45 protein-coding genes (1 of these 45 running past the window's edge) are annotated in these 57,671 nt (G+C 73.8%); 17 read left to right on the forward strand and 28 right to left on the reverse strand.

The annotated features are described in order from the left end of the window. The first annotated feature begins 192 nt into the window (after window positions 1-192). Window positions 193-1,119, forward strand: a complete 927-nt coding sequence (locus ACIBPC_RS20760; protein ID WP_398846594.1) for a class I SAM-dependent methyltransferase — start codon at window positions 193-195, stop codon at window positions 1,117-1,119. Window positions 1,120-1,196: 77 nt separating this feature from the next. On the opposite strand, the gene glgP is transcribed toward ACIBPC_RS20760, so the two are convergent. The 6 genes from glgP to ACIBPC_RS20790 all read right to left on the reverse strand — a co-directional run bounded on the left by glgP (window position 1,197) and on the right by ACIBPC_RS20790 (window position 9,891). Further along, window positions 1,197-3,773 carry an alpha-glucan family phosphorylase gene (glgP, locus tag ACIBPC_RS20765; RefSeq protein ID WP_362964453.1) on the reverse strand — a complete coding sequence of 859 codons (2,577 nt, stop codon included), beginning with the start codon at window positions 3,771-3,773 and terminating at the stop codon, window positions 1,197-1,199. 135 nt (window positions 3,774-3,908) lie between these two features. Continuing rightward, window positions 3,909-5,099, reverse strand: a complete 1,191-nt coding sequence (locus ACIBPC_RS20770; RefSeq protein WP_398846596.1) for an ABC transporter ATP-binding protein — start codon at window positions 5,097-5,099, stop codon at window positions 3,909-3,911. Continuing rightward, window positions 5,096-6,130, reverse strand: coding sequence for an ABC transporter ATP-binding protein (locus ACIBPC_RS20775; RefSeq protein ID WP_362964449.1), 1,035 nt, complete (start codon window positions 6,128-6,130; stop codon window positions 5,096-5,098). The genes ACIBPC_RS20770 and ACIBPC_RS20775 overlap by 4 nt, the downstream gene beginning before the upstream one ends. A 5-nt stretch (window positions 6,131-6,135) precedes the next feature. Further along, a complete protein-coding gene (locus ACIBPC_RS20780) occupies window positions 6,136-7,089 on the reverse strand; it encodes an ABC transporter permease (protein ID WP_362964447.1) in 954 nt (317 codons plus the stop codon). Next, complete coding sequence (locus ACIBPC_RS20785) at window positions 7,089-8,093, reverse strand: ABC transporter permease (RefSeq protein WP_362964445.1); 1,005 nt, start codon at window positions 8,091-8,093, stop codon at window positions 7,089-7,091. Before ACIBPC_RS20785 ends, ACIBPC_RS20780 begins: the two co-directional genes overlap by 1 nt. Before the next feature lie 130 nt (window positions 8,094-8,223). After that, window positions 8,224-9,891, reverse strand: coding sequence for an ABC transporter substrate-binding protein (locus tag ACIBPC_RS20790; RefSeq protein WP_398846599.1), 1,668 nt, complete (start codon window positions 9,889-9,891; stop codon window positions 8,224-8,226). Between the two features lie 750 nt (window positions 9,892-10,641). Between ACIBPC_RS20790 and ACIBPC_RS20795 the strand changes: the two genes are divergently transcribed. The 4 genes from ACIBPC_RS20795 (at window position 10,642) to glgB (ending at window position 18,335) form a co-directional block, all read left to right on the forward strand. Further along, window positions 10,642-12,678 (forward strand): alpha-1,4-glucan--maltose-1-phosphate maltosyltransferase, encoded by a 2,037-nt coding sequence (locus ACIBPC_RS20795; RefSeq protein ID WP_398846601.1) that lies wholly within the window; start codon window positions 10,642-10,644, stop codon window positions 12,676-12,678. Next, the gene (treS, locus tag ACIBPC_RS20800; RefSeq protein WP_362964439.1) at window positions 12,675-14,378 is read left to right on the forward strand and encodes a maltose alpha-D-glucosyltransferase; all 1,704 of its coding nucleotides are present in this window, start codon (window positions 12,675-12,677) and stop codon (window positions 14,376-14,378) included. Before ACIBPC_RS20795 ends, treS begins: the two co-directional genes overlap by 4 nt. 206 nt (window positions 14,379-14,584) lie before the next feature. Beyond that, the gene (locus ACIBPC_RS20805) at window positions 14,585-16,060 is read left to right on the forward strand and encodes a maltokinase (protein WP_362964437.1); all 1,476 of its coding nucleotides are present in this window, start codon (window positions 14,585-14,587) and stop codon (window positions 16,058-16,060) included. A 109-nt stretch (window positions 16,061-16,169) separates the two neighbouring features. Beyond that, window positions 16,170-18,335 (forward strand): 1,4-alpha-glucan branching protein GlgB, encoded by a 2,166-nt coding sequence (gene glgB / locus ACIBPC_RS20810; RefSeq protein WP_398846603.1) that lies wholly within the window; start codon window positions 16,170-16,172, stop codon window positions 18,333-18,335. Between the two features lie 45 nt (window positions 18,336-18,380). Here the strand turns inward: glgB and ACIBPC_RS20815 are convergent, their stop codons facing one another. Continuing rightward, window positions 18,381-19,601 (reverse strand): amidohydrolase, encoded by a 1,221-nt coding sequence (locus ACIBPC_RS20815; RefSeq protein WP_362964433.1) that lies wholly within the window; start codon window positions 19,599-19,601, stop codon window positions 18,381-18,383. Window positions 19,602-19,815: 214 nt separating this feature from the next. On the opposite strand from ACIBPC_RS20815, the gene ACIBPC_RS20820 reads away from it, so the two are divergent. Further along, window positions 19,816-20,724 (forward strand): serine/threonine dehydratase, encoded by a 909-nt coding sequence (locus ACIBPC_RS20820; RefSeq protein ID WP_398846604.1) that lies wholly within the window; start codon window positions 19,816-19,818, stop codon window positions 20,722-20,724. 10 nt (window positions 20,725-20,734) lie between these two features. Here the strand turns inward: ACIBPC_RS20820 and ACIBPC_RS20825 are convergent, their stop codons facing one another. After that, complete coding sequence (locus tag ACIBPC_RS20825) at window positions 20,735-21,097, reverse strand: ASCH domain-containing protein (protein WP_398846606.1); 363 nt, start codon at window positions 21,095-21,097, stop codon at window positions 20,735-20,737. A 207-nt stretch (window positions 21,098-21,304) separates the two neighbouring features. On the opposite strand from ACIBPC_RS20825, the gene ACIBPC_RS20830 reads away from it, so the two are divergent. Beyond that, window positions 21,305-21,586, forward strand: coding sequence for a YrhB domain-containing protein (locus ACIBPC_RS20830; protein ID WP_398846608.1), 282 nt, complete (start codon window positions 21,305-21,307; stop codon window positions 21,584-21,586). A 39-nt stretch (window positions 21,587-21,625) separates the two neighbouring features. Here ACIBPC_RS20830 and ACIBPC_RS20835 read toward each other — a convergent pair whose 3' ends face one another. Continuing rightward, a complete protein-coding gene (locus ACIBPC_RS20835; RefSeq protein ID WP_362964419.1) occupies window positions 21,626-22,000 on the reverse strand; it encodes a VOC family protein in 375 nt (124 codons plus the stop codon). Window positions 22,001-22,092: 92 nt separating this feature from the next. On the opposite strand from ACIBPC_RS20835, the gene ACIBPC_RS20840 reads away from it, so the two are divergent. After that, a complete protein-coding gene (locus ACIBPC_RS20840; RefSeq protein ID WP_398846610.1) occupies window positions 22,093-25,356 on the forward strand; it encodes a BTAD domain-containing putative transcriptional regulator in 3,264 nt (1,087 codons plus the stop codon). Here ACIBPC_RS20840 and ACIBPC_RS20845 read toward each other — a convergent pair. The 3 genes from ACIBPC_RS20845 to ACIBPC_RS20855 form a co-directional block, all read right to left on the reverse strand. Continuing rightward, window positions 25,294-26,100, reverse strand: a complete 807-nt coding sequence (locus tag ACIBPC_RS20845) for an ABC transporter permease (RefSeq protein ID WP_362964415.1) — start codon at window positions 26,098-26,100, stop codon at window positions 25,294-25,296. The two genes, ACIBPC_RS20840 and ACIBPC_RS20845, sit on opposite strands and share 63 nt — an antisense overlap. Further along, window positions 26,097-27,086: an ATP-binding cassette domain-containing protein gene (locus ACIBPC_RS20850; RefSeq protein WP_398846611.1), complete on the reverse strand. Its 990-nt coding sequence runs from the start codon at window positions 27,084-27,086 to the stop codon at window positions 26,097-26,099. Before ACIBPC_RS20850 ends, ACIBPC_RS20845 begins: the two co-directional genes overlap by 4 nt. Window positions 27,087-27,260: 174 nt before the next feature. Then, complete coding sequence (locus tag ACIBPC_RS20855; RefSeq protein WP_362964411.1) at window positions 27,261-28,286, reverse strand: ATP-dependent 6-phosphofructokinase; 1,026 nt, start codon at window positions 28,284-28,286, stop codon at window positions 27,261-27,263. 233 nt (window positions 28,287-28,519) lie between these two features. Between ACIBPC_RS20855 and pta the strand changes: the two genes are divergently transcribed. The 6 genes from pta (at window position 28,520) to ACIBPC_RS20885 (ending at window position 35,649) form a co-directional block, all read left to right on the forward strand. After that, window positions 28,520-30,679 carry a phosphate acetyltransferase gene (pta, locus tag ACIBPC_RS20860; protein ID WP_362964409.1) on the forward strand — a complete coding sequence of 720 codons (2,160 nt, stop codon included), beginning with the start codon at window positions 28,520-28,522 and terminating at the stop codon, window positions 30,677-30,679. Next, complete coding sequence (locus ACIBPC_RS20865; RefSeq protein ID WP_398846613.1) at window positions 30,676-31,878, forward strand: acetate kinase; 1,203 nt, start codon at window positions 30,676-30,678, stop codon at window positions 31,876-31,878. Before pta ends, ACIBPC_RS20865 begins: the two co-directional genes overlap by 4 nt. Before the next feature lie 37 nt (window positions 31,879-31,915). Beyond that, window positions 31,916-33,346 carry a pyruvate kinase gene (pyk, locus tag ACIBPC_RS20870; protein ID WP_398846614.1) on the forward strand — a complete coding sequence of 477 codons (1,431 nt, stop codon included), beginning with the start codon at window positions 31,916-31,918 and terminating at the stop codon, window positions 33,344-33,346. 262 nt (window positions 33,347-33,608) lie between these two features. Further along, window positions 33,609-34,355: an SAM-dependent methyltransferase gene (locus tag ACIBPC_RS20875; RefSeq protein WP_398846616.1), complete on the forward strand. Its 747-nt coding sequence runs from the start codon at window positions 33,609-33,611 to the stop codon at window positions 34,353-34,355. A gap of 135 nt (window positions 34,356-34,490) precedes the next feature. Next, on the forward strand, window positions 34,491-34,835 hold the full coding sequence (gene gvpO / locus ACIBPC_RS20880; RefSeq protein WP_398846618.1) for a gas vesicle protein GvpO: 345 nt from the start codon (window positions 34,491-34,493) through the stop codon (window positions 34,833-34,835). Window positions 34,836-34,878: 43 nt separating this feature from the next. After that, a complete protein-coding gene (locus ACIBPC_RS20885; protein WP_398846620.1) occupies window positions 34,879-35,649 on the forward strand; it encodes a GvpL/GvpF family gas vesicle protein in 771 nt (256 codons plus the stop codon). A gap of 249 nt (window positions 35,650-35,898) precedes the next feature. Here the strand turns inward: ACIBPC_RS20885 and ACIBPC_RS20890 are convergent, their stop codons facing one another. From ACIBPC_RS20890 to murJ, 10 genes are all read right to left on the reverse strand, one after another. Then, entirely contained in the window at window positions 35,899-37,326 is a 1,428-nt protein-coding gene (locus ACIBPC_RS20890; RefSeq protein WP_398846622.1) for a hypothetical protein, read from the reverse strand. After that, complete coding sequence (locus ACIBPC_RS20895; RefSeq protein WP_362965336.1) at window positions 37,316-37,912, reverse strand: DUF6114 domain-containing protein; 597 nt, start codon at window positions 37,910-37,912, stop codon at window positions 37,316-37,318. The genes ACIBPC_RS20890 and ACIBPC_RS20895 overlap by 11 nt, the downstream gene beginning before the upstream one ends. Before the next feature lie 149 nt (window positions 37,913-38,061). Then, window positions 38,062-38,679 (reverse strand): DUF6230 family protein, encoded by a 618-nt coding sequence (locus ACIBPC_RS20900; protein WP_362965339.1) that lies wholly within the window; start codon window positions 38,677-38,679, stop codon window positions 38,062-38,064. A gap of 510 nt (window positions 38,680-39,189) precedes the next feature. Then, window positions 39,190-40,170 carry a tetratricopeptide repeat protein gene (locus ACIBPC_RS20905; RefSeq protein WP_398846624.1) on the reverse strand — a complete coding sequence of 327 codons (981 nt, stop codon included), beginning with the start codon at window positions 40,168-40,170 and terminating at the stop codon, window positions 39,190-39,192. 60 nt (window positions 40,171-40,230) lie between these two features. Next, window positions 40,231-41,931, reverse strand: coding sequence for a methylmalonyl-CoA mutase (locus tag ACIBPC_RS20910; protein ID WP_398846626.1), 1,701 nt, complete (start codon window positions 41,929-41,931; stop codon window positions 40,231-40,233). 92 nt (window positions 41,932-42,023) lie between these two features. After that, on the reverse strand, window positions 42,024-42,356 hold the full coding sequence (locus ACIBPC_RS20915; protein WP_362965345.1) for a DUF3817 domain-containing protein: 333 nt from the start codon (window positions 42,354-42,356) through the stop codon (window positions 42,024-42,026). Between the two features lie 18 nt (window positions 42,357-42,374). Then, window positions 42,375-42,965 carry a MarR family winged helix-turn-helix transcriptional regulator gene (locus tag ACIBPC_RS20920; protein ID WP_398846628.1) on the reverse strand — a complete coding sequence of 197 codons (591 nt, stop codon included), beginning with the start codon at window positions 42,963-42,965 and terminating at the stop codon, window positions 42,375-42,377. A 53-nt stretch (window positions 42,966-43,018) separates the two neighbouring features. Beyond that, the gene (locus ACIBPC_RS20925) at window positions 43,019-43,837 is read right to left on the reverse strand and encodes a hypothetical protein (RefSeq protein WP_398846630.1); all 819 of its coding nucleotides are present in this window, start codon (window positions 43,835-43,837) and stop codon (window positions 43,019-43,021) included. A gap of 58 nt (window positions 43,838-43,895) precedes the next feature. Next, the gene (locus ACIBPC_RS20930; RefSeq protein WP_398846632.1) at window positions 43,896-44,459 is read right to left on the reverse strand and encodes a SigE family RNA polymerase sigma factor; all 564 of its coding nucleotides are present in this window, start codon (window positions 44,457-44,459) and stop codon (window positions 43,896-43,898) included. After that, window positions 44,456-46,225: a murein biosynthesis integral membrane protein MurJ gene (gene murJ / locus ACIBPC_RS20935; RefSeq protein WP_398847142.1), complete on the reverse strand. Its 1,770-nt coding sequence runs from the start codon at window positions 46,223-46,225 to the stop codon at window positions 44,456-44,458. Before murJ ends, ACIBPC_RS20930 begins: the two co-directional genes overlap by 4 nt. Window positions 46,226-46,521: 296 nt before the next feature. Between murJ and ACIBPC_RS20940 the strand changes: the two genes are divergently transcribed. Further along, window positions 46,522-47,628 (forward strand): lipid II:glycine glycyltransferase FemX, encoded by a 1,107-nt coding sequence (locus ACIBPC_RS20940; RefSeq protein WP_398847144.1) that lies wholly within the window; start codon window positions 46,522-46,524, stop codon window positions 47,626-47,628. A gap of 106 nt (window positions 47,629-47,734) precedes the next feature. Next, window positions 47,735-48,736, forward strand: a complete 1,002-nt coding sequence (locus ACIBPC_RS20945; RefSeq protein WP_362965353.1) for a glycoside hydrolase family 6 protein — start codon at window positions 47,735-47,737, stop codon at window positions 48,734-48,736. 42 nt (window positions 48,737-48,778) lie between these two features. Here ACIBPC_RS20945 and ACIBPC_RS20950 read toward each other — a convergent pair whose 3' ends face one another. The 3 genes from ACIBPC_RS20950 to ACIBPC_RS20960 form a co-directional block, all read right to left on the reverse strand. Continuing rightward, complete coding sequence (locus tag ACIBPC_RS20950; RefSeq protein ID WP_398846634.1) at window positions 48,779-50,716, reverse strand: galactose oxidase-like domain-containing protein; 1,938 nt, start codon at window positions 50,714-50,716, stop codon at window positions 48,779-48,781. A 7-nt stretch (window positions 50,717-50,723) separates the two neighbouring features. Next, window positions 50,724-52,502 (reverse strand): cellulose synthase catalytic subunit, encoded by a 1,779-nt coding sequence (locus ACIBPC_RS20955; protein WP_362965357.1) that lies wholly within the window; start codon window positions 52,500-52,502, stop codon window positions 50,724-50,726. Window positions 52,503-53,381: 879 nt separating this feature from the next. Continuing rightward, window positions 53,382-53,729, reverse strand: coding sequence for a DUF3817 domain-containing protein (locus ACIBPC_RS20960; protein WP_362965361.1), 348 nt, complete (start codon window positions 53,727-53,729; stop codon window positions 53,382-53,384). 281 nt (window positions 53,730-54,010) lie between these two features. Here ACIBPC_RS20960 and ACIBPC_RS20965 point away from each other — a divergent pair, with 281 nt between their 5' ends. Beyond that, window positions 54,011-54,496: a MarR family transcriptional regulator gene (locus ACIBPC_RS20965; RefSeq protein ID WP_362965363.1), complete on the forward strand. Its 486-nt coding sequence runs from the start codon at window positions 54,011-54,013 to the stop codon at window positions 54,494-54,496. A gap of 3 nt (window positions 54,497-54,499) precedes the next feature. Here ACIBPC_RS20965 and ACIBPC_RS20970 read toward each other — a convergent pair whose 3' ends face one another. From ACIBPC_RS20970 to ACIBPC_RS20980, 3 genes are all read right to left on the reverse strand, one after another. Beyond that, the gene (locus ACIBPC_RS20970) at window positions 54,500-55,462 is read right to left on the reverse strand and encodes a phosphotransferase (RefSeq protein ID WP_398846637.1); all 963 of its coding nucleotides are present in this window, start codon (window positions 55,460-55,462) and stop codon (window positions 54,500-54,502) included. Further along, the gene (locus ACIBPC_RS20975) at window positions 55,434-56,624 is read right to left on the reverse strand and encodes a Cmx/CmrA family chloramphenicol efflux MFS transporter (protein WP_398846639.1); all 1,191 of its coding nucleotides are present in this window, start codon (window positions 56,622-56,624) and stop codon (window positions 55,434-55,436) included. Before ACIBPC_RS20975 ends, ACIBPC_RS20970 begins: the two co-directional genes overlap by 29 nt. A gap of 256 nt (window positions 56,625-56,880) precedes the next feature. After that, window positions 56,881-57,671, reverse strand: the end of a protein-coding gene (locus ACIBPC_RS20980) for a PDZ domain-containing protein (protein WP_398846640.1). 2,413 nt of this gene lie beyond the right edge of the window; the window shows 791 of its 3,204 coding nt (coding positions 2,414-3,204); its start codon lies off the right edge, out of view; the stop codon is at window positions 56,881-56,883.

Raw genomic sequence — 57,671 nt, forward strand, 5'->3', positions numbered from 1 at the left:
GGCTTCGCCGACGTGCCCGGCGCGGGGGCCGACGCCCGGGAGTCCCCCGGCGGCGCCGGGGGGGGGGGGGGCGCCGCCGGGGGCCCGGGGGGGGCGGGGGGCCCCGCCCCCGCCCGCCCCGACCGGCGACGTCTGCCCGGAGCGCGGAAAACCACTGGAGCCGCCGGTGCGCGGGTCCGTACGGTCCCTGGGGTGACCTATCTGAGCCCCCTGGGATATCTGCTGGGCATCGAGGGAGCCGCTCTGCTGCGCGGCTTCCGGGAAGGAAGCGCCGACCGGGCGTTCGTCGAGTCCCGGATCGCCGAGATCCGCGCCCTCCTGGACACGCCCGCCCTCACGCGTGCCGACGGGGTGACGGCGAGCCCGGGCACGATCAGCACGGCCGACGTCTACCGGGACTGGGCACCGCGGTACGACGAGCCCGGCAATCAGATGATCGACGTCGAGCAGCCCGTCGTCCGGCAGATCCTGGACGGCCTCCCCCTCGGCACGGCGCTCGACGCGGCCTGCGGCACCGGCCGTCACACCGCCTACCTGCACGGACTCGGCCACCAGGTGATCGGCGTCGACGCCTCACCGGACATGCTGGCCCGAGCCCGCAGGCGCCTGCCGGACGTCGACTTCCACGAGGCCGACCTGCGTCGTCTGCCCCTTCCCGACAACGCGGTCGACACCGTCGTCTGCGCGCTCGCCCTGACGCACGTCCCCGACCTGACGCCCGTGCTGTCCGAGTTCGCGCGCGTCCTGCGCCCCGGCGGGAACCTCGTGATCTCGGATGCCCACCTGCTGGTGTCCTACCTGCGGCCGACTCCGGCCCGCGGCCCCGGCCCGGACGGCCGGCCGTCCCTCCTGGACGAGTACCACCGCCCGCTCAGCGCCTACCTCGCCGCCGCCCTCCCCCTGGGCTTCCAGGTCCGGCGCTGCGAGGAACCCCGCCGTCCGCGCCACTCCCTCGACCCGGGCGACGCCCCGGTCCCGCTCCCCGCCTCCCTGTCCTGGGACCTGCTGCACTGGTGCCCGGAGGCATCGGCCGCGGCCTTGGACGACTCCCCCGTCGCGGTGGTCTGGCACTTCCAGCGCGAGGACCGGGGAGCCGGGCAGCCGGACCCCGTCACCTGACCACGCGCCCGGCGAACGGCGGTGCCGCCCGAACTGTGCACAGGGGCGGCACCGCCGTCGTTCCGCAGGGCTCCGGGTCAGCGCAGGAGGGTGCCCGAGGTCTCCGTGTGGTCCTCGGACGGCAGGGCGATCAGGCCCAGTTCGGCCCGCGACGCCAGCAGCGGGTGCGCGGGCAGGACGCGGACGGTGTAGCCGAACGGGCCCGGCCGGTGGAGCGTCAGGTCGCCGGTGAACGTCCAGCGGCCCGACAGGTCGGGACCGCCCTCCGCCTTCAGCGGCACCTGCACCGCCTCCGCCAGCGTGTCGTCGCCGTTGACCCGCCCGATGACCGCCTGCACCTCCACGGCGGACGGGTCGAGGTCCCCGAGCGTGACGCGCACCCGCAGCGGCACGGACGCGCCGAGCGTCGCCGGCTCGCCGTCCGTCTCGACGTGGTCCACCGCGACGCGCGGCCACTGCTCGCCGACCCGGTCGGCGAACGCCGCCAGCTCCCCCGCCGCCTCGGCCGTCATCGCGCGGTGCGCCAGGGCGGCGGGCGCGTAGTAGCCGGTGATGTACTCGCGCAGCATCCGCTCCGCGAGGACGCGCGGGCCGAGCCGGTCCAGGGTGGCGCGCACCATCTCCAGCCAGCGCACCGGCAGTCCCGACCTGCCGCCGAGCCGGTCGTAGAAGCGCGGGCCGACCTGCTCCTCCAGGAGCCCGTAGAGCGCGGCGGCCTCGATGGCGTCGCGGCGGTCGGGCTCGGCGGCGGCCAGGCCGTCGGCGGTGGGGATCTCCCAGCCGAAGTCCGGGTCGAACCACTCGTCCCACCAGCCGTCGCGCACCGACAGGTTGAGGCAGCCGTTGAGCGCGGCCTTCATCCCCGAGGTGCCGCAGGCCTCCAGCGGGCGCAGCGGGTTGTTGAGCCACACGTCGCAGCCCGCGTACAGCGCGCGCGCCATGGCCATGCCGTAGTCGGGGAGGAAGACGATGCGGTGGCGGATCGCGGGGTCGTCGGCGAAGCGGACGAGTTCCTGGATGAGCCGCTTGCCGCCCTCGTCCGCCGGGTGCGCCTTGCCCGCGACGACGATCTGCACCGGACGGTCCGGGTGCAGCAGCAGGGCGGTGAGGCGGCGCGGGTCCTGGAGCATCAGCGTGAGGCGCTTGTACGACGGGACGCGGCGCGCGAAGCCGATGGTGAGGACGTCGGGGTCCAGCACGTCGTCGATCCAGCCGAGTTCGGCCTGCCCGGCGCCGCGCTGGCGCCAGGAGGCGCGCAGGCGGGCCCGTACGTCCTGGACGAGCTGTTCGCGCAGGGTGCGGCGCAGCTCCCACAGCTCGGCGTCGCCCAGGGTGCTGGTCGCGCGGGCGCGCTGGGTGGCGTCGGCGGTCCAGGTGGGCGCGTGCACGCCGTTGGTGATCGAGCCGATGGGCGCCTCGTCGGCGTCGAAGCCGGGCCACAGGCCCGCGAACATGCCGCGGCTCACGTCGCCGTGCAGGGCCGAGACGCCGTTGGCGCGCTGCGCGGTGCGCAGGCCGAGGACCGCCATGTTGAACTGCGGGACCTCGCCCTCCTTGGTGAGGGCCTCCGGCTCCCGGCCGAGGGCGAGCAGCGCGGCCGGGTCGAGCGAGGCCAGCTCGGCGCCGTCGCCGAAGTGGCGGGCGACGAGTTCCTCGCCGAAGCGGTCGATGCCCGCCGGGACCGGCGTGTGGGTGGTAAAGACGGTCCCGGCGCGGACGGCGCGCAGCGCGGCGGCGAAGTCCGTGCCCTGCTCGCCCAGTTCGCGGATGCGCTCGAAGCCGAGGAACCCGGCGTGGCCCTCGTTCATGTGGAACACCTCGGGCGCCGCGTGGCCCGTGATGCGGCAGAACGTGCGGACGGCCCGCATGCCGCCGATGCCGAGCAGCATCTCCTGGAGCAGCCGGTGCTCGCTGCCGCCGCCGTAGAGCCGGTCGGTGACCTCGCGTTCGGCCGGGGCGTTCTCGGCGACGGCGGAGTCCAGCAGCAGCAGGGGCACGCGGCCGACGCTGACCTGCCAGATCTGCGCGGTGAGGGTGCGCCCCGCGGGCAGGGCCAGGCTGACGCGGGCGCGGGTGCCGTCCTGCTCCGTGAGAGGGGTGAGCGGCAGTTCGTGCGGGTCGATGACGGGGTAGTGCTCCTGCTGCCAGCCGTCGGGCGACAGGCTCTGGCGGAAGTAGCCGTGCCGGTAGAGGAGGCCGACGCCGATCAGCGGGGCGCCCAGGTCGCTGGCGGCCTTGAGGTGGTCGCCGGCGAGGATGCCGAGGCCGCCCGAGTACTGCGGGAGCGCGGCCGTGATGCCGAACTCCGGCGAGAAGTACGCGACGGCGCGCGGCAGGTCGCCGCCCGCGCGGGCGTCCGTCTGCTGGTACCAGCGCGGCTCGGTGAGGTAGTCGCGCAGGTCGCCGACGGCGACGCCGAGGCGGCGCAGGAAGCCGCGGTCGGCGGCGAGGGCGGCCAGCCGGTCGGCGGGCACGGTGCCGAGCAGCCGGACCGGGTCCTCGCCGCAGGCCGTCCACGCCTCCGGATCGACGGAGCGCAGCAGGTCGCGGGTCTCGGGGTGCCAGGACCAGCGGAGGTTCAGCGCCAGTTCCTGGAGGGGTCGGAGAGGTTCGGGCAGGACGGGGCGGACGGAGAAGCGACGAATGGCCTTCACGGTCCCGACCGTAGCCGGGCCCCGGGGGGTGTGGGCAGGTTTACGCCGGATTGGGCTGGAATCGGACGGTAAACCACCCCCGGGGACCAGGGGACGGCGGGGCCGCGCCGGGCGCGCGGGCCGGGATCGGGCCGGTCAGGCGGGGACGCCGCCGGTGCCGGGCCGCTCCTGGGGGTCCGCCGCGGGCGGCGGCTTCTGGACGGGTACGCCGGGGGTCTCCGTGACCTCCGTGGTGTCTGAGGCGTCTGAGGCGTCCGTGGCGTCCGTGCTCTCCGGGCCGCCGTCCTCCGTGTCGCGCAGCACGCGCGGTGCTAGCTCGCGCGTCGGCAGGAGCGTCCCGGCGGCGATCTCCGCCGCGTAGTGGCAGGCCACCCGGTGCCCGTCCCCCATGTCGGTGAGAGCGGGCCGTTCCGTGTCGCAGCGCTCCGGCTGCCGCCACGGGCAGCGCGTGTGGAAGCGGCAGCCCGCGGGCGGCGCGGCCGGGGAGGGCAGGTCGCCGCGCAGCAGGATGCGTTCGCGCGTCTCCTCCACCACCGGGTCGGGCACCGGCACCGCCGACATCAGCGCCCGCGTGTACGGGTGGCGCGGGTCGGCGTACAGCGCGTCGCTCGGCGCCTCCTCGACCAGCGAGCCGAGGTACATCACGCCGATGCGGTCCGAGATGTGCCGGACCACCGCGAGGTCGTGCGCGATGACGAGGTACGTGAGGCCGAGCGAGTCCTGCAGCTCCTCCAGGAGGTTCAGCACCTGCGCCTGGATCGACACGTCGAGCGCGGACACCGGCTCGTCGCAGATGATCACATCGGGTTCGAGGACGAGGGCGCGCGCGATGCCGATGCGCTGCCGCTGGCCGCCGGAGAACTCGTGCGGGTAGCGCGACAGCGCGCTCGCGGGCAGGCCGACCCGGTCGAGGATGCCGAGGATCTTCTCCCGGCGCTCCTCGCGCGTGGCGCCGATGCCGTGCGCGGCCATGCCCTCGGCGAGGATCGACTCGATGTTCTGCCGGGGGTTCAGGCTGCCCAGCGGGTCCTGGAAGACCATCTGGAGGCGGCGGCGCGCGCGGCGCATCTCCTCCGACGGCAGGGCGGCCAGGTCGGTGCCGTCGAAGACGACGCGGCCCGCCGTGATGTCGTTCAGCCGCAGCACGGCGCGGCCCAGCGTCGTCTTGCCGCAGCCGGACTCGCCGACCAGGCCGTACGTCTGCCCGGCCTCGACGGACAGCGACACGCCGTCCACCGCGTAGACGTGGCCGACCGTCCGGTCGAAGAGCAGGCCGCGCTTCACGGGGAAGTGGACCTTGACGCCGTCCAGTTCGAGCAGGCTCATCGGGAGACCTCCGTGGCCTCGGCGGTGGTGTCCACCGGGTGGACGCAGCGGACCTGGTGGCCCTCGGGCGGTGCGGCGGCGCCCGCGCGGGGGCGGTCGCCGAGCGCGGGCGGGCCGCCGAGGCACTCCGGCGTGTAGAAGTCGCAGCGGGGGGCGAAGGCGCAGCCGTCCTCCCACGCGATGCGGTCGTTGATGGAGCCGCGGATCGGGTTCAGCCGGTCGCCGCGCGGGGCGTCGAGCCGGGGGATGGAGCCGAGGAGGCCGTGGGTGTACGGGTGCGCCGGGTCGGCGAACAGGCGGCGCCGGTCCGCCGTCTCGACGGCCTTGCCCGCGTACAGCACGTTGACCCGGTCGCACAGGCCCGCGACCACGCCCAGGTCGTGCGTGATCATCAGCAGCGCGGTGCCCTGGTCGTCCACGAGTTCCTTGAGCAGTTCGAGGATCTGCGCCTGGATGGTGACGTCGAGCGCGGTCGTCGGCTCGTCGGCGATCAGCAGCCGGGGGGCGCAGGCGACGGCCATGGCGATCAGCGCGCGCTGCCGCATGCCGCCCGACAGCTGGTGCGGGTACTCCCTGAGGCGGCGCGTCGGGTCGGGTATGCCGACGCGGTCCAGCAGTGACGCGGCCTCCTTGCGGGCGGCGGCGCCGCGCAGGCCGCGGTGGCGGTTGAGGATCTCGGTGACCTGGACGCCGATGGGGACGACCGGGTTCAGCGAGGACAGCGGGTCCTGGAAGATCATCGCGAGCTGGGTGCCGCGCAGGTCGCGCAGGGCGGAGCGGCGCAGCGTCAGCAGGTCGACCTCGGTGCCGGTGCCGGAGTAGCGGGCGGTGCCGCCGACCCGTACGCCCTTGGCGGGGAGCAGGCCCATGAGCGCGAGCGATGTGACGCTCTTGCCGCAGCCCGACTCGCCGACCAGGCCGACGACCTCGCCCTGGTCGACGGTGAAGGAGACGCCGGAGACAGCGGTCGTGTCGGGGCCGCCGCGCCCGGCGAAGGCGACCGTCAGTTCGTCCACGGTGAGCAGGGGCATGTGCGTCAGCTCCGCAGTTTCGGGTCGAGGGCTTCGCGCATGGCCTCGCCCAGCAGGGTGAAGCCGAGGGCGGTGATGATGATGCCGAGGGCCGGGTAGACGGCCATCATGGGCTCACCGTCGAAGAACCGCTGCGCCTGCGAGAGCATGACGCCCCACTCGGGCTGGGACGCGTCCGGGTTGCCGAGTCCCAGGTAGGACAGAGCGGCGGCCTCGATGATGGCCGTGGCCAGGGCCAGCGTCGTCTGGACGATCACCGGGCCCAGCGAGTTCGGCAGCACGTGGGCGAGGACGATGCGGCGGCGGCGTACGCCCAGGGCGCGCGCGGCCAGCACGTAGTCGGACCCCGCCTGGGCGAGCATCGAGCCGCGCAGCAGGCGGGCGAACACCGGGATCTGGATGACGCCGACGGCGATCATCACCGTCGTCAGGCTCTGCCCCAGGATGGCCGCGACGCTGACGGCGAGCAGCAGCGAGGGCAGCGCGAGCATCATGTCGATGAAGCGCATCAGGACGGTGTCCAGGCGCCGTCCCGCCTTGCCGCCGAACGCGAGGGCCGCGCCGGACAGGCCGCCGACGAGCGCGCCGACGACGAAGCCGAGGACCGTGGAAACAACGCCGACCAGCAGCGTCTGCCGTGCGCCGACCAGCATGCGCGAGAACATGTCGCGGCCCAGGTGGTCGAGCCCGAGCCAGTTGTCGCCGCGCGGGCCGACGAAGATGCCGCGGTTGGTGAAGACCTCGTCGCGCCAGGTCTGGGCGGTCGGGTCGTAGGGCGCGACCCAGGGGCCGACGATCGCGACGACGACGAACAGCGCCATCACCACGCCGCCGATCAGCGCCATCTTGCTGGACCGCAGGCGGCGCAGCGCCTCGGTCCACAGGCTGCCGCCGGAGGCGGGGGCGGTGCGGGTGGTCAGCTCGGCGAGCCGGTCGATCTTCTCTGCCGTCTTGCTCATCAGTTCACCCGGACTCTCGGGTCGATGACGCTGTACGCGAGGTCGACCAGCAGGTTGATGGCGACGTAGAGCAGCGCGATGAAGAGGATGAAGCCCATGAGGACCGGGTAGTCACGCGTGTCGATCGCGTCGCGGATGAACGAGCCGATGCCGCCGAACGCGAAGACCGACTCGGTGAGGACCGCGCCGGACAGCAGGCTGCCGGTGAGGAGGCCGACCGTGGTGACGACGGGCAGCAGCGCGTTCCGCAGCACGTGGCGGGAGCGGACGACGCGGCGGCGCAGGCCCTTGGACTCGGCGGTGCGCACGTAGTCCTCGCCCAGGACGTCGAGAACGCTGGCGCGGGTGATGCGGACGATGACGGCCAGCGGGATGGACGCGAGGGCGAGGCCGGGCAGCACGAGGTGCTCGATCGCGTCCCAGGAGGCGTCCCACTCGCCGGTCAGCAGGCCGTCGAGCACGTAGAAGCCGGTGATCTCCGTCGCGTCGATGCCGGTGGACTGGCGGCCGAAGCTGGGCAGCCAGCCGAGGTTGACGGCGAAGACCGCGCGGAGGATGAAGCCGAGGAAGAAGACGGGGATGCAGATGCCGACGAGCGATCCGGAGACGGCGGTGAGGTCGAGCCAGGAGCCGCGCCTGCGGGCCGCGAAGTAGCCGAGCGGGATGCCGACGACGACGGCGATCAGCATGGCGGCGAAGGCGAGTTCGACGGTGGCGGGGAAGCGCTGGAGGAACTCCTCCCACACCGGGCGCCCGGTGCGGACCGACTCCCCGAAGTCGAACTGGGCGAGCCGCTGCATCCAGCGGCCGTACTGGACCCACACGGGGTCGTCGAGGCCGAGGGCCTCCTCGATGGCGCGGCGGTCCTCCTCCGTGGCGCGTTCGCCCAGCAGCGCGGAGGCCGGGCCGCCGGGCAGCTGGTGCAGCCAGGCGAAGAGGAGTACCGAGAGACCGAGCAGCGTGGGTATCAGCTGCAGCAGTCTGCGGACGATGAGACGGAGCACCGGCAGCGTGGCCTTTCTCTTGGCTCTCTTGGCTCACTCGCGTCGGGGCCGGCCGGGTTCTCCGGCCCTCAAGGGACCGCCCGGTCACGGTGTGCCGTGACCGGGCGGATCGGCCGTGCGCGACGGCGCGTTACTTGAAGGAGACCTCGGCGAAGTTCTCCTGCGTGAGCGGGGAGACCGTCGGCGGGTTCACGTCGGGCGAGAACACGATGGACGGGGGCGAGCTGGAGATCGGCACACCGGGCAGGAAGTCCATGATGTACTCGTTCAGCGCCTGGTACTCGGCGACGCGGGTGGCGACGTCCGGCTCCGTGGAGGCGGCGGCCATCATCTCGAACAGCTCCTCGTCCCGGAAGCCCCACTCCAGGCTGTAGTCGGCGAACCAGGTGCCGAGGAAGTTGTAGGCGTCGTTGAAGTCGCCGGTCCAGCCGAGGAGGTAGAGGCCGCAGTTTCCGGCGCGGGTGGTCTCCTGGTAGTCCGGGTTCCACTTGAGCGGCACCGGGTTGACGGTGATGCCGACGGCTTCGAGGTCGGCGCGCAGCAGCTCGTAGATGTCGGCCGGGGCCGGCATGTACGGGCGGGTGACCTCGGTCGGGTAGCAGAAGTCCACGGACAGGTCGGACGCGTCGGCGTCGGCCAGCAGTTCCTGGGCCAGCTCCGGGTCGTAGTCGTACGTGGTGACGTTCTCGGAGTAGCCGTCCACCGTGTCCGGGATGAACTGGGTGGCCACGGTGCCGCCCTCGGGCAGCTGGGTGTCCACGATGTTCTGCCGGTCGAGGGCGTGGGCGATGGCCTGCCTGACCTCGGGCTCGGCGAGCGCGGGGTTGTTCTCCTGCGTGATGCCGAGGTAGAGGATGTTGAAGACGCCGCGGACCGGGACCTGGAAGCCGTCGGCCGCCAGCGTCTCGACGTCGGCGGGGGCCACGAGGTCGTAGCCGTCGATGTCCCCGGCCTGGAGCGCCTGGCGCCGCGCGTCCTCCTCGGGGATGGTGCGGAAGACCAGTTCCTCGACGCCCGCGGGCTCGCCCCAGTAGTCGTCGAAGCGCGCCAGCGTCACCTCGCCGTTGGACTTGTCCCACTCGGAGAGGCTGAACGGGCCGGTGCCGGCGATCGTGCCGGCCTCCTGGCTGTAGTCGGGGAAGGTGACGTTCTCGCCCTCGCCGCTCGGGTCGTCGCCCTCGATGGCGTCCAGGCTGTCCGGGGACAGGATGGAGAAGGCCTGGAGGGAGAAGGCGCCGGGGAAGTTCGCCGACGGCTCGGCGATCTCGATGACGGCGGTCTGCTCGTCGGGGGCGGTGCAGCCGACGTAGTTCGAGGGGCTGGTGTCCTCGCTCTCGTTCTCCGCGAAGCCGCCGAAGACGGAGCCCCAGTAGTAGGAGAGCGTCGGGTTCTGGTACGTGCCGGTCCAGTTGTACCAGCGGTTGTAGTTGGCGCAGACGACCTCACCGGTCAGCTCGCCGCCGTCGTGGAAGGTGACGCCGTCCCGCAGGTGGAAGGTCCACTCGGTGCCGGCCTCGTTGCTCTCCCAGGTCTCGGCGAGTCCGCCGATCAGTTCGGTGCCGCCGGGCTCGTGCTCCAGCAGCGCCTCGAACGCCTGACGGGTGATCCGGAAGGTCTCGCCATCGCTCGCGAGGGCCGGGTCGAGCGCGGCCGGGTCTCCTGCGGCACCGAAGACGAACGTCTCCGTGTCGCCCGACGATTCCTCCTCGTCCCGCTCGCTGGCGCAAGCGGTGGCGAAGAGTCCGATCGCCAGGGCCGCCGCAAGCATCCTCGCGGCCTTGGGTCTTGCTATGCGCATCGTCCACCTCAAGGGGTCGGTGGTGGTAGGGGCCTTCCGGTGGACGGCACATTACTGGTCAGGCACATGACTGGGAACCGCGCGTAGACCGGCGATACCGACCTGAGATGTGGTCAGTAAATATCGACAAGTCATTGTCTGTACAGGCGAGTTGTCAAGATCGATTACACTTCGCACCCTCCGGCGACACGCACTTGACACACCCGCAACACCGCGGTCACACAGCCCCGGCGCACCTCGCCCGGCGGCACGCGCGGGCGCGCCGCGCCGCCGGGCGACGGCGCCCCGCGCACACCCGCGTACCACCGCGCGGAAACATGCGCTGCCGGAAATACGGACGCAACGCCCCGGATGACCGGCCGCGCCAGACTGGACACGGCCCGTCCGCACATCCGGCACCGGTTCCGCTGCCCGCACACCCCTTGATTTCCCCCGATTTCCCGCGGTTTTTTCCGGTTCCGCCGGGGTGCGCGGGCCCCCGCCGGGACACCCGGAGGGGTTTCCGGGACGACATGGCGGAAACCGGACCGGTGTGGTCCCGCCAAGTCCGGAAAGCCTCTCCAAGGCAGACGCGTCAGCGGGCGCAGCGATGCGCCACCCCCACCCGAGTGAACGCGCAGGGGAGCGGCCATGCTCGAAACCAGCCATTCACATGCAAAGAAGATACAAAGGACGAAATCCCGACAAGCCGGGGTGAGTCCCCCTGACGACGTAACCGGCCCGCCTTCGACACCACCAGGTGATTCCCAGATGATCGGTCGCATCCCCGTCCTCGACGTCCAGCCGCGCGTGGACTGCGGACGCCGCCCCGCCAAGGCGGTGCCCGGCGAGACGTTCCAGGTCAGCGCGACCGTCTTCCGCGAGGGTGCGGAGGCGGTGGGCGCGAACGTGGTGCTGCGCGACCCCAAGGGCCGGGTGGGCCCGTGGACACCGATGCGGGAACTGGCCCCCGGCACCGACCGCTGGGGCGCGGACGTGACGCCCGACGCGGTGGGGCGCTGGACGTTCGCGGTCGAGGCGTGGAGCGACCCGGTGGCGAGCTGGCGCCAGGTGGCCGGAATCAAGGTCGGCGCCGGGGTGGACGTGGAGCTGACGCTCCGCGAGGGCGCCGAACTGCACCGGCGCGCCGCCACGGGCGTGCCCCGGAGCGCGGGCAAGGAGGCGGTGCTCGCCGCCGCGCGCGCCCTGCTCGACCCGGCGCTCGGCCCGGAGGAACGTCTCGCCACCGCGCTGGCGCCGGACGTCGTGGCGGCCCTCGACGGGAGCCCCCTGCGGGAGCTGGTCACCTCGTCGCGGCCCATGCCGCTGACGGTGGAGCGCGAACGGGCGCTGTACGGCTCGTGGTACGAGATGTTCCCGCGCTCGGAGGGCGCGCGGGTGCGCCGCGGCAGGCCGCCGGTCTCCGGGACGCTGCGCACGGCGGCGGAGCGGCTGCCCGCCGTGGCGGCCATGGGGTTCGACGTGGTGTACCTCCCGCCGGTGCACCCGATCGGCACCTCGTTCCGCAAGGGCCCCGGCGGGGCGCTGACGGCGCGGACCGACGACGTGGGCAGCCCGTGGGCGATCGGCTCGCCGGACGGCGGGCACGACGCGGTCCACCCGGACCTCGGCACGCTCGACGACTTCGACCACTTCGTCGCCACGGCGGCGTCGCTCGGCATGGAGGTGGCGCTGGACTTCGCGCTCCAGTGCAGCCCGGACCACCCGTGGGTGAAGGAGCACCCGGAGTGGTTCAGGCGGCGCGCCGACGGCACGATCGCGTTCGCCGAGAACCCGCCGAAGAAGTACCAGGACATCTACCCGATCGCGTTCGAGCGCGACTTCCCCGGCCTGGTGACGGAGACGCTGCGGCTGCTGCGGCACTGGATGGCGCACGGCGTGCGGATCTTCCGTGTGGACAACCCGCACACGAAGCCGGTGGTGTTCTGGGAGAAGGTCATCGGGGAGATCAACAGGACGGATCCGGACGTCATCTTCCTCGCCGAGGCGTTCACGCGGCCCGCGATGATGCACACGCTGGCGCAGATCGGCTTCCAGCAGTCGTACACGTACTTCACCTGGCGCAACGGCCGGCACGAGCTGACCGAGTACCTCACCGAGCTGAGCGGCGCGGCGGCGGCCTACATGCGGCCGAACTTCTTCGTCAACACGCCCGACATCCTGCACGCCTACCTCCAGCACGGGGGGCGCGCGGCCTTCGAGACGCGCGCCGTGCTGGCCGCGACGCTCTCGCCCACCTGGGGCATGTACGCGGGCTACGAGTTGTGCGAGAACACGGCGGCGGCGCCCGGCAGCGAGGAGTACGCCGGCTCGGAGAAGTTCGAGCTGCGCCCCCGCGACTGGGCGCGCGCGGACGCCGAGGGCCGCAGCATCACGCCCCTCGTGACGGTCCTGAACGAGCTGCGGCGGCGCCACCCGGCGCTGCGCCAGCTGCGCGACCTGCACTTCCACGGCTCCAACAACGACCACATCCTGGCGTACTCCAAGCGCACGCGGACACCGGGGGCCGACTGCGTGCTGACAGTGGTCAACCTCGATCCGCACCACACCCACGAAGCGACGATCTCGTTGGATATGGCGCAACTCCAAGGGTGCGGTCTCACGCCAGCGCAGGAAGGCGGCGCCGAACCCTTCCCGGTGCGCGACGAGCTCACCGGAGCGACCTATCACTGGGGCAGGGACAACTATGTGCGGCTTGAGCCGGGCCGTGCGGATGCGTACGCCTCGTCGGCCCACATCCTCACCCTGCGACCGTCCTCACAGACCGGAGGGTCACCCACACCATGAGCGTCAATGAGCCGGTCCTCGACACGTTCGAGGACACGCCAGCCCGCGACCGGGACCCGGAGTGGTTCAAGCGAGCGGTCTTCTACGAGGTCCTTGTCCGCTCCTTCCAGGACAGCAACGGTGACGGAATCGGTGACCTGAAGGGGCTCACCGCCAGGCTCGACTACCTCCAGTGGCTCGGCGTGGACTGCCTGTGGCTCCCGCCCTTCTTCGCGTCCCCGCTGCGGGACGGCGGGTACGACGTCTCGGACTACACCGACGTGCTCCCGCAGTTCGGCGACCTGGCCGACTTCGTGGAGTTCGTGGACGCGGCGCACCAGCGCGGCATGCGGGTCATCATCGACTTCGTCATGAACCACACCAGCGACCAGCACCGGTGGTTCCAGGAGTCGCGCAAGGACCCCGAAGGCCCGTACGGGGACTACTACATGTGGGCCGACGACGACAAGGGGTACGCGGACGCGCGGATCATCTTCGTCGACACCGAGTCGTCCAACTGGACGTTCGACCCGGTCCGCAAGCAGTACTTCTTCCACCGCTTCTTCTCCCACCAGCCGGACCTCAACTACGAGAACCCGGCCGTGCGCGAGGAGATCATGTCGGCGCTGCGGTTCTGGCTGGACCTCGGCATCGACGGCTTCCGCCTCGACGCCGTGCCCTACCTCTTCGCCGAGGAGGGCACCAACTGCGAGAACCTCCCGCAGACGCACGAGTTCCTGAAGTCGGTGCGCGCCGAGATCGACGCGCACTACCCGGACACGGTGATCCTCGCCGAGGCGAACCAGTGGCCCGAGGACGTCGTCGACTACTTCGGCGACTACGACAAGGGCGGGGACGAGTGCCACATGGCGTTCCACTTCCCCGTCATGCCGCGCATCTTCATGGCCGTGCGCCGCGAGTCGCGCTACCCGGTCTCGGAGATCCTGGCCAAGACCCCGCAGATCCCGGCCCACGCCCAGTGGGGCATCTTCCTGCGCAACCACGACGAGCTGACCCTGGAGATGGTCACCGACGAGGAGCGCGACTACATGTACGCGGAGTACGCGAAGGACCCGCGGATGCGCGCCAACATCGGCATCCGCAGGCGCCTCGCGCCGCTCCTCGACAACGACAGGAACCAGATCGAGCTGTTCACCGCGCTGCTCCTGTCGCTGCCGGGCTCGCCGATCCTGTACTACGGCGACGAGATCGGCATGGGCGACAACATCTGGCTCGGCGACCGCGACGCGGTGCGCACGCCGATGCAGTGGACCCCCGACCGGAACGCGGGCTTCTCCTCCTGCGACCCCGGCCGGCTGTTCCTGCCGACGATCATGGACCCGGTGTACGGGTACCAGGTGACCAACGTCGAGGCCGCCATGAGCAGCCCCGCGTCGCTGCTGCACTGGACGCGGCGGATGGTGGAGATCCGCAAGCAGAACCACGCCTTCGGCCTCGGCACGTACAGCGAGCTGCCGTCGTCGAACCCGTCCGTCCTCGCGTTCCTGCGCGAGTACGGCGACGACCTGGTGATGTGCGTGAACAACTTCTCGCGCTTCTCGCAGCCGACCGAGCTGGACCTGCGCGCGTGGACGGGGCGCGTGCCCGTGGAGCTGATCGGCGGCGTGCGGTTCCCGCCGATCGGGGAGCTGCCGTACCTGCTCACGCTGGCGGGGCACGGCTTCTACTGGTTCCGGCTCCGTAAAGGAACCGAGCAGTAGGACGTAACAGGAACGGGACAGGCTTACCCCCGGTGGTCCGGGGGTAAGCGTTTCCCAGGCTTCCAGTTCTACCCAAAGCACTCCATATGTGTTACGGGCCTCACCCGCTCGGTCGGTCCTTCACGACACGTCCCGCACCACGGGGCTTCGATCGCCGCAATCCGGGACACTTCGCCACATATTTTCGTGCCCGGGGAAAGGACGCCATGTCGGACAGCTCCTCACCCCGGACGGTTCCGGAGCGCCTCCCGCTCGCCACCGCGCCGCAGGCCAGCGATCTGCTGCGGTCCCTCACGGGACTGCTCGCACGCTGGATGCCACGGCAGCGGTGGTTCGCGGGCAAGGGCCGTCCGCTGAACTCACTGACCCTCGTCTCCGCCACCGAGCTGCTCCCCTGCACCGGCGGCGGACCCATCCCCGGGCTGCTGCACCTGCTGGTGCGCACCCGCCTCGGCGGCCAGGAGGGCGCCTCCTCCGGCGGCGACTGCTACCAGCTGCTGCTGGGCGTACGCCCCACCCTGCCGCCCACCCTCGGCCCCGCCCTCGTCGGCCGCCCCACCGAGGGCCCGCTGCGCGGGAAGGCCGTCTACGAGGCGCTGCACGACGCGCGGCTCGCCGCCCTCCTGCTGGAGCGGCTGCGGGCGCCGGGACGGCTCGGCGGCCTCACGTTCGGCCGCGCGCCCGGCTCGGCCATCCCCTCGGGCCTCGCCGCACGCGTCCTGACCGGCGAGCAGTCCAACACGTCGGTCGTGTACGGCGAGACGCACATCCTCAAGCTCTTCCGCCGCGTCAGCCCCGGTATCAACCCGGACCTCGAACTGCCGCTGGCCCTCGCCGAGGCGGGCTCTGACCGCGTGCCCGCGCCGTCCGCCTGGTTCGAGTCGACACCGCCGCCCCCGCCGCAGCAGGCCCGTGAGAAGGGCGGCGCCGAGGCCGACGAGCCGATGACGCTCGGGGTGCTCGCCCCGTTCCTCGCCGGCTCGTCCGACGGCTGGCAGCTCGCCCTGCGCTCCCTGGCGGAACGCACCGACTTCACCGGCTCGGCCCGCTCCCTCGGCCGCGCCACCGCCGAGGTGCACACGGCGCTCGCGTCCGTCCTGCCCACCGTGCGCCTCGGCCGCGAGCAGCTCGAACGGATCGCCGCCGCCATGGGCAGGCGGCTCGACGAGGCGGCCGAGGCCGTGCCCGCGCTGCGCCCGTACCGCGCCGGGCTGCACCGGTCGTTCGACACCGTCGGGGAGTTCGCGCGGCGCGGCGGCACCTGCGTCGCGCAGCGGCTCCACGGCGACCTGCACCTCGGGCAGGTGCTGCACACCCCCGAGAGCGGCACATGGCACCTGATCGACTTCGAGGGCGAGCCCGCCAGGCCGCTCGCCGACCGCCGCAGACCGGGACCGCCGGTACGCGACATCGCCGGGATGCTCCGCTCGTTCGACTACGCGGCCTGCCAGCACCCGGCGGGCGGCCCCTGGGTGGACAGCTGGTCGCGCGCCAACCGCGCCGCCTACTGCCAGGGCTACGCCGAGGCGGGCGGCCAGGACCCGATGGGCCAGCTCGACCTGCTGCGCGCCTACGAGACGGACAAGGCGATCTACGAGGTCCTCTACGAGGCCAGGCACCGCCCCGCCTGGCTGCACGTCCCGATGGCGGCCGTCCGCCGCCTCGCCGCCGCGCCCGGCTGAGCACCGGACGCCGGGTGCCCGCCCCCACCGCGTGCCCGCGCCGGACGGCGTGGCCGCTCCCCCGCCAGACCCGACCCCCAGGAGCCGCGCTGTGCCTTCCGTGCCTTCCGTGCCCGCTGCGCCCGCCGCACTGTCCGCCGACGACCGGACCCGTCTCCTCTCCGGCGCCCACCACGATCCGCACGCGCTGCTCGGAGCGCACCCCGAGCCCGGCGGTGCCCTGCGGGTACGCGCCCTGCGCCCCGGCGCGCGCGGGGTGAGCGTCCTGGGCACGCCGCTGCGTTCCGAGGGCGACGGCCTGTTCTCCGGGGTCGTGCCGCTGGAGGCCGGGGCGCGCGGCGTCCCGGCGTACGAGCTTGAGGTCACGTACGGGGACGGTGACGTGCGCCGCCAGCAGGACCCGTACCGCTTCCTGCCCGCGCTCGGCGGCTTCGACCTGCACCTGATCGCCGAGGGGCGGCACGAGCGGCTGTGGGACGCGCTCGGCGCCAGGACGATGACGCACCAGGGCGTGCGCGGGACGCGGTTCACCGTGTGGGCGCCGAACGCGCGGGGGGTCCGCGTCGCGGGGGACTTCAACGGGTGGGACGGCGGGGCGCACCCGATGCGGTCGCTGGGCTCGTCCGGGGTGTGGGAGCTGTTCGTGCCGGGCGTGGGCGCGGGGGCGCTGTACAAGTTCGACATCTGCCGCCCGGACGGCTCGCACACCCAGCGGGCCGACCCGATGGCGCGGCGCACGGAGCGCCCGCCCGCCACCGCGTCCGTCGTCGAGGAGAGCACGTACACCTGGGGCGACGCGGCGTGGATGAACGCGCGGGCGGGGCGGCGCTGGCACGCGGAGGCGATGTCGGTCTACGAGCTGCACCTCGCGTCGTGGCGGCCCGGGGCGACCTACCGGACGCTGGCCGAGGAGCTGCCCGCGTACGTCTCCGACCTCGGCTTCACGCACGTCGAGCTGATGCCCCCGGCGGAGCACCCGTTCGGCGGCTCGTGGGGGTACCAGGTGACGGGCTACTACGCGCCGACCGCCCGGCTCGGCACGCCCGACGACTTCCGCCACCTCGTGGACTCCCTGCACCGGGCCGGGATCGCGGTGCTGATCGACTGGGTGCCTGGGCACTTCCCGAAGGACGAGTGGGCGCTCGCGCGGTTCGACGGCACGCCCTGCTACGAGCACCCGGACCCGCGCCGCGCCGAGCACCCCGACTGGGGGACGCTCGAATTCGACCTCGGGCGCCGCGAGGTGCGGAACTTCCTGGTGGCCAACGCGGTGTACTGGTGCGAGGAGTTCCATGTGGACGGGCTGCGCGTGGACGCCGTGGCCTCGATGCTGTACCTCGACTACTCGCGCGAGGACGGCGAGTGGCTGCCCAACGAGCACGGCGGGCGGGAGAACCTGGACGCGGTCGCGTTCCTCCAGGAGATGAACGCGACGGTCTACCGGCGCGCGCCGGGCGTCGTCACCGTCGCCGAGGAGTCCACCGCCTGGGACGGCGTCACCCGGCCCACGGACCAGGGCGGCCTCGGCTTCGGCTTCAAGTGGAACATGGGCTGGATGCACGACTCGCTCGTCTACATGTCCAAGGACCCGGTGCACCGGGCCTGGCACCACGGCGACATCACGTTCTCGATGGTCTACGCGTACTCCGAGAACTACGTGCTGCCCATCTCGCACGACGAGGTGGTGCACGGGAAGGGCTCGCTGGTCGCGAAGATGCCGGGCGACTGGTGGCGGCAGCGGGCGGACCTGCGCGCGTACCTCGGCTTCATGTGGTCGCACCCCGGGAAGCAACTGCTGTTCATGGGACAGGAGTTCGCGCAGGGCGCGGAGTGGTCGGAGGCGGAGGGGCCGCAGTGGTGGGTGCTGGACGACAGCTGGCCGGCCGCCGGCGAGCACCGCGGCGTGCAGCGGCTCGTACGGTCGCTGAACACCGTCTACCGCGCGACGCCCGCGCTGTGGGAGCTGGACACCGACCCGGCGGGCTTCCGCTGGCTGCTCGCCGACGCGGCGGGCGACAACGTCCTCGCCTTCACGCGGCACGCGGCGGACGGCACGCCGCTGCTCGTCGCCTGCAACTTCTCCCCCGTCGTGCGGCACGACTACCGGCTCACGCCGCCGGGGCAGGCGCCCGGCTGGACCGAGGTGCTCAACACGGACGACCTCGCGTACGGCGGCAGCGGCGTCACCAACCCCGGGCCGCTGAAGGCCGACGCGGCGGGCGCGCTGTCGCTGACGCTGCCGCCGCTGGCGACGGTCTGGCTGCGGCCCGCCTGACGCGGCCCCGGCCCGGCGGCACGTGCGCCGGGCCGGTGGCGTGCGTCAGACCAGCGCCTCGCGGTAGTAGGGGTCGACGACGTTCCCGGTGCGGGTCGCCTCGTCCCACGTGTAGACCTCGCGGCCGTCCACGAAGACGTTCAGCGCGCGGCTCATCACGTCCAGCGGGTCGCCCGACCAGATGACGACGTCGCCGTCCAGGCCCGGCTTGAGCGAGCCGACGCGGTCGTCCAGGCCGAGGATCTCGGCGGGGTTGGCGGTGATGGTGCGCAGCGCCACGTCGCGGTCGAGGCCCTCCTTGACCGCCAGGGTCACCTGGTGGACGAGGAAGTTGATCGGCACGACGGGGTGGTCGGTGGTGATGGCGACCTTGACCCCGGCGCGAGCGAGGATGCCCGGGTTGGCGAGGGTGCGCTCGCGCAGCTCGACCTTGCTGCGGGTGGTGAACAGCGGGCCGCTGATCACCGGCACGTCGCGGCGGGCGATCTCGTCGGCCAGCAGGTGGCCCTCGGTCGCGTGGTTGATGACCACGCGGTAGCCGAACTCGTCGGCGAGGCGCAGCGCGGTGGAGATGTCGTCCGCGCGGTGCGTGTGCTGGCACCAGGGCAGTTCGCCGTCGAGGACCCGGACCAGGATCTCCAGGGTGGGGTCGTGCTCGAAGGGCTTGCCCTCGCTCGCGGCGTACTCGCGCTTGGCGCGGTAGTCCTGCGCCTTGCCGAACGCGTCCCTGATGACGGCGGTGACGCCCTGGCGCGTGGACGGCAGCTGCTTCTTGTCGCCGTAGACGCGCTTCGGGTTCTCGCCCAGCGCGCTCTTCACGCTGACGGGCTGGCGGATCAGCATGTCGTCCACGCTGCGGCCCCAGCACTTGAGGGCGACCGTCTGGCCGCCGATGGGGTTGCCGGAGCCGGGCTTGATGACGGCGCTGGTCACGCCGCCGGCGAGGGCGTCCTTGAAGCCGGTGTCGGCCGGGTTGATGGCGTCCAGGGCGCGCATGCGGGCGCCGACCGGGTCCGTCATCTCGTTGGTGTCGTTGCCGGCCCAGCCCTCGCCCTCCTCGTGGATGCCGATGTGGCCGTGCGCCTCCACGAAACCGGGGACCACCCAGCGCCCGGCCGCGTCGACCGTCCGCACGCCCTCCGGGACGTCCACCTCGGCGTCGGGACCCACGGCGGCGATCTTGCCGTCGATGATGAGCACGGTGCCGCCGTCGATGGGGTCGCCGGTGACGGGGACGACATGACCTGATCTGATCGCGATATCCATGGCCACTGAACCTATCCCACGGTGCCCTTTGCAGGGGATGGGCAACGGCCCGGCCCCCGCCGTCCGCCGCCGCCTCCGGCCGCGTCCCGCCCGGCAGGCGCCGCGCGACGGCGTTTTCCGGCCATGGGCGGGCCGGGGGAATGTGACGGCTGGTGCGCGTGTGACGGTTATCACCTTCCCGCGCCCGGTTTCACCCCCGTCCTAGACTGCGGCGGTGATCGGCTACGACGACATCGAGGCCGCCACCCGGCGGGTGACGGGCCGCACGCGCCCCGTGGCACTGGCGCACGCCGGGGAGCGGCTCTGGTTCGCGCTGGAGTTCCTCCAGCACACCGGCACGTTCAAGGCGCGCGGCGCGCTCAACTTCACGGCGGCGCACCGGGAGTCGGGCACCATCCCGGCGGCGGGCGTGACCATCGCCTCCGGCGGCAACGCGGGCCTCGCCTGCGCGTGGGCGGCCGGGCGGCAGGGCGTTCCCGCGACGGTGTTCGTCCCCGAGACCGCGCCCGAGGTGAAGGTCGCGCGCCTGCGGCGCCTGGGGGCGGACGTGCGCCGGGTGGGGCGCGAGTACGCGGAGGCCGCGGAGGCGTGCGCGGCGTTCACGGCGGCGAACGGCGCCCTGGGGTCGCACGCGTACGACGATCCGCTGATCGCCGCCGGGGCGGGCACGCTGCTGCCGGAGATCCTCGAAGCCCGTCCCTCGATCGGCACGGTGGTCGTCGCGGTGGGCGGCGGCGGGCTGTTCGCCGGGGTCGCCGCGGCGGCGGAGCGGCACGGCGTGCGGGTCGTCGCCGTCGAACCGGAGGGCAGCCGGGCCCTGAACGCGGCGCTGGAGGCGGGGGCGCCGGTGGACGTGCCCGTACGGTCGGTCGCGGCCGACTCGCTGGGCGCGCGCCGCGTCTCGGCCGAGGCGCTGCACTGGGCGCGCCGCCCGCACACGACATCGGTGCTCGTGCGGGACCAGGAGATCACCGCCGCCAGGCGGCTGTTGTGGGACGAACACCGGATCGCGGTCGAACACGGCGCGGCGGCGGCGTACGCGGGGGCGCTGTCCTCGCCTTCCCCGGCCGAGACGTGCGTGGTCCTGTGCGGCGCGAACACGGACCCGTCCGACCTGGCGTGACGGGCGGCGGTCAGTCGCCGTCGCGCGAGAGCTGGAGGGCGTAGACGCCGAGCGCCTCCTTCTCCGGCGGGTAGATCTCCCGCAGCGCGGACAGCACCGCCTCGCGATCCGCGCCGGGACCGCCCACGGCGGCGGGGTCCTCGGCGTCGAGCAGCTCGGCGAACGAGGCGTACGCGGCGACGCGCACGACGCGCGTGCGCCGCGTGGCGTGGTCGGCGGTCAGGTAGAGCAGGTCGCCCGGCGCGATGCGGCGGATCTTCGGATAGCCCACGCGGACCTCGACCGTCTTCAACCCCCGTCCCACGAGGTCGAACCAGACCTTGCGGATGCTGAGGAGGTGCTCACGCGCGGCGGGAGCGGGAGGAGTGGCCATCGCAGGAGACTGCCCTTCGGGCTCGGCGGGAGAGGCGGGGCCACCCGGCGCGGAAGTGACCCCTCCTCCACTTTTGCCCGCCACCTTCCGCACGGACACAAGAACTAGAAGCACCACAACCCCCCACACGCCCCACCACACACTCCCCGGCGCACACACCACCCCCCACGCGCGACACAGCGCCCGCGTCCGCGAGAGGCTGTCCGTGTGATCTCACACGAGGAAGCCCTGCGAAGCGCGGCCGAGTTCCTGGCGAAGGCATACCGGGGTGAGGGGTACACCTTCGTGATGCTGCCGGAACTCCTCCAGGAACACCGGACGCTCTGGCTGGTCCCCTTCGACACACAGGAGCGCATCGACACAGGCGACATGACGAAGGCTCCGATGACACGCGTGCTGGTGGTCCCGAAGGACGGCACCTCGCCGCTCTGGCCACCGTCCGCCCGGCCCGTGAGCGACTTCGTGGCCCAGCTGGAGTCCGAGCGGTGAGCGGCCCGCGCCGGGAGACGCCGTGGTGATTCCGGTGGGTCAGGCGTTGCGTTCCGCGGTGCTGCGGAGGATGCAGAATTCGTTGCCCTCCGGGTCCGACAGGACCGCCCAGCCCGTGCCGTCCGGGTTGCGGTGGTCGGCGGTGAGGGTCGCGCCGAGGGCCAGGACGCGTTCGACCTCGGCCTCGCGGGTCGTGTCCGGGCGCAGGCACAGGTGCAGGCGGTTCTTGGCGGTCTTCGGTTCCGGCACCTGGTTGAAGTGGAGGACCGGCCCCTCCGCGAGCAGCACCTGCGTCTCCGGGTCGCCCGGCCGGTCGTCCGGGTTGACGGGGCAGCCGGTGACCCGGCTCCAGAATCGCGCGAGACCGTAGGCGTCCGCGCAGTCGATCGCGATGTTCTGCACCACTGAGACCATGCGCCCGAGCCTGCCCCGGACACCACGCGCCGCGCCACCCCGTTTCCGCACCGCCCGCGTGCGCGCCGCGCGGCCGGTGCGACACTGGCCCGGTGCAGGTCGGCATTCTCGGGCCACTCGAAGTGGCCTCCTCCCAGGGACGACCGGTCGCCGTCACCGGCGGGCGGCTGCGTACGCTGCTCACCCGGCTGGCGCTCGACGCCGGGCGGACGGTGCGCGGTGACACGCTCGTGGACGCGCTGTGGGGCGGCGGGGACGTCCCCGGCGACCAGGCGAACGCGCTTCAGTCCCTCGTCTCACGCCTGCGCCGCGCCCTGCCGGAGCCAGGGCTGATCGTCTCCGCGCCCGGCGGCTACCGGCTGGCCGTGCCGCAGGACGCCGTGGACGCCATCCGCTTCGAGCGGCTGGCCGACGAGGGCCGCCGCGCGCTGGCCGCGGGCGACACGGCCGAGGCCGTCACCGCGCTGCGCGCCGCGCTGGCCCTGTGGCGCGGGCCTGCGCTCGCCGACGCGGCCGACGCGCCGTTCGCCGCCGCGCCCGCGACCCGCCTGGAGGAACTGCGGCTCGCCGCCCGCGAGGACCTGTACGACGCCGAGGTGACGGCGGGCCGCGCCGCCGCCGTCGTCGCCGAGCTGGAGGAGCTGGCCGCCGCCCACCCGCTGCGCGAACGCCCCCGCGCCCTGCTGATCCGCGCCCGCTACGCGACCGGCGGCCAGGCCGAGGCGCTGGGCGCGTACGAGGAGTACCGCGCGCTGCTCGCCGACGAGCTGGGCGTCGACCCCTCCCCCGAGCTGCGCGACCTGCACCTGTCCGTCCTGCGCGCCGACAGCGGCCTGACACCCGCCGCGCCCCCGGCCCAGGCGCCCGTGCCCGGCAACCTCCGCTCGGCCCTGACCAGCTTCATCGGCCGCGAGGAGGAGCTGGGCCTCATCGCGAAGCGGCTGGACGAGTCCCGGCTCGTCACGCTCGTCGGCCCCGGCGGCGCCGGGAAGACGCGGCTGGCCGCCACGACGGCGGCCGGGCTGTCCGAGGGCTTCCCCGGCGGCGCGTGGCTGGTCGAGCTGGCGCCGGTGACCGACCCCGACGACGTGCCGCAGGCCGTGGTGGACGCGCTGGGCCGCCGCGTCACCGGCGTACTGGAACGGCCGCGGCCGCCCGGCTCCGCCGCTCCCCCGCGCGACGCGCTCGGGATGCTGACGGAGGTGCTCGCCGCCGCGCCGACCCTCCTCGTCCTCGACAACTGCGAGCACCTGGTGGACGCCGCCGCCCGCCTCGCCGACCACCTCCTCGGCCACTGCCCCGGGCTGCGCGTCCTCGCCACCAGCCGCGAACCGCTCGGCATCACCGGCGAGTCGCTGTCCCCCGTGCCGCCGCTCTCGACACCGGGACCCGGCGCGACACCGGACGAGGCACTGGCCAGCGCCGCCGTACGGCTGCTCGCCGACCGGGCCGCCGCCGTCAGGCCGGGCTTCACGGTGAACGCGGAGAACGTCGCCGCCGTCACCGAGATCTGCCGCCGCCTCGACGGACTCCCCCTCGGCATCGAACTGGCCGCCGCACGGCTGCGCGCCATGGAGCCGGCCCACCTCGCCGCCCGCCTCGACGACCGCTTCCGGCTCCTCACCGGCGGCAGCCGCACCGCCCTGCCGCGCCACCGCACGCTGCACGCGGTCGTCGCGTGGAGCTGGGAGCTGCTGACGGACGCAGAACGCGACCTGGCCGCCGCGCTCGCCGTCTTCCCCGGCGGCATCACGCCCGAGTCGGCCGAGGGCGTGTGCGGCGTCCCGGCGGACGACGTGCTCGACCTGCTGCTGTCCCTCGCCGACAAGTCGCTGCTCCAGCCCGCCGAGGCCGACGAGCCGTCGGACGGGCCGCGCTTCCGGATGCTGGAGACGCTGCGCGAGTACGGCGTCGAGCGGCTGACGGCGGACGGGCGGCTGCGCACCGTGCGGGACGCGCACGCCGCGTACTTCCTGCGGCTCGCCGAGACCGCCGAGCCGCACCTGCGCAGCGGCGGGCAACTGCCGTGGATCAAGCTGCTGATGGCCGAACGGGACAATCTGCTGGCCGCCCTCCACCACTCCACCGGCACCGGCGACGCCGAGACCGCCGTCCGCCTGTGCGCCGCGCTCGCGCTCTACTGGACGATGCGCGGCACGCACGGGGAGGCCGCGAACTGGATGCGCGCCGCCCTCGACGTCCCGGGCGACCCGCCGCCGGAGCCCCTGGCGGTCGCACTGGGCGTGGGCGTGATCAACATCGCCTCGACCGGCGACCCGCGCGACGCGCACCGCTACGTCGTCCGCCTGCGCCGCGCGCTCGACGAGCTGGGCGAGCGCGCCGACCGGCACCCGGTGATCGCCGTGTTCAAGCCGGGCCTGGCCTTCTTCGAGGCGTGGAACAGCGAACGGCGGCGCCCGCCGGACGTCCCGCTCGACCACCCCGAGCCGTGGACGCGCGCGATGCTGCGGCTGATGCGCGCCGCGATGCGGGAGAACGAGGGCGAGCCGCAGGGCATGCGGGAGGACCTGGAGGCGGCGGTGGCCGCGTTCCGCGAGGTCGGCGACCGCTGGGGACTGTCGATGGCGCTCACGTCCCTCGGCGAGCTGAACCGTTACTCCGGCGACGACGACACGGCCGCCGCCTGCCTGGAGGACGCGATGCGGCTGATGGACGAGCTGCACACCGAGTCCGACGCCGAGCACCTGCGCGTACGGCTCGCCGTCCTGCACGGCGAGCGCGACGACGTGGCGCGCGCCGAGGAGGAGCTGGAGCGCTACCGCCGGGAGGCGGAGCAGCGCGGCGAGGTCTTCGTCGTCGTGCTGGCGTGCCAGGCGCTCGGCGACATCCACCGGCGTGCGGGGCGCCTCACGCGCGCGCGGGAGGAGTACGAGGCCGCCGGGGCGCTGCTGGAACGGCGCTCCTTCGTGCAGCCGCAGCTCAGCGCGGCGGTGCGCTGCGGGAAGGCGGCGGTCCTGCTGGAGCTGGGCGGGTCCGTCGACGAGGCGGCCTGCCAGGTGGCGCAGGCGCTGCGGGACGGGGAGTCCGTCTGGGACATGCCGGTCATCGGCATGGTGGGCACCGCGCTCGCCGGGGTGACCGCGGCGCGGGGCGACCTGACCGCCGCCGCCGAACTGCTCGGCGCGTCCGAGGCGGTGCGCGGCCTCCCGTACGCCTCGAACCCGGACATCGCCCGGTTCACCGCGCGGCTGCGCGGGGAGCTGGGCGACGCCGGGTTCGAGGCGGCGTACGCGGTGGGGGCCGCCCTGTCGCGCACCGAGGCGCTGACACGGCTACGCCTTGCGGCGGTAGGCCCGGACGGCAAGTGGGAAGAACACGGCGAACAGGCCGGCTGACCACAGCAGCGTCGTCGTGACGGGTCCGGCGACCGGGCCGCCGTTCAGCAGGCCGCGGGCGGCCTCCATGACGTCCGTGACGGGGTTGACCTTGACCCACCACTGGAGCCAGCCGGGCAGGCTCTCGGTGGGGGTGATCATGTTCGTGCCGAAGGTCAGCGGGAACATCGCGAGGAACATGATGCCCTGCACCGCGCCCGCCTCGCGGGCCACGACGCCGAGCAGCACCGAGGCCCAGATCAGCGAGAACGCGAACACCATCACCAGCAGGCAGGCCGCCAGCGCGGACAGCGGGTCGGTCCCTATGCGGTAGCCGAGCGCCGTGCCGAAGCCGAGCAGGACGGCGATGCAGACGACGAAGCGGACCATGTCGCCGAGCACCGAGCCGAGCAGGGGTGCCGAGCGGGCGATGGGGAGGCTGCGGAAGCGGTCGAAGACGCCCTTCTTGATGTCGGTGTTGAGGTTCACGCCGGTGCCCACGGTCGCGAAGATCACGGTCTGCACCATGATCGCCGGGAGCAGGAAGCGCAGGTACTCGGAGGTGGAGCCGGAGACGGCGCCGCCCAGCAGGTAGACGAACATCACGACGAAGATGACCGGCTGGAGCGTCACGTCGATCAGCTGCTCGGGGGTGCGCAGCGTCTTGATCAGGCTGCGCCGCGCCAGGGTGAGGCTGTGGGTGACGCCGCGCGCGAGCGACGGCTTACGGGGGACGGCGGGGCGGGTGAGGGTGGTGGCGGTCATGCGAGGGCCCCCTTCTTGCTGTCGGTGCTGTCGGTGGTGGTGGAGGAGGCGGCGGTGCGCGTGCGGCCCGTCAGGCTGTGGAAGACCTCGTCGAGGCTGGGCAGCCGCAGCGACAGCTCCACAACCTCGATGCCCTGCTCGGCCAGCCGCACGACCAGCGGCGGCAGCGCCCCGTCCCCGGTGACGGGGACGCTCAGCACGCCGCGCGCCGGGGAGTCGGGGCGGCCGCCGGTGACGCGTTCGAGCAGGTCGCCGACCTCGCCGAGGCGCGCCGGGTCCAGCGGCCTGACCTGGAGCGTCTGGCCGCCGACGACGGCCTTCAGCTCGTGCGGCGTGCCCTGGGCGATGACCGAGCCGTGGTCGATGACGACGATCTCGTCGGCCAGCGCGTCGGCCTCCTCCAGGTACTGCGTGGTCAGCAGCACGGTCACCCCGGCGGCGACCTGGTCGCGCACCAGCCCCCACACGTCGTCGCGCTTGGCCGGGTCGAGGCCGGTCGTGGGCTCGTCCAGGTAGACGACCTCGGGGTGGGCGACGAGGCTGGCGGCCAGGTCGAGGCGGCGGCGCATGCCGCCCGAGTACGTGCCGGCCCGGCGGCCGCCGGCGGCGGTCAGGTCGAACTGCTCCAGCAGCTCGGCGGCGCGCGTCCTGGCGTCCTGGCGGGACAGGTCGAGGAGGCGGCCGATCATGACGAGGTTCTCGACGCCGGTCAGGTCCTCGTCCACCGAGGCGTACTGCCCGGTCAGCCCGATGCGGCGGCGCACCTCCTCGGCGTCGCGCACCACGTCGTACCCCGCGACCTCGGCCTGCCCGCCGTCCGGGCGCAGCAGGGTCGCGAGGATGCGGACGGCGGTGGTCTTGCCCGCTCCGTTGGGTCCGAGGACCCCCAGTACGGTGCCGGGCCTGGCGGCGAGGTCCACCCCGGCGAGTGCCGTGGTGTCCCCGAAGCGCTTGACGAGGCCCGTGGTCCGGAAGGCGTAGCTCATCCCGGGCTCCCCTCTCCTTGTCGCTGGTGTGTGCCTGTGTGCGGTGTGTCCAGGTCACTGTCGCGAAGGGGCCTGTCAGCGTCCGCACAGGGCGCTGACAGCGGTGAGCCCGCCGTGCCAGTGGCTGACAAGGCGGGCTCGGGTGGGGGTGGAGGGGCCGGGCTCGGCTGGGGATCAGAAGACGGCTTCGGTCTCGTCCATGCGGTTCTGCGGGACGGTCTTCAGCTCCATGGTGGCGCTGGCCAGCGGGGTCATGACGATCTCGGTGCCGCGCAGGGCCGTCATCATGCCGAACTCGCCGCGGTGCGCCGCCTCCACCGCGTGCCAGCCGAACCGGGTGGCGAGGACGCGGTCGTACGCGGTCGGGGTGCCGCCGCGCTGGATGTGGCCGAGGATGACGGGCCTGGCCTCCTTGCCGAGGCGGTGCTCCAGCTCGGCGGCGAGCCGGTTGCCGATGCCCGCGAACCGCTCGTGCCCGTACGGGTCGATCTCGCCGCGCTCGTACGGCATGGAGCCCTCGGCGGGGCGGGCGCCCTCGGCGACGCAGATCACCGCGAACTTCTTCCCGCGCGCGAAGCGGTCCTCGACCATCTTGCACAGGTCGTCCACCTGGAACGGGCGCTCGGGGACGCAGATGCCGTGCGCGCCGCCCGCCATGCCGGCCTCCAGCGCGATCCAGCCCGCGTGCCGCCCCATGACCTCGACGACCATCACGCGCTGGTGCGACTCGGCGGTGGTCTTCAGCCGGTCGATGGCCTCGGTGGCGACGCCCACGGCGGTGTCGAAGCCGAACGTGCGGTCAGTGGCGGAGATGTCGTTGTCGATCGTCTTGGGCACGCCGACGACGGGGATGCCCGCGTCGGACAGCATCCTGGCGGCCGTGAGGGTGCCCTCGCCGCCGATCGGGATCAGGGCGTCGAGGCTGAGCTTGTGCCGGAACGCCTCGGCGTTGGCGCAGGCGTCGCGCAGCCGGTTGCGCTCCAGGCGGCTGGACCCGAGGATCGTGCCGCCGCGCGCGAGGATCCCGCTGACCTCGTTGATGTCCAGTTCGCGGTAGCGGCCTTCGAGCAGGCCCTTGAAGCCGTCCTCGAAACCGATCACCTGGTCGCCGCGGTCGACCACCGCGCGGTGGACGACCGACCGGATCACGGCGTTGAGACCGGGGCAGTCACCGCCTGCGGTGAGAACTCCGATTCGCATGGTGGTGCTCTCCTGCTCGCTAGGGACTGGTGCTCGTCGGGAACTGGGATGCCGCGCCTTCGGGGCCGCGGGAATTCTTTCACGGCCGCGGGTGCGCCCGGACGGGGCTTCGCCGATCCGGTCTCCCGCCGCGCGCGTGCCGCCCCCGCGCGGGTACGGTCGGGAAAGACTGCCCGCGGCGCCTCAAGGCGAGCTTGCCACGAGCGGGCCGGGAAGCGAACAGGGAGGGGACCGTGACGCGCAGCGTGTATGTGGCCGGCATCGGCCGGGGCGACGGCCGCCAGGTGATCGAGCTGGGGGTCATGGAGCTGCTCACGCGGCAGGTGGACCGCGTCGGTGTCTTCAGGCCGCTGGCGCACGAGGGCCCCGACCTGGTCTTCGAGCTGCTGCGCGGCCGCTACCGGCTGGCGCAGCCGCCGTCGTCGGCGCGCGGCATGGCGTACGCGGAGGCCGCCGCGCTGCACGCCGAGCACGGCACGGACGAGCTGGTGGGCCGCCTCGTGGAGCGCTTCCACGAGGTCGCGCGGGACTTCGAGGTGGTGCTCGTCCTCGGCACCGACTACGCGGACACGCAGCTCCCGGCCGAACTGGCGCTGAACGCGCGGCTGGCGAACGAGCTGGGCGCCCCCGTCCTGCCGGTGATCGCCGGGCCGGGCCAGACCGGCGAGTCGGTCGCCGCCGAGGTGCGGAACGCGCACCACGCCTTCACGTCGCTCGGCTGCGACGTCGTCGCGATGATCGCGAACCGCGTGGCGGCGGAGGAGGCGGCCGCGGCGGAGCGCGAGCTGGACGGCCACCTGCCGGTGCCGGTGTGGGTGCTGCCGGAGGAGCCCGCGCTGGCCGCGCCGACGGTGGCGCAGGTGGCGGACGCGCTGGGCGCCCGGGTGCTGCTGGGCGACGCGACGGGGCTGGCGCGCGACGTGCGCGGCTTCGTCTTCGGCGGCGCGATGCTGCCGACGTTCCTCGGGGCCCTGACGGAGGGCTGCCTCGTGCTGACGCCGGGCGACCGCGAGGACCTGGTGCTCGGCGCGCTCGCCGCGCACTCGGCGGGCTCGCCGCCGGTGGCCGGGGTGCTGCTGACGCTGGACGAGCGGCCCTCGGAGCGGACGATGGCGCTCGCCGACCGGCTGGCGCCGGGGACGCCCGTGCTGATGGTGCCGGACGGCTCGTTCGACACCGCGGCGGCGCTGTCGGGTCTTGAGGGGAAGCTGACGGCGGGGACGCCGCGCAAGGCGGAGATCGCGCTCGGCCTCTTCGAGACGCGGGTGGACACCGCGGCGCTGACGGAGCGTCTCTCGGTGGCGCGCGGGGACCGGGTGACGCCGATGATGTTCGAGCACGAGCTGATCGAACGGGCCCGCGCCGACCGCCGCCATGTCGTGCTGCCCGAGGGCGAGGAGGAACGCGTCCTGCGCGCCGCCGAGGTCCTGCTGCGGCGTGGCGTGTGCGACCTGACCCTCCTCGGCGACGAGGCGGCGGTCCGCAAGCGCGCGGCCGACCTCGGGCTCGACCTGCGGCTGCTCGGCCCGGACGAACTGCCCGACGCCGCCTCGCCCGTGCCCTCCGCGCGCGTCGTGGACCCGCGCGTCTCCCCGCTGCGGGAACGATTCGCCGAGACCTACGCGCGCCTGCGCGCCCACCGCGGCGTCACGCAGGAGCTGGCCTGGGACGTCGTCTCGGACGTCTCCTACTTCGGCACGCTGATGGTCCACGAGGGCCTGGCCGACGGCATGGTGTCGGGCGCGGCGCACTCGACGGCCGCGACGATCAGGCCCGCGTTCGAGATCATCAGGACGCGGCCGGACGCGTCGATCGTCTCGTCCGTCTTCTTCATGTGCCTGGCCGACCAGGTGCTCGTCTACGGCGACTGCGCGGTCAACCCCGACCCGGACGCGGCGCAGCTCGCCGACATCGCCGTGCAGTCGGCGGCGACGGCCGCGCAGTTCGGGGTGACGCCGCGGATAGCCATGCTGTCGTACTCGACCGGCACGTCCGGCTCCGGCGCGGACGTGGACAAGGTGCGCGAGGCGACGGAGCGGGTCCGCCGGTCGCGGCCCGACCTGTCGGTCGAGGGGCCCATCCAGTACGACGCGGCGGTGGAGCCGACGGTGGCGGCGGCGAAGCTGCCGGACTCGGCGGTCGCGGGGCAGGCGACCGTGCTGGTCTTCCCCGACCTCAACACCGGCAACAACACGTACAAGGCCGTCCAGCGCTCGGCGGGCGCCGTCGCGGTCGGCCCCGTCCTCCAGGGCCTGCGCAAGCCGGTGAACGACCTGTCGCGCGGGGCACTGGTGCAGGACATCGTGAACACGGTGGCGATCACCGCCGTGCAGGCGCAGAACGAACGGGGCGGCGCGTCCGGCGCCGCCGCAGGCGAGGAGTCCCCCGCATGACCGAGGCGACACGCGTGCTGGTGCTCAACTCAGGATCGTCGTCGGTGAAGTACCAGCTGATCGACATGGACGGCCGCCGGCGCCTGGCCACCGGCATCGTGGAGCGGATCGGCGAGCGGTCGGCGCGGCTGGTGCATACCCCGGCGGACGGTGAACGGCGCGAGCGCGGCGGCCCGTTCGCCGACCACCGCGCCGCCCTGCGCGCGGCGGCGGAGGAACTGGCGGCGGACGGCACGGGCTTCGACTCGCCGGAGCTGGCGGCCGTGGGGCACCGCGTCGTGCACGGCGGGGACGTCTTCAGCGGTCCCGTGGTCGTGGACGACCGGGTCATCGCGGACATCGAGGCGCTCGTGCCGCTCGCGCCGCTGCACAACCCGGGCAACCTCGAAGGCATCAGGACGGCGGCGGCGCTCAGCCCCGGCGTCCCGCAGGTGGCGGTCTTCGACACCGCGTTCCACACGACGATGCCGGAGTACGCGGCGCGGTACGCGATCGACGTGCGCACCGCCGACGAGCACGGCATCCGGCGGTACGGCGCGCACGGCACGTCGCACGCGTACGTCTCGCGCCGTACGGCCGCGCTGCTCGGCCGCGCGCCCGAGGACGTCAACGTGATCGTCCTCCACCTGGGCAACGGCTGCTCCGCCGCCGCCGTGCGGGGCGGCCGGTGCGTGGACACGTCGATGGGCATGACGCCGCTTGAGGGGCTGGTGATGGGCACCAGGTCGGGCGACATCGACCCGGCGGTCGTGCCGTACCTGGCGCGGAACGCGGACATGTCGCTCGACGAGGTGGACGAGCTGCTGAACAGGCGCTCGGGGCTGCTGGGCCTGTGCGGGGACAACGACATGCGCGAGGTCACGCGGCGGGTGGACGAGGGGGACGGGGCGGCGCGGCTGGCGCTCGACGTCTACACGCACCGGTTGCGCAAGTACATCGGCGGGTACATGGCGGTGCTGGGGCGGGTGGACGCGGTGGTGTTCACGGCCGGGGTCGGCGAGAACTCGGCGCCGGTGCGCGCGGCGACGGTGGCCGGTCTCGAACCGCTGGGCCTGGCGGTGGACCCCGACCTCAACGCGTCGGCGGAACGCGGCCCCCGGTTCATCTCCCCGCAGTACGCTTCGGTCGCGGTCGCCGTGGTGCCCACGGACGAGGAACTGGAGATCGCGGGCCAGGCATACGATCTGGTCAGCACCTGAATTATTCCACCACGGAACAAAACGATAGGATCGCTTCATGCGCCGTTCCAAAATCGTCTGCACGCTGGGCCCCGCCGTGGACTCGTTCGACCGCCTCAAGGCGCTCATCGAGGCGGGGATGAACGTGGCCCGCTTCAACTTCAGCCACGGCTCCCACGCGGAACACGAGGAGCGGTACCACCGCGTCCGCAAGGCCAGCGAGGAGACCGGCCGCGCCATCGGCGTCCTCGCCGACCTCCAGGGCCCGAAGATCCGCCTGGAGACCTTCGCGGGCGGCCCGGTGGAGCTGAAGCGCGGCGACGAGTTCACCATCACCACCGAGGACGTCCCCGGCGACCGCACCATCTGCGGCACCACGTACAAGGGCCTCCCCGGCGACGTGGCCAAGGGCGAGTCGATCCTCATCAACGACGGCAACGTGGCGCTCCAGGTGCTGGAGGTGGACGGCCCGCGCGTGCGGACCATCGTCATCGAGGGCGGCGTCGTCTCGGACCACAAGGGCATCAACCTGCCCGGCGTCGCGGTGAACGTGCCCGCGCTGTCCGGGAAGGACGTGGAGGACCTGGAGTTCGCGCTGCGGCTCGGCGCCGACATGATCGCCCTCTCGTTCGTGCGCAACGCGGACGACGTGCGCGACGTGCACCGCGTGATGGACCGCGTGGGCCGCCGCGTCCCGGTCATCGCGAAGGTCGAGAAGCCGCAGGCCGTGGACAACATGGAGGAGGTCGTCCTGGCCTTCGACGGCGTGATGGTGGCGCGCGGCGACCTGGCGGTGGAGTACCCGCTGGAGAAGGTCCCGATGGTGCAGAAGCGCCTGATCGACCTGTGCCGCCGCAACGCGAAGCCGGTCATCGTCGCGACCCAGATGATGGAGTCGATGATCGAGAACTCGCGCCCGACGCGCGCCGAGGCCTCGGACGTCGCCAACGCGATCCTGGACGGCGCGGACGCGGTCATGCTGTCGGCCGAGTCGTCGGTCGGCCGCTATCCGATCGAGACGGTCAAGACGATGTCGAAGATCGTCATCGCCGCCGAGGGCGAGCTGCTCTCCCGCGGCCTCCAGCCGCTGGTGCCGGGCAAGAAGCCGCGCACGCAGGGCGGTTCGGTGGCCCGCGCCGCCGCCGAGATGGCGGACTTCCTGAACGCGAAGGCGCTCGTCGCCTTCACCAAGTCGGGCGACACGGCCCGCCGCCTGTCCCGCTACCGCGCGGTGCAGCCGATCCTCGCGTTCACCTCCGAGCCCGCGACGCGCAACCAGCTGACGCTCAGCTGGGGCGTCGAGACCACGGTCGTGCCGAACGTGAACCACACCGACGAGATGGTCGAGCTGTGCGACGCGGAGCTGTCGCGCCTGGGCCGTTACGAGTCGGGCGACACCATGATCATCACCGCCGGTTCGCCCCCCGGTGTCGCGGGCACGACCAACATGGTCCGCGTCCACCACCTCGGCGGCCATCAGGGCGTCTGACGCCCGCCCCCCACAGCACATCCGCACGCCCCCGGCACCCGAGCGACCGTCCGGGGGCGCTGTCGTGTCACGGGCCGGCTCCACCGGCCGCGCGGCGAAAGGCGGTTGTGGGGGTGGCGCCGGGGTGCCAGACTCCAGCGGGTCCACGGGTCCCACAGCGCGAACGAGGTGCTTTCGATGACGGTCCTGGCAACGGCGGCCGACTCCGGCCGACCGTCCTCCGCAGACACCACGACCCCGTCGAACGCAAGGATCACCCCTCGTGGACCTTCCCCGCATCTTCACGCTGCGCGAGAGCAGCCACCGCATCCACAACCCGTTCAGCTCTGAGAAGCTCGCCACCCTGGGCCGCGCGCTGCGCCTGGCGCCCGGGACGCGCGTGCTCGACCTCGCCAGCGGCTCCGGCGAGCTGCTGTGCACCTGGGCCCGTGACCACGGCGTCACCGGCACCGGCGTGGACATCAGCACGGTGTTCACCGAGCGGGCACGCGCCCGCGCCGCCGCGCTCGGCGTCGCCGACCGGGTCGCGTTCGTCCACGGCGACGCCTCCGGCCATGTCGCGGACGAGCCGGTCGATCTGGCCGCCTGCGTCGGCGCCACCTGGATCGGCGGCGGCGTGGCCGGCACCGCCGCGCTGCTGCGCCGCAGCCTCCGGCCGGGCGGCCTGATGCTGATCGGCGAGCCGTACTGGCGCCGCGAGGTGCCTGACCAGGAGACCGCGGAGGGCTGCGGCGCGGGCGGTCCCGACGACTTCCTGCCGCTGCACGGGCTGATCGGGCAGTTCGGCGTACTCGGGTACGACGTCGTGGAGATGGTGCTCGCCTCCCAGGACGACTGGGACCGCTACCAGGCGGCGCAGTGGCTCAACCTCCGCCGCTGGCTCGACGCCCATCCGGACGACGAACTCGCCGACGGCGTACGGGCCGAGCTGACCGCGGAGCCCGCCCGCTACGCCCGCCACCAGCGGGAACACCTGGGCTGGGGAGTCTTCGCGCTGATGGCCCGCTGACGGTGCGGCGCGCGCGGGTCCCGGCGGCACCCCGCCGGGACCCGCGCGTTCCCCTGTCCTGAATCAGGCCGTCCTCCCGGCCGGCCGGCGCTCCCGACGTTTGGCGGCGCGCTGCGGCGGAACCCGATCTAAGCCATGGCACGCGAAGCGACAGAGCACAGCGACGACACGAACGACGACACGAACGACGACAGCCCGGACGACACGGGCGCGGGCCCGGCGCGGGCCGTGCTGGAGATGATCGGCACGGCAGGCGCCGAGTTCACCGCGCTGACCGGACTGCGCGCGGAGGCGGTGACCCGGCTGGAACGGCACGGGAACGGCTGGCTGCTGGAGGCCGAGGTGGTCGAGACACCGCCGCTCCGGCGCACGCCCGCCGTCCTGGCCGTGTACGAGGTCACCACCGGGCCCGACGGCCGGGTGACCGGCTGCCGCCGCGTCCGGCGGTACCGGCGGCACGGCCCGCGGGGGCCCGCCTGACCGCGCGTCCGTCCGTCCGGGTGTGACGGGAGAGCGGATCGACATGAGCACCTACGTCTACGGCATCACCCACTCCGGGCTGCCCCAGCTCCCGGCGGGCCTCGCCGGGGTGGGCAACCCGCCGCGCGCGGTGCGCGTCGTCCGCGCGGGCGGCGTGGCCGCCGTCGTGAGCGACTGCCCGCCAGGACTGCGGCCGACGCGCCGCGACCTGTTCGCGCACCAGCGCGTGCTGTCCGCCGCGGCGGGCGCGACCGTGCTGCCGCTGCGCTTCGGCAGCGTCGCCCCCGACGACCGCTCCGTACGCGCGCTGCTCACGGCGCGGTCGGACGCCCTGCGGGAGGCGCTCGACACGGTCGCGGGCCGCGTCGAGTTCACCGTGCGCGGCATGCACGACGAGGAGACGCTGCTGCGCGGCATCGTCGCCAGGGACGAGGAGGTGCGGCGGCTGAACGCGGCGGTCCGCGCCGACGGCGGCGGCACGTACGCGGACAAGCTGCGGCTCGGCAAGCTGCTCGACGCGGCGGTGGCCGCGCAGGCGGCGCGGGACACGGCCACGGTGGAGGAGGCGCTCGCCCCGCTGGCAGCGCGGCACCGCGGCGGGCCGGGCGCCGACGGCTGGATCCTGACGATGGCCTTCCTCGTGGACCGCGACAGGGCCGCCGCGTTCCTGACGGCGGCCCAGCGGCTCCAGGAGGACATGCCGCACCTGGACCTCGCGGTCAACGGGCCGCTGCCGCCGTACGGTTTCGCGGGCTCGGCCGGGTTCGCCGGCCTGTTCGGCGCGGCGGCCCAGCGGCCGCTCGCCACGGTCTGACGCCCCGCCGGGCGCCGGGGGGCCGGGGGGGGGGGCCCCCGGCGGCCCCCCCCGGGGGGGGGGGGGGGGGGGGGGGGGGGGGGGGGGGGGGGGGCGCCCGCCGGGGGGGGGGACGCCCGGGGGGGGGTCGGGCCGCGCGGGCCCGCGGGCGGGCCCTGGGGCCGCCCGCGCGGTGCCCGGGGGTGGGGGGGGCGCTCCGCCCCGGGGGCCCCTCCGCGCGGAGACCCGCCCGGCCGTACGGCGCCCTTCTCATCCGGGGAGGGGCGTCGGGCCGTCCTCCGTCGTGTAGATCTCCATGCCGTGCAGCGTCAGGTCGCCGCCGAACTGGCCCGCCTGGTGCACGAAGACGTCCGTGAAGAACGCGAACGAGATGTCGAGCGGCGGCTCGTGCTCCGGGTCGAAGACGATCGGGATGACCCCGAAGAGGTTGCCCTCCAGGCGCTCGGTGTACATGGTGACCCGGCCGTTCCTGAAGGTGGAGTTGGAGCCGGTGGCCGTGCCGACGTGGTAGCGCAGCGCGCCCTCGCCGTCCACGATCTGGTGCAGGTCGCCGATGTCGAGCTGGTCCGCGGTGAACTTGAGGGCCTGCTTGGTGCGGCCGCCCGACGTCGTCACGTTGACCACGCCCTCGTAGTCGAGGCCGCGGAGGGTCAGGTAGGTGGCCTGCAGGTACCAGCCCTCGTCGGGGAGGACGACGGGCAGGGCCTCGTCCGTGCCCGGGACGCTGCGTTCCTCGGGGCACGGGTAGGGGAGGCGGCCCTGCTCGTCGGGGGCGAACGGGTCGTCCGCCGCCGCGTCGTCGGCGCCCGGCTCCGTGTCCGGTTCCGTGCCGGGGTCCGGGTCGCTGTCGGCGTCCGCGTCGGGCTCGGTCTCGGTCTCGGGCTGGGTCCCGGCGTCGGCGCCGGGGTCGGCCGGTTCGTCGGGGAGGCCGGGGTCGCCGGAGCCGGGGCCGTCGTCGCCCGGGGGCTCCGGGGTGTCCTCCGGGTCCTCGGGGCGCCCCGGCTCGGACGGCGCGTCGGGCGGCGGCGTGTCCTCGCCGCCCCCGTCACCGCCGTCCCCGCGGCCCGGCGTGAGGATGTCGCCCACGGCGTTTCCCAGGTCCTCAAGTCCCTCGCCGAGTCCCAGCGGGTCCCACGGCCGCGCCGCGTCCCCGGCGTCCTCCGTGCCCTCCGCGTCCTCCGCCTCCTGGGCGTCCTGGGCGTCCTGGGCGCTCTGAGCCTCCTCGGGGGGAGCCTCCGCCTGCTCCTCCTCCCCCGCCGCACCGCCACCGGCCTCCGCCCCGGTGGCAGGCGGCGCGGGGGTCTCGTCCCGCGCCGGGGCGTCGTCCTCGGGTACGGGCGGCCGGGTCTCCGGCACGTCCTCCTCGGCGGCCGCCTCCTCGGACGCCGCCTCCTCCTGCGCCGTCTCCTCGCGCGCCGCCCGGTCGTCCGCCTCCCCCGCGGGCTCCTCGTCCGGCATCTCGACGCACGGCCGGTCCTGGAACGGGTTGGGCGGCGGCTGCGGTTCGGCCTTCGCGAGGGGCGAGCCGATGCCCATGCCCAGCAGCGCGGCGGACGGCATCGCGGCCAGGACGATCGCCTTGCCGACCGGTGTCCGCAGGCGGCTGCGCAGCGTACGGCGCGCGGCGGCCCGCCCGGCGCGCGCGCCGCTCTCCGCGGCTATGTCCTCACTCGGCACGTTCGTCGTCCTTCCCTGGATGCCCCGGGGGCCGCCCGCCTCCCCCGGGCGCGGCTCCCCCGAAGGCCGCCAGCGCGCTCCCGGTCCCCGGCACGCGGGCCGGCGGCACGGTGTCGCGCGCCGCGGCCGTAGCGGTGGTGCCCGTCCCGGCCGCTTCCCCGGCGCCCTCCCCGGTGGTGCTCCCGGCCGTCCCCGGCACCCACGCGACGCTCATCGCGCCGCCCACGAGGCCCAGCAGGAAGCCGATCAGCCCTCCGCCGAAGTTGGCGATGACCAGGGACACCAGCGACAGCAGGATGGCGGCGACGCCCGCGAATATCCGGACGTGCGGCTGGAACCATATGGTCAGCCCCAGCACGATCAGCAGGACGCCGATCACGACGGCGCTCGCCCCCGCCGTCGTGGACAGGCGCACGTTGAGCTGGCCGAGCGTCAGGTTCGCGTAGGGGACCCACAGGATGGGTCCGCCCGCGGTGCCGACGAACAGGCCCGCCCAGAACGGCCGCCGCCAGCGGAAGTTCCGGAACGCGACGCGGCCTCTGGTCCACGACGAGATCCCCGGCCGCTCTTCGGCATTGACAGTCACAGCACGTACTCCCCTGGTGGCGCGTTCAGTAGCGGGATGCACGATACGGCGGTCGCGCCCGCCGCGTGCGGACGCCTCCGCTACGCCCCCGGGGCAGGAACGGCGCGAGCGCCGCCGTCCGCTGCCCCGGCACGTGGTTCATCGGTGCGTCAGAAGCACTCGTCGTCCGAGCCGGTGTGCAGACTGAGGCTCAGATCGGTGAGGGTGAACGTTCCCGCCGACGTCCCGTAGGCGACCTGCTCCACATCGGTCAGGACGGCCCCCTCCGCCTGCTGCGCGAAGGAGTCGGCCTGGGCGTTGCCGTCGCCGTCCTGGATGCGGCCGGTGGAACCGGTGCTGACGCCGATCCTGATGTCGCTGAAGGTGGCGTCCGCGTCCAGCTGGGCCACGTCGATGAAGAGGTTGTCGGCCTCCACCGGCCTGCCCGGTGTGGTGCCCGCCGTGATCCGGAGCGTGACATCGCCGATGATCGGGAGGGAGACGACCACCGACTGGCACAGCTCCGTGATGGTGGCGTGGTCGAACGCCGAGACGGCGACCGCCCGTTCGCCGTCACCGGCGGTGGTGATCACCGTGCCGTACTGCACGAACCCGTTGCCTTCGAGCCGTTCGACGCGCACCTTGAACGCGTCGCCCGACATGCTGAGCGAGGTGGCGAGGGCACCGGAACTGATGGCGACGCCTATGGCGGCTGTGGCGGCCACGCTCGGCACCATGACCAGACCGAACCGCCGCCATCTGGTGCCGCCGCGAGCCTGAGACTCCATGAAAATCCTCCTTTTCGGACGAGCATCCCCAGGGCCCCGGAGAGCCCGTGGTTCCGCAAGCCGTCCGGCGCCTGGAGAGGAGAAGCGCGATGCCGCCGGTCTGCACCCCGGCGTCAGCCACGGACCGCCGTGTGCGCGGTCCTCCGGACAGGTCCCACCGCGGCGGGAACCCCCCTGTTCCGGGCCGGGCGCGTGGCACCCCCGACCCCGCCGATCGTGGTCCATCTCACGCTCCGGCACAAGGGGTTGGTTACTTGGGAGTTAAATAACCCGGGCTCCGGGACGCCCGTCCCGGAGCCGGCACCGCACTTCGCGCGCATGACAAAGAGGGGCAGAGCGCCACCAGAGGTGACCAACCGCCTCGGACACCTGAGCGAGCGCTCACCCGGGGAGAACGCGGCCGCGGGCGCAGGGTTTACCAAGATTTGACGGAACATCGGAAACGGCGGGCACCGGCGGACGTCGCGGCACCCCCTGCGCCCGCGGCCACCGGGCGGGAAGCCCCCGGCCTCAGAACAGCACGCGCGCCAGGGCGCTCCTGGCCGCGACGACCCGCGGGTCCTCCGGGCCGACCAGGTCGAAGAGTTCGAGCAGCCGCACGCGCGCGGCGTCCCGGTCCTCCCCCGCGCTGCGCTGGACGGCGGAGACGAGACGGCCGAACGCGTCCTCGACATGCCCGCCGACCAGGTCGAGGTCCGCCACGGCGAGCTGCGTCGCGACGTCGCCGGGCCGTTCCGCCGCGTCCTTGCGCACCTGCTCCGGGTCCGCGTTCCGCACGCGGTCGAGGAGCCTGGCCTGGCCGAGGCCGATCCTGGCCTCCTCGTCGGCCGGGTTGTCGGCCAGCACGTTCTCGTAGGCCTGGATCGCGCCGCCGAGGTCGCCCGAGTCGAGCGCCGCGTGGGCGGCGGCGAGCGCCGGGTTCACGGGCTCGGCCGGCTCGGCCGCCGCCTGCGCCTCGCGCGCCGCCGCGGCCTGCTCCGGGTCGACCGGCGCCCCGACGATGCCGAAGCGCTGCTCGGCCGCCTCGATCAGCTGGTCGAGCACCTGCCGCACCTGCGGCTCGGGCGCCGCGCCCTGGAACAGCGGCAGCGCCTGGCCCGCGATCACGGCGAAGACGGCCGGGATGCCCTGCACGCCGAACTGCTGGAACAGCATCTGGTTGCTGTCCACGTCGATCTTGGCGAGCACGAACCGCCCGGCGTACTCCGCCGCCAGCCGCTCCAGGACCGGGCTCAGCTGCTTGCACGGCTGGCACCACTCGGCCCAGAAGTCGATGACGACCGGCACCTCGGTGCTGCGCTGGAGCACCTCCTGCTCGAACCCGGCCTCGTCGACGTCGATCACGAGCCGCACGGCGGCGGGGGTCGGCCCGCCCTCCGGCTGGGCCGCGCGCTGGGCCCGCGCCTGCTCGGCCTTCTGCCTGGCCTCGGCCGCGGCCTTCACCGCGGAGAGGTCGACGGCTCCGCTCATGGACATGTTGCGTGGCTGCATGGGTCCTAGTCTCCCCCCTCCGGGGGCGGAACGGGTACGCCCCCCGGAGGAGGAGGACGGTCAGAAGACGGGCGGCTCGGTGTAGACGCCCCACTCGTCCTTGAGGGCGCCGCAGATCTCGCCGAGCGTCGCCTCGGCGCGCGCCGCGTCGAGCATGGGCGCGATCATGTTGCTCCCGTCCCTGGCGGCTCCGAGCAGCGCGGCGAGCGCGGCGCGCACGGCGGCGTCGTCCCTGGCCGCGCGGCGGCCGGCGAGCGCGCGGACCTGCTCCCGTTCGACCTCGTGGCCGACCCGGAGGATCTCCAGGTCGCCGGTGACCGACCCGGTGTGCGCGTTCACGCCGACCACGCGCTTGTCGCCCTTCTCCAGCGCGCGCTGGTAGGCGAACGCCGCCTCCGCGATCCGGCCGGTGAACCAGCCGTCCTCGATGCCCGCCAGCAGCCCCGAGGTGATCGGCCCGACGGGGTGCCGCCCGTCCGGGACCACGCGCCGCCCGCGTTCCAGGATCTCGTCGAAGATCCGCTCGGCGTCGGCCTCGATGCGGTCGGTGAGTTGCTCGACGTACCAGGAGCCGCCGAGCGGGTCGGCGACGGAGGTGACGCCGGTCTCCTCCATGATCACCTGCTGGGTGCGCAGGGCGATCTCGGCGGCGCGCTCGCTGGGCAGGGCGAGCGTCTCGTCCAGGGCGTTGGTGTGCAGGGAGTTGGTGCCGCCGAGGATGGCGGACAGGGCCTCGACGGCGGTGCGCACCACGTTGTTGTACGGCTGCTGCGCGGTGAGGGAGACGCCCGCGGTCTGAGTGTGGAAGCGCAGCCACTGGGCGCGCTCGCTCGTCGCGCCGTACACGTCGCGCATCCGCCGGGCCCAGATGCGGCGCGCGGCGCGGAACTTGGCGATCTCCTCGAAGAAGTCGATGTGCGCGTCGAAGAAGAACGACAGGCCGGGCGCGAACGTGTCCACGTCCAGGCCGCGCGACAGGCCCAGTTCGACGTACCCGAAGCCGTCGGCGAGGGTGTACGCCAGCTCCTGCGCGGCCGTCGAACCGGCCTCGCGGATGTGGTAGCCGGAGACGGACAGCGGCTTGTACGCCGGGATGTGCCGGGCGCAGTGCTCCATCAGGTCGCCGATCAGGCGCAGGTGCGGCTCGGGGCCGAACAGCCACTCCTTCTGGGCGATGTACTCCTTGAAGATGTCCGTCTGGAGCGTCCCGTTCAGCGCGCGGGTGTCGGCGCCCTGCCGCTCGGCGGCGACGAGGTACATGCAGAAGACGGGGACGGCGGGGCCGCTGATGGTCATCGAGGTGGTGACCTCGCCCAGCGGGATGCCGTCGAAGAGGAGGTCCATGTCGGCGGCCGAGTCGACGGCGACGCCGCAGTGGCCGACCTCGCCGAGGGAGAGGGGGTCGTCGGAGTCGCGGCCCATCAGGGTGGGCATGTCGAAGGCGACGGAGAGGCCGCCGCCGCCGTTGCGGAGGATGGTGCGGTAGCGCTCGTTGGTCTGCCGGGCGTTCCCGAAGCCGGCGAACTGGCGGATCGTCCACGTCCTGCCCCGGTAGCCGGTGGCGTACAGGCCGCGGGTGTACGGGAACTCGCCGGGCCAGCCGATGCGCTCGAAGCCCTCGTACGAGTCGCCGGGGCGTGGGCCGTACACGGGCTCGACGGGGTCGCCGGAGAGCGTGGTGAAGTCGGCGTCCCGGGTGCGGGCCGCGTCGAAGCGGGCCTGCCAGCGTCGGCGGCCCGCGGCAATGGCGTCTGCGTCCATGCGACCAATTTACTTGGACGTCCAAGTATCCGTCCAACGGCGCGCGACGGCGGCCCCCGGGACGCCGGGGGCCGGTGGCGCCGCGGGCGGGGTCAGACCCCGACGGGCTCCTCCTCGGGCGCCTCCACCAGCGGCTCGACCTCGGCGGCCACCCTGCGCTCGACGAAGAACGCGGCGGTCGGGATCGTCCCGGAGACCAGCACCCACAGGAGCTTCCCGAACGGCCAGCGGGCCTTCTGGCCCAGGTCGAACGCGAAGACCAGGTAGATGATGTACAGCAGGCCGTGGACCTGGGAGACGAGGAGCGTGACGTCCTCACCCGTGTCGAAGCCGTACTTGAAGACCATGCTGACGCACAGCACCAGCAGCATGACCGCGGTGACGTAGGCCATCACCCGGTATCGCGTGAGCACACTCCGCTTCATGCCGGCGAGCCTATCCGGTCATTCGGGGCGATCTTCGCCGGGCCCCCCGGCGCCGGAGCGCAGCGCGCCCGCCGCCGCGCCGGGCGCGGGAGCGCCGTCGTCCCGGGTCTCGAAGTCCAGGGCGGCCACGCGCAGCGGGCGCAGCATCGCGAAGATCTCGCCGCACTCCTCGGCGTCGTACGCGCCGAGGCCGAAGTCCATGGCCATCAGGTCGCGGGTGGCGGCGTCGCAGACGGCGCGGCCCTCGTCGGTGATCGAGGCGAGCGTGCCCCGGCCGTCGTTCGGGTTGGGCCGCTTGGTGACCAGCCCCGAGCGGACGAGGCGGTCCACCGTGTTGGTCACGGAGGTGGGGTGGACCATCAAACGCTCGCCGATCTTGGACATCGGCAGTTCACCCTTCTTGCTGAAGGTGAGCAGGACCAGGGCCTCGTACCGGGCGAACGTCAGTCCATACGGCTTGACCACGGCGTCCACCTCGGCGAGCAGGATCTGGTGGGCGCGCATGATCGAGGTGATCGCCGCCATGGCCGGTGCGGAGCCCCAGCGGCGTTTCCACAACTCCTCCGCGCGGGCGATCGGGTCGAAGGGAAGGCTGAGCGGTTTGGACACGCCAGCGACCCTACCGGCTGGTCATACGAATGCCTCCCGTGGGCCGCCGGGGGTCAGGGCAGCGGACCGGGCTCGGCCCAGCAGGCGGTCTTCTCGCGCTCCTCGTCCAGCAGGCCGGCGAGGCAGCCGTCGACACCCTCGTCGGGGGTCGGGACGTACGGGTACGGGTCCCCTCCCCATCCGCCGGTCTCCGGCTCGCCGACCATGATGCGGAGCACACCGAGCCGGTTGCCGTCCAGGGCGGTGTAGAGGCGGGCCGAGCCCGGCGTGCCCGGCTTGGTGCCCGTGTCGGCGACGCCGAACCCCGTGCCCGGCTCGCCCGCGCGCGCGCCGTAGTCGCACATGCCCCGGTCGAGCAGCACTTCCGCCGCGTTCTTCGCGGCGACGGACGACTCGAAGGCGATCGTCTCCCACGTCGCCAGGGCGCCGCCCCCGCCCTCGTAGTACCAGACCGACCCCTGCCCCGTCTCCGTCGGGCCGCCGCCCCATCCGCAGCTGTCGCGCCATTCCGCCAGGACCTGGTCGAGCGCCGCGTCCGGTTCCGCCTGCCGCCACGCGAACCGCTCGTCCCAGGGCAGTCCCGTGGGCCGCGGTGACGGGACGCGGACGTCCCGCGCGGCGGGCGGCGCGGGCTCGGCCGGCTCCTCCGCCTTCCCGAGGAGGCCGGACTGCCAGACCCCGGCGGTCACGGCGGCGAGCACCGCGACGGACGCTGCGGCCGTACCCGCGCGGCGGCGGGCGCGGCGGCGCTCGCCCCTGCGGCGTGCCGCGTCCGGGCCTGCGAGCGTGACGACGGGTTCCATGCGGTCGGCGAGCAGGTGCAGCCGCTCGCCGATGTCGGTTCCCTCGTGGGGGGTGTCGTGCTCGGTCATCGGGACATGCCACCTCGTGTCGGAACCGGAGCCGGAGCCGGGCGCCGGGTGCGGGCGCTCATCGGGCACCCGCCCCCTTCGGCCGCGTCGTCCCGCCGCCGTCCGGGGCGCCGAGGCGCCGTCCGACCGCGGGGTCGTCGGCCAGCCGGGGGCGCAGTGCCTTGCGCGCCCTGCTGAGACGGGTACGGACGGCAGCCTCGGACGCGCCGGTCTCGCGCGCGATCTGGGCGACGGGCAGGTCGAGCAGATGGTGCAGGACGACGGCCGTGCGCTGGTCGGCCGGGAGCGCCCGCAGCGCGGCGACCAGCGCCACGTGGTCGGGGGCGAGCGCGGAGACGTCGGGCGGGGGGCCGTGGCGGTCGTGGGCGCGCAGCCGGTTGCGGGCCTTGCGCCAGGTGCTGACGGCCAGGCGGAGCGCGACGGTGCGGACCCAGGGCGTGGGGTCGCCGTCGGCGGTGAGGGCGGCCCAGCGCTGCCAGGCGCGGGCGTACGCCTCCTGCACGGCGTCCTCGGCGTCGCCGAGGTCGCCCGTGACGGCGTAGACGGCGGCGACGAGCCGGGTGGCGGAGGCGTGGTAGAAGGACGCGAAGTCCTCGCGCGCCGCGCCGTCACCGCCCTTCATGAGCGGCGCCGCCGCGCACCGCCCGGCAGGCGGCGCACGACGGGGGCGGCCATCTCGCCGACCTCGGGGACGCGTAGCGGGCGCGCGAACAGGAGCACGGACAGCAGCAGCGCGGTGCTGCCGAGCCCGAGACCGGCCAGGTCGCCCACGGGTCCCTCGCCGAGGCGGGCGGTGCAGCGGTCGGCGATCAGCAGGGCGGCGGCCGCGCCGGGTGCGGCGGCAAGGGCGACGCGCAGGTGGGTGCCGAGCGTGCCGGGCCAGCGGCCTATGCGGCGTACGAGGGCGCGGCTCGTACAGAACAGCCCGACCGTGCACGCGATGGCATAGCCCCCCGCCATACCGACGACGACCCAGCGCGGCGGGAGCAGTGCGTAGGCGCACACGGCGAGCCCCGCCTGCACGGCGGCGATGACCAGGTTGAGCAGGAACGGCGTACGGGTGTCGCCGAGTGCGTAGAACGCGCGGGCGACGAGGTACTGCCCGGCGAAGGCGGGCAGCCCGGCGGCGAAGGCCATGAGGATCCAGGCGAGGACGCGTACGTCCGCCTCGGTGGTCTGCCCGTACTGGAAGATGACGCCCGCCAGTTGCGGCCCGAGGGTGAGGAAGACCAGGGCGGCGGGGACGACGGCGACGGCGTTGCGGCGCAGTCCCCAGGCCAGGTCGCGACCGGCGGCGCGCGGGGTGCCGTCCGCGGCGGCGACGCTCATGCGGGGCAGCAGGGCGGTGCCGAGCGAGACGGTGATGATGCCCTGGGGGACGACCCACAGCTGGTAGGCGTTCGTGTAGGCCGCGAAGCCCACGCCCGTGGTGACGCCCTCGGCGGCGGCGCGGACGGCGGAGGAGGTGGCGAGGCGGGTGACGACCCACAGCGCGAGCTGGTTGACGAGGACGAGCAGCACCGTCCACACGGCGGCGCGTACGGGGGCGGCGAGCCCCGCGTGCAGGAGGTCGAAGCGGGGGCGCCAGCGGAAACCGGCGGCGCGCAGCGGGGGTATGAGCGCCAGCACCTGGGCGAGGACACCGGCGGTGCTGCCGAGGCCGAGCAGCAGGGCCTGGCCGCCGGTCATCGCGCCCGCCTCGGTGACGTCGGAGGCTATCGCCAGGTAGAGGCCGAAGACGCCGATGACCACGAGGTTGTTGAGGACCGGCGCCCACATCATCGCGCCGAAGCGGCCCCGCACGTTGAGGACCTGCCCGAGCAGGGTGAACAGGCCGTAGCACAGGATCTGCGGCAGGCAGTAGCGCGCCAGGGCGACGGTGAGGTCGCGCTGCGCCGCGGTGAAGTCGGGCGCGTACGCCGTGACCAGCCAGGGCGCGGCGACGATGGCCGCGGCGGTCAGGAGCAGCAGGCCGAGCAGGCAGGCGGTCAGGAGGCGGTCGGTGTGGGCGGCGCCGCCGTCGGCGTGGGTGCGGCGGGCGCGGACCAGCTCGGGGACGAACACCGAGTTGAGCGCGCCGCCGAGGATCAGGAAGTACACGATGTTCGGCACCGTGTTGGCGATCTGGAAGGCGTCGCCGAGCAGCGTCGTGCCGAGCGCGGCGACGATGACGGCGGTGCGCACGAAGCCGGTCGCCCGTGAGACGAGGGACCCGGCGGCCATGATCGCGCTGCCCCGGCCGGGCGAGCCGGACGGCGCGGCCTCCTCGCGCGGCGCCGTCTCCGCCGCGGGTCCCGCGTGCCGCCCGGTGCGCTCCGGCGGCTTGGCCGGGGCCACGGCGATGGCGGCGGCGGGAGCGGTGACGCCGCGTCTGCTGTGCTTGCCCATGAGCAGGTGATTGTGCCAGGGCAGCCGCCCGGCCACCCCATCGGGAGGCTGTCGCAAATCTCTCTGTCACCTCGCGGGTCTCCCGGACGTGAGGAGCTGCGAGTGGGCTGTACCTGATGCCCGCTCCCGGGCCGCGCGGCCCGGCCGCCGTCGCGGAGGGAAGTCCCGTGTCCGATACGACCATCCAGCGCCCCTGGGCGCAGCAGCTGCCGCCTGCGCCGCTGTCCGAGATACCGGCGCCGGGACCGACGCACCCGCTGCTCGTCCCGCTCAGCTCGGCGGAGCACCTCGCGTTCCTGGCCGAACGGCGGCTGTGGACGGGCGCGGCGCCGGGGCAGGTCAGCTTCCTCCAGACCCCGGCCTGGGCCGCCGTGAAGCGGGGCTGGCGTGCCGAGAGCCTGGGCTGGCTGGTGGACGGGCGGCTGGTCGGCGCGGCGCTGGTGCTGTACCGCCAGGTGCCGCGCCTGCGGCGGTGGTTCGCGTACCTGCCGGAGGGTCCGGTGATCGACTGGTCGGTGCCCGACCTCGACCAGTGGCTCGGCCCGCTGCTCGACCGGCTGCGGGAGGCGGGCGCGTTCGCCGTGCGGATGGGGCCGCCGCTGGCGTACCGGCGGTGGTCCGCGCGGACGCTGAAGGACGCGGCAGGTCCCGGCCGCCGGGTGGGCGATGTGCTGCCCGACCGCGTGGAGCCGCTGGGCGCCGTGGTGGCGGACCGGCTGCGGGAGGCGGGCTGGACGCGGTGCGGCGAGGAGGGCGCGGGCGCGGCGGACGCGCAGCCGCGGCTGGTCTTCGAGGTGCCGCTCGCCGGGCGTGACCGGGACGGGCTGTGGACCGGGCTGAGCCAGGAGTGGCGGCGCAACGTGAAGAAGGCCGCGAAGGCGGGCGTGCGGACGGAGGTGGCGGGCCCCGAGGACCTGCCGGGGTTCCACGAGCTGCTCGGGGTGACGGAGCGGCGTGACGGGTTCCGCCTGGGGCGCTCGCTGGAGTACTACCAGCGGCAGTACGCGGCGCTGAACCTGGACGAGCCGGGCACCATGCGGCTGTACACGGCGCGGCACGGGGGCGAACTGCTCGCGGCGCACACGCTGCTGCGCTCCCCCGACGGGGCGCGGGTCTGGTACCTGACGGGTGCGTCCGCCGACCACAGGCGGGACGTGCGGCCGAGCAACGGCCTGCAGTGGCGGATGCTGTGCGACGCGCACGCGATGGGCGCCTCGGTGTACGACATGCGCGGGATACCGGACACGCTGGACCCGGCGGACCGGCCGTTCGGCCTCGTGCGGTGGAAGCTCGGGACGGGCGGCGAGGCGGTGGAGATGCTGGGCGAGTGGGAGCTGCCGCTCCAGGGCGCGGTGAACAGGACGCTGCACCGGGCGATGAAGAGCTACTTGGACAAGAGGTGACAAGAAGCGGTGGGGAGTGGGGAGCGACGGGCGGTGAGGGGGAGCCGCGGCCGGTCCGCGGCGCGAGGTCCACGGCGCGGCGGTGACGGCGTGTCACGATGACGGCATGCTGCGTCGTTCGTCGGTCACCGCTGTCCTGTGCTGCGCGGTCCTCGCGCTGGCCTGCTCCTCGGGCGGGGAAGCCGCCCACGACGGTCCCCGGGAAGGGGGCGCGGCGGCGGGGACGGCCGACGAGCGGTTCTGGGTGGACCCGGACAGCCCGGCGGCGCGGCAGGTGGCGGAGTGGGAGGCGGAAGGCCGTACCGACGACGCCGGTGTCCTGCGCAGGATCGCCGACCGGCCGCTCGCGCACTGGGCGCCGGGCGAGGAGGACCCGGGAGCGTGGGCGCGCGAGGTGACGGAGGCGGCGACCGCGCGGGAGACGACGGCGGTGCTGGTGGCGTACAACATCCCGCACCGTGACTGCGGCCAGTACTCGCAGGGCGGCGCGCGGGACGAGGCGGCGTACGCCGGGTGGATCGACGCGCTGGCCGAGGGCATCGGCGACGCGCACGCCGTCGTGGTGCTGGAGCCGGACGCCGTGCCGCACATCGTGGACGGCTGCACCGCGCCGATGTACGTCGAGGACCGGCTGGCGACGCTGGGCGACGCCGTGGACCGGCTCAAGCGGCAGCCCCACACGCGGGTCTACCTCGACGCGGGCAACCCGGCGTGGATCGCCGACCCGGCGCGCATCGCCGACCCGCTGCGCCGCGCGGGCGTGGAGCGCGCGGACGGCTTCGCGCTGAACGTCGCCAACTTCCAGACGCTGTCCGACAACACCGCGTACGGCCGCGCCCTGTCGGAGCTGCTGGACGGCGCCCACTTCGTCATCGACACCAGCCGCAACGGCAACGGGCCCTACGACGGCGGCGAGGAGTCGTGGTGCAACCCGCCGGGCCGCGCCCTGGGGACGCCGCCGACCGCCGACACCGGTGACGCCCTGACGGACGCGCTGCTGTGGATCAAGCGGCCGGGCGAGTCGGACGGGGAGTGCAGGGGCGGCCCGGCGGCCGGCGAGTGGTGGCCCGAGTACGCGCTGGAGCTGGCGCGCGCGGCGGCACCCTGACGTACGGGGTGCCGCCGCGCGGGCGGGAGGGGCGCCGGGGCGTCAGCCGACCCGTACCCAGGACGCCTCGCTCGGCGTGCCCTCGGCGTCGGTGGCGAACAGCATGTACCAGCCGGGCGGCACGAGGGACGGGTCCTCCGGGACGGTGAACGCCACCTCGCCCTCGCCGGCCTCCACGCCGAGCCGGATGGAGCGCTGCTCGACGTCGGTGGTGTGCGTGACGGCGCTCGGGCGCATCAGGCGGGCCTCGGTGATGCGGTCGGCGTCGCCGGTGGCGAAGGTGGCGGTGCCGCCGGGCGCCACGTGGCCGGGTCCCTCGCCGAGGACGGGCCGGTTCTCGGCGCGGTCGCCCTGGAGGTAGGGCGGGGTGTAGATCTCGACGCGGTCCTCGAACGAGCCCATCCGCGTGTTGTCCCGGTCGCCGAAGAGCGGGTCGGAGCCGAACGTGGCGACCCGGCCGTCGGGCAGCAGCAGCGCCTCGGAGTGGTAGTTGCGGCCCACGGTCGGGGCGGCGGCGGGCCGGAACTCGTCCGCCTCCGGGTCGTAGAACTGCGCCTTCAGCACGTCGCTCTTCCCGCGCCCCCGGTAGTCCTCGGAGCCGCCCGAGGTGAACACCGTGTCGTCGGGGAGGATGACGCTGCTGAGGTAGCGGGTCCCCTGCGGCAGTGCGGGTCCTTCGCGGAACGCGGGGTCCTCCTCGGTGAGGTCGACGACGGCGGTGCGCGCCGTGGACTTCTCCGACTCGCCCACGCCGCCGCCGCCGAGGACCATGAACCGCTGGTCCTGCGCCGGGGGCAGCAGGAGGGACGCGGCCGTCTCCAGCTGGTCGGGGTCGCGCAGGCCGCCCACCTCGGTGAACGTGTTGGTCTCCAGGTCCCACAGGCCAGGGTCGCGGCCCTTGTCCGCCGGGCCGTAGCCCGCGTTGGCGCCGGTGTAGAACAGCTTGCCGCCCTGGGTGAGGAAGAGGGCCGGGTAGGTGGGGAAGTAGCGGTCCGGCGCATCGGACCAGGTCTTCGTCTCCGGGTCGTAGATCTCGTTGACGCCCGGCACGACCTCGCCCACGTCGTCGAGGCCCGAGACGGTGAGGACGCGGCCGTCGGGGAGCGCGGTGAGCGTCGGGTACCAGCGGGCCTCGTCCATCGGCTCGACGGGCACGTACCGTTCGGCCTCGGGGTCGAACTCGTAGGCCGCCTTGATGCCCTGGAAGTCCTGGTCCTCCAGGGTCAGCGCCTCCGCGAGCCCGTAGACGTTGCGCGCGTCGGCGCCCCTGAGCCCGGCGACGGCGTACTGGGCGGGCTCGTCCGTCACGTACTCCTCGCCCTCCTCGGCGGCGGAGACGAAGACACGGGCCTCGGCCGCCGTGACGGTGGCGGCGTCGTCGGGGTCCTCGGCGTCCTTCTTGGCGGCGGCGGGGAGGGTGACGTCCGTCTCGGTGAGGTATTCGAGGCCGTCAGGGGAGCGCAGGCGGGTGCCTTTGGGGAAGGTGTGCTCGCGGTCGGGGTCCTCGTTCTTGAGGATCATGGCGCCGCCCGCGTGGGTCACGTCGTCGCCGAGCACCTCGTAGCGGGCGGTGCCGCCGGCGACGAGCAGGCGGCCGTCCGGGAGGGCGGCGTGGCCCGCGCAGAAGAGGTCGTCGGGCGTCTCGACCTTCTTGTAGGTGTTGTCCGCCGGGTCCCACAGGATGGACTCGAACGTCCCGGCGTCGAAGTCCTTCTGCTGGTTGCCCGAGCCCGCGATCAGCAGGACCTTGCCCGTACGGAGCAGCGCGGCGTGGATCGCGTTGGTGCGGAACTCGTCCGGTACGTCCATGACGTCCCAGGAGCCGTACTGGGCCATGTACTCGGGCCGGGATATGCGGTACTCGTGCAGCCGGTCCTGGGCGAAGCCGAGTGCGGCGGGCAGGTTCATCCCGGCGAGCAGGAGGGTCACTCCCGTGCCGATGGCGGTCTTCTTCAACCGCTTGCTGGGGCGGTACCTCATACGTCAGTCAGCTCCCACTGGTCGTCGCGGCCATGGCGGGCGGCGGGGCGTTCTCCGGTGTGGTGCCGGGCTCCGCGGGGTCGGGGGTGCGGTCGGCGGGTGCGGGCTCGGGCCGGTGGGTCCAGGCCCAGATGGCGGGCGGCGCGAGGCAGACGACGAGGGCGAGCAGCGTCCAGCAGCGCATGGCGCCGTGGTCGTGGCCGAGCACCACGGAGACCAGCAGCGCGACGGTCAGCACGGCCGCCCAGGCGAGGTGCAGGCGGAACGTGGCGGGCCGGTCGGCGCTGGCACGGCCTCCCTTGGGGGTGACGACGAACCTGCTGTTGCGGCGCAGTACGGCGTCCAGGAGGGAGCGCGCGTAGATCGGCGCGGACAGCGCGGACATCGCCATGCCCGCAACGCCGGAGGAGCCCTCGGGCTCGTGGGGCGACACGTTGTGCCGCCTGTTCCACACATACAGGCCGATCTGGAGGGCGGCGACGTCGCTGTAGAGCATCATCCAGGCGGAGGACGCGACCTGAGTGCCGGAGGCGCCGAGGAGGAGGTACAGCAGGCAGCCGAGGGCGCCGAGCGTCCACGTCACGGCGGCCATGGGGTAGAACGCGAGCATCAGCGAGTAGCTGAACAGCGGGCCGGGCCGGTGGCGGTGGCGCCCGCGGCCGTACTGGCGCAGCAGTGTCTCGTACGTACCGCGTGACCAGCGCATCTGTTGGGAGAAGAAGTCGGTCCAGGAGGACGGGCCTTCCCCGACGGCCAGGACGTCGGGGGTGTAGACGGAGCGCCAGCGGCGGCCGGTGGCGGGGTTGCGGTGCCGGTGCAGCTCAAAGCCGGTGGCCATGTCCTCGGTGACGGAGTCGTACAGGCCGCCGATCTCCTTGAGCGCGCTGACGCGGACGGCGTTGTTGGTACCGACGAACATCGGGCAGCCGTAGCGGTTCCCGGCGCGCTGGATGAGGGCGTGGAAGAGGAACTGCTGGCTCTCCGCGGCCTTGGTGACCGGGCCGTCGTAGTTGCCGTACACCTGCGGGCCGACGACGAACGCGACGTCGGGGTCGCGGAAGTAGCCGAGCATCCGCTCCAGGTAGTCGGGCAGCGGCACGTGGTCGGTGTCCACGGAGGCGAAGAAGTCGTACTCGTCGCCGTGCGCGGCGAGCCAGGCGTTGTAGTTGCCGTGCTTGGTGCGCTCGCGGTGGGGGCCGGTGGGGCGGTTCCACTCGGGGACGCCCTGGCGGGTGAAGTGCAGGACGCCGAGTTCGTCGCACAGGGCGCGGGCGTCGGGGTCGTCGCCCTCGTCCAGCAGCCAGACGTCGAGCGGCCCGGTGTGGTGCAGGGCGGTCGCGCCCTCCAGCGTGGCGCGGACCATGGCGAGCGGTTCCTTGCCCGGCACGTAGGTGGTCAGGAACGCGACACGGGTGCCCGCCTCGGGGACCACCGGCACGGGGTCGCGCGCCACGAGGGTGGCGTGCGCGATGGAGACGACGTTGACCAGCCGGAACACCTCGACGAGCGCGATGCAGCCGAGCATCACCGCGTCGGCCGCCGGGAGGTACCAGGGGGCGTGGTCGCGCTCGGTCCAGTGGCTCGGCCAGACGAGCCAGACGAGCAGCACGGCGGACAGGGCGGGGGCGAGCGTCATGAGGAGGGTGGCTCGTATTCGGTGGGGCTCCCCCGAGATGAGGCTCCGGTAGCGCACGCGGTAGCCCGGTTCCGGCTCGGCGAGCGGGCCGGCGAGCCGGCTGTACTTCTCGTAGTCGTAGCGATGACCGTCGAGTCGCGTACGCCGCACGGCGCCTCCTCGCGGGTGACAGGAGTCCCAAATCCGACATTTCCCACCCCATGGCAGGGCGGGGGTGATGTCGAGCCGGGGAGGTCCGCAAGGGTCACGCGGTGGCGCCGGGGAGTGACGGGCGCCGGGGAACGGGCGTGCGGCGGGCGGGCGTCAGGGGGTGTCGGCGCCGACGGCGGCTTCCTCGGGGGGCGCGGCGGGGGCGGCGGCGCGGCGGTGGCGCAGGGCCACGGCGCATCCGGCGACGGCGAGGAGCAGCACGGCCACGGCCGCCCACCAGACGGCGATCAGCCAGCTGGGGACCAGATGGTAGGCGTCGCCGTTGTGGTAGACGCAGGTGGTCTGCGGCGTGAGGAGGGAGCGTTCGATCTCCCGCAGATTGCCCTCCTGGAGGCCGCCGACGCCACGGCAGACGTCCGCGCCGTAGCGCCCCAGCAGGGCACGCGCGAGGCGGAAGAACAGCAGGACGACGGCTGCGGCGGAGGCGAGTCTGGCCGTCCTGCGGGGGCGGTGCGGTGGCGCAGGGCCGTCAGTTCCAGGGCGAGCGCCACGACGAGGACGGCGCCGATCGCTATGGCCAGCCCCCAGAACAGGGCCGCGTGGTCGGCGGAGCCGTCGATGACCGTGCCGTCCGCGAAGACGCAGCGCACACCGGGCGGGAAGTTGCGCTCGCTCGTCTCCAGCAGGGGCCCCGGAGGGCAGGGAGCTGTCGCGGTAGCCGGAGAGGTCGTCAGGGCCGACCGCCCCGTACCGGCACTGCTCCTCCAGCAGGGCGCCGCCTGCGCCTGCCGCCCAGATCAGGGCCCCGCAGAGGATGCGGAGCGGGACCAGGACGGTCCATAAGACGGTGGCGATCGACAGTGCTGGGGCGGGACGGGATCAGGCGTTGTGGACGACGCCCTCGCGGCGGGCGCGGGCGGCGATCACCTCGTCGTCCTGGACGCGGCGCAGGCGGCGCTCGGCGAAGAAGCCGCCCAGCGGCAGGACCGACATCACGAAGTACCAGGCGGCGGTCTTCCAACCCCACTTGGCGCGGTTCCACGCGTCCGCCCACAGGATCAGGTACGCCACCCACAGCACGCCGTGGACGGCGCCCATCACCGGGACGAAGTCGAGGTCCGTGGTGCGCCGGAGCACGGAGCAGACCAGCAGGATGAGGAACGACGCGGCCTCGGGCGCGGAGACCAGCCGGAGCCGGTGCAGGGCGGAGGCGGTCTTCAGGTCCATGATGTGTCCCGCTTTCGGAGGGAGGCCGGGTGGGCTGCCGTGCTCTGGGATGCCGCGAGCGATCTTGTGAACGCGCGCACAAGCTCCCCGCCATTGTGACAGCACCGCCGGGGAACCCGGCCCCGGGCCCCGGGCAGCCGCGGACGGCCCGCTTCCGGCCATGCCGGGGACGGCCGCGCGCCCCCGCCCCGGCCTGCGACGGAACGGGCCGGGCGGTCATCTGTACGAATCTGTTTCCGGCCACTTCGGGCTCGGCCCCCGCGCCGGTTAGAGTTCGGGACATGGACACGGACAACGGGACCCGCTGGCTCTCGGAGGCGGAGCAGCGCGCCTGGCGCGTTCATCTCGACGTCAGCAAGCTGCTGACGCACCGGCTCGAAAGGGACCTCCAGCCCTTCGGCCTCACCATGTACGACTACGAGATCCTCGTGAACCTCTCCGAGTCCGAGGAGCACCGGATGCGGATGAGCGATCTCGCGGCGGCCACGCTCCAGTCGAAGAGCAGGCTGTCCCACCAGATCACGCGCATGGAGAAGGCCGGGCTGGTGCGGCGGGAGAGCTGCGACTCGGACAAGCGCGGCCTGTTCGCCGTCCTCACCGAGCAGGGCTGGACGACCATGCGGGAGGTGGCGCCGCACCACGTCGCGTCCGTGCGCCGCAACTTCGTGGACCTCCTGCCGCCCGACGCGCTGGCGGCGCTGACCGAGGCGCTCGTCCCCGTCTCCGAGCACCTGCACGGCGACCGGGACGACCGCCGCCGCCCCTGACCGTCAGGCCGCGAGCCGTGCGACGGTCGTGGTGAGTCCCGCCCAGGCCTCGGCGGTGTCGGGGTCCTCCGCGTGGGGTGCGCGGAACCAGGTGAGGAACGCCGCCGTGTCGTCCAGGTCCCAGCGCAGCCGGTGGAACGCCATGGCGTCCCGGTCGGGCGTACGGCCGGTGGCGCGGGCGTAGTGAGCGAGGTCGGCGGGGTCGTCGGTGACGAGCCACAGGTCGCGTTCCGGAGGGGCGAGGGCGGTGGTGTCCCAGTCGACCAGGAGGCGGCGTTCCCCGTCGCGCAGGACGTTCCCCGGGTGCGGCTCCCCGTGCGTGACGACAGGGGTACCGACCGGGCGGGCCGCCTGCCGGTCGAAGGCGGCCGTGACGGCGCGCAGCGCGGGTGCGTGGCGGGCGATCAGCGCGCGGGCGGGCTCGGCGTAGGGGCCGCCGTTCCATGGGGTGCCGGTCTCCGACAGTGCGGCGTCCAGGGCGGCGCGGCCGGGGATGTCCGGTCGGTAGGGCGGGATGTCCGGCGGGGGCGGGGTGCTGTGCAGGGTGGCGAGCAGGTCGAGGACGAGGCGGCGTTCCCCGGCGGTGCGCGTCTCGCCGAAGCGGCCGGGCGTACCGGGCGTGAACGGGAAGACGCTGACCCCGTACCGCTCCCCCAGCGCGACGACCGTAGCGCCGTCCGCCGTGCGCAGCGGGGGCACGACGAAGGGCAGCGCGCGGAGTGCGTACGCGGTGTCCATCGCGCGGCGCAGCCCCAGGCGGGCGGAGGAGATGTCCGGGCCGCAGTGCGGCTTGTCGGACAGGTCCGCCACGGTGAGGAACCAGCGGCGGCCGTCGTCACCGGTCATGGTCCAGTGGTGGTCCCCGAATCCGGCGGGCACCCACGACGGCGCGGGACCGCGGAGGCCCCACGCCGCCAGGGTGTCGCCGAGCGATCGGTCAGAGATGTCCGGCGGCCGTTGCTTCACGCGGCCCAACGTAACGGGCGCCGCGCCACACGTACCAGGCGATTCCGCCCGCCACCAGGGCAGCCGCGACCAGCGCCGCGCTGACCCACAGCGGCGAGCGGTAGCCGTGCCCCGCGTCGATCGCCAGGCCGCCGAGCCACGGCCCGAGGGCCGCGCCGACGTTCAGCGCCGCCGTCGCGAGGCCGCCCGCCAGCGTGGGCGCGCCGTCCGCCGCGTACAGGGCACGGGCGATCAGCGTCGATCCGACGGCGAAGGACAGCGCCCCCTGGACCAGGGTGAGCGCGAGCAGCGCGGGCGCGTACCCGGCGGCGGGCACCAGGACCGCCCACCCGGCGAGCAGCGCGGCACCGCCGGTGACCAGCAGCGGACGCGGCCGTGCGTCCGCGATCCGGCCCGCGGCCGTCACGCCCGCGAAGGAGCCGATGCCGAAGAGCGCCAGGACGGCGGGCACCCACGCGTCACCGATGCCGCCGACCTCGGTGGCCAGCGGGGCGAGATAGGTGAACGAGCAGAACGTCGCGCCGTTGACCAGCGCGGCCAGCAGCAGCGTCACCAGCAGCCGGGGCCTGCGCAGCACGCGCAGTTCGCGGCGGGCACCGCTGGTCGCGGCGGGCGGCGGGCCCGAGGGGACGGACCGCAGGATCGCCGCCAGGGCGGGCAGCGACACGAGGGCCACAGCCCAGAACGCGGCACGCCAGCCCCAGGCGTTCCCGATCAGCGCGCCCGCCGGGACACCGGCGACGCAGGCGAGGGTCACACCGCCCAGCAGCACCGACAGGGCGCGGCCCTTGGCGTTCGCCGGGACCAGCGCCGTGGCGGTGGCGACGGCGACGGCGAGGAACCCGGCGTTCGCCAGCGCGCCGACGACGCGGGTGGCCAGCAGGACGCCGTAGCTCGTCGTCAGCGCGCCGACGACATGGGCGAGGAGGAAGGCGGTCAGGAAGCCGAGCAGGGCCCGGCGGCGCGACCAGCGCAGACTGGCGACGGCCAGCAGCGGCGCCCCGGCGATCATCCCCACGGCGAACGCGGAGGTGAGCGAACCGGCGGCGGACAGCGGGACGTCCAGATCGGCGGCGATGTCCGGCAGCAGGCCGGACAGCATGAACTCCGACGTCCCCTGGGCGAGGACGGCGAGGGCGAGCAGGTACAGGACAAAAGGCACAGCGGTACTCCGCGGCAACGTATGACCACGCCATGGACAGGGCGGCGATACGGCGTACCGGTGGCATTGGGCGAGCGGCGCCGCGTCAGGGACGGCGGCGTGGTGGAAGGCGCGTCAGCGCGGCGTCGCGTGCGGCCACCGGCGGACCGGTGGCCGGACTCTGGACGCTTCGGGGCTCGACATGCCGGGCAGCGTAACGGTCCGGACGGCGCCACGTCCACGCGGTTGCCGCCGCCCGGCGTTCACGGCCCCCGGATCAGGCGGAGTCCGGAGACGGCGGCGGGACCGCGGCGGGGCGGCGTTCCAGCGCGGCGAGCGCCTGCCGTACGCCCTCGGCGAGCTGCGGGTCTTCTCCCGCCGCCCAGTCCTGCGGGCGGAAGTCCACGGGCACGTCGGGGTCCGTCCCGTGGTTCTCGACCCCGTAGCCGAAGCCGTTCTCCAGCCAGCTTCCGAACGTGGGCTGCGTGACGACCGTGCCGTCCACCAGGGTGTACCGCAGGTCGATGCCGACGAGGCCGCCCCACGTGCGGCGCCCGACCACCAGGCCGATGTCTCTGATCCGCACGGCCGCGGCCACCTGGTCGCCGTCCGAACCCGCGTGCTCATCGGCCAGCAGCACGACCGGCCCGCGCGGCGCGTCCATCGGGTACGTCCTCGGCTGCCCGACGCGCGGAACCTTCCAGCCCATGACCTCCCGCGCCAGCTTCTCGACCACCAGCTCGGAGAAGTGCCCGCCGCCATTGCCCCTGGCGTCCACGACCAGGCCCTCGTACGCGGTCTGCGTCCGCAGGTCGCGGTGGAACTGGGCCCAGCCGGGGACCATCATGTCCGGCACGTGCAGGTAGCCCAGGCGGCCGCCGGAGAGGCGTGCCGTCGCGGCGCGGCGGTCGGCGACCCACGCCTGGTAGCGCAGCGGGGCCTCGGTCGCCAGCGGCACCACCACGACGTGGCGGGGGCCGCCGCCCGCCGCCGGGCCGATCGTCAGCTCGACGGGCCGCCCGGCCGTTCCGGTGAGCAGCGGTCCGGGACCTGCCGGGGTGACGGGGC

This window comes from Streptomyces sp. NPDC049879 (genome assembly GCF_044461265.1).
Taxonomy (GTDB): domain Bacteria; phylum Actinomycetota; class Actinomycetes; order Streptomycetales; family Streptomycetaceae; genus Streptomyces.

Bases quoted from the DNA above. Each gene is read 5' to 3' on its own strand.
- ACIBPC_RS20965 (WP_362965363.1), top strand. From the start codon at position 54,011: ATGGACACGGACAACGGGACCCGCTGGCTCTCGGAGGCGGAGCAGCGC.
- ACIBPC_RS20805 (WP_362964437.1), top strand. From the start codon at position 14,585: ATGTCGGACAGCTCCTCACCCCGGACGGTTCCGGAGCGCCTCCCGCTC.
- gvpO (WP_398846618.1), top strand. From the start codon at position 34,491: ATGGCACGCGAAGCGACAGAGCACAGCGACGACACGAACGACGACACG.
- ACIBPC_RS20950 (WP_398846634.1), bottom strand. From the start codon at position 50,716: ATGAGGTACCGCCCCAGCAAGCGGTTGAAGAAGACCGCCATCGGCACG.
- ACIBPC_RS20945 (WP_362965353.1), top strand. From the start codon at position 47,735: ATGCTGCGTCGTTCGTCGGTCACCGCTGTCCTGTGCTGCGCGGTCCTC.
- ACIBPC_RS20790 (WP_398846599.1), bottom strand. From the start codon at position 9,891: ATGCGCATAGCAAGACCCAAGGCCGCGAGGATGCTTGCGGCGGCCCTG.
- pyk (WP_398846614.1), top strand. From the start codon at position 31,916: ATGCGCCGTTCCAAAATCGTCTGCACGCTGGGCCCCGCCGTGGACTCG.
- ACIBPC_RS20930 (WP_398846632.1), bottom strand. From the start codon at position 44,459: ATGAAGGGCGGTGACGGCGCGGCGCGCGAGGACTTCGCGTCCTTCTAC.
- ACIBPC_RS20845 (WP_362964415.1), bottom strand. From the start codon at position 26,100: ATGACCGCCACCACCCTCACCCGCCCCGCCGTCCCCCGTAAGCCGTCG.
- ACIBPC_RS20850 (WP_398846611.1), bottom strand. From the start codon at position 27,086: ATGAGCTACGCCTTCCGGACCACGGGCCTCGTCAAGCGCTTCGGGGAC.
- ACIBPC_RS20770 (WP_398846596.1), bottom strand. From the start codon at position 5,099: ATGAGCCTGCTCGAACTGGACGGCGTCAAGGTCCACTTCCCCGTGAAG.
- ACIBPC_RS20960 (WP_362965361.1), bottom strand. From the start codon at position 53,729: ATGGACCTGAAGACCGCCTCCGCCCTGCACCGGCTCCGGCTGGTCTCC.
- ACIBPC_RS20900 (WP_362965339.1), bottom strand. From the start codon at position 38,679: ATGGAGTCTCAGGCTCGCGGCGGCACCAGATGGCGGCGGTTCGGTCTG.
- ACIBPC_RS20925 (WP_398846630.1), bottom strand. From the start codon at position 43,837: ATGACCGAGCACGACACCCCCCACGAGGGAACCGACATCGGCGAGCGG.
- ACIBPC_RS20795 (WP_398846601.1), top strand. From the start codon at position 10,642: ATGATCGGTCGCATCCCCGTCCTCGACGTCCAGCCGCGCGTGGACTGC.
- treS (WP_362964439.1), top strand. From the start codon at position 12,675: ATGAGCGTCAATGAGCCGGTCCTCGACACGTTCGAGGACACGCCAGCC.
- murJ (WP_398847142.1), bottom strand. From the start codon at position 46,225: ATGGGCAAGCACAGCAGACGCGGCGTCACCGCTCCCGCCGCCGCCATC.
- ACIBPC_RS20905 (WP_398846624.1), bottom strand. From the start codon at position 40,170: ATGCAGCCACGCAACATGTCCATGAGCGGAGCCGTCGACCTCTCCGCG.
- ACIBPC_RS20780 (WP_362964447.1), bottom strand. From the start codon at position 7,089: ATGAGCAAGACGGCAGAGAAGATCGACCGGCTCGCCGAGCTGACCACC.
- ACIBPC_RS20815 (WP_362964433.1), bottom strand. From the start codon at position 19,601: ATGGATATCGCGATCAGATCAGGTCATGTCGTCCCCGTCACCGGCGAC.
- ACIBPC_RS20885 (WP_398846620.1), top strand. From the start codon at position 34,879: ATGAGCACCTACGTCTACGGCATCACCCACTCCGGGCTGCCCCAGCTC.
- ACIBPC_RS20825 (WP_398846606.1), bottom strand. From the start codon at position 21,097: ATGGCCACTCCTCCCGCTCCCGCCGCGCGTGAGCACCTCCTCAGCATC.
- ACIBPC_RS20915 (WP_362965345.1), bottom strand. From the start codon at position 42,356: ATGAAGCGGAGTGTGCTCACGCGATACCGGGTGATGGCCTACGTCACC.
- ACIBPC_RS20910 (WP_398846626.1), bottom strand. From the start codon at position 41,931: ATGGACGCAGACGCCATTGCCGCGGGCCGCCGACGCTGGCAGGCCCGC.
- ACIBPC_RS20835 (WP_362964419.1), bottom strand. From the start codon at position 22,000: ATGGTCTCAGTGGTGCAGAACATCGCGATCGACTGCGCGGACGCCTAC.
- ACIBPC_RS20865 (WP_398846613.1), top strand. From the start codon at position 30,676: ATGACCGAGGCGACACGCGTGCTGGTGCTCAACTCAGGATCGTCGTCG.
- ACIBPC_RS20855 (WP_362964411.1), bottom strand. From the start codon at position 28,286: ATGCGAATCGGAGTTCTCACCGCAGGCGGTGACTGCCCCGGTCTCAAC.
- ACIBPC_RS20775 (WP_362964449.1), bottom strand. From the start codon at position 6,130: ATGCCCCTGCTCACCGTGGACGAACTGACGGTCGCCTTCGCCGGGCGC.